Annotated in this window: 56 protein-coding genes, 2 tRNA genes and 1 pseudogene (1 of these 59 running past the window's edge); 32 read left to right on the top strand and 27 right to left on the bottom strand. The window is 69.2% G+C overall.

Features of this window, described 5'->3' with window-relative positions; translation table 11 throughout:
- Positions 1-837, bottom strand: the 5' portion of a protein-coding gene (locus tag ACIQG9_RS06835; protein WP_400398944.1) for a glucose 1-dehydrogenase. It extends 210 nt beyond the left edge of the window; 837 of the gene's 1,047 nt are visible here — the first part of the coding sequence; the start codon lies at positions 835-837; the stop codon falls past the left edge of the window.
- A 160-nt stretch (positions 838-997) separates the two neighbouring features.
- On the opposite strand from ACIQG9_RS06835, the gene ACIQG9_RS06830 reads away from it, so the two are divergent.
- Positions 998-1,762, top strand: a complete 765-nt coding sequence (locus tag ACIQG9_RS06830; RefSeq protein ID WP_400398943.1) for an NADH-quinone oxidoreductase subunit C — start codon at positions 998-1,000, stop codon at positions 1,760-1,762.
- Positions 1,762-2,724: an NADH-quinone oxidoreductase subunit NuoH gene (gene nuoH / locus ACIQG9_RS06825; protein WP_400398942.1), complete on the top strand. Its 963-nt coding sequence runs from the start codon at positions 1,762-1,764 to the stop codon at positions 2,722-2,724. The genes ACIQG9_RS06830 and nuoH overlap by 1 nt, the downstream gene beginning before the upstream one ends.
- A 20-nt stretch (positions 2,725-2,744) precedes the next feature.
- On the opposite strand, the gene ACIQG9_RS06820 is transcribed toward nuoH, so the two are convergent.
- Complete coding sequence (locus tag ACIQG9_RS06820) at positions 2,745-3,782, bottom strand: glutathione S-transferase family protein (protein ID WP_400398941.1); 1,038 nt, start codon at positions 3,780-3,782, stop codon at positions 2,745-2,747.
- A gap of 111 nt (positions 3,783-3,893) precedes the next feature.
- On the opposite strand from ACIQG9_RS06820, the gene ACIQG9_RS06815 reads away from it, so the two are divergent.
- The 8 genes from ACIQG9_RS06815 (at position 3,894) to htpX (ending at position 12,229) form a co-directional block, all read left to right on the top strand.
- The gene (locus tag ACIQG9_RS06815; protein ID WP_400398940.1) at positions 3,894-4,316 is read left to right on the top strand and encodes an ester cyclase; all 423 of its coding nucleotides are present in this window, start codon (positions 3,894-3,896) and stop codon (positions 4,314-4,316) included.
- A gap of 210 nt (positions 4,317-4,526) precedes the next feature.
- A complete protein-coding gene (locus tag ACIQG9_RS06810) occupies positions 4,527-5,150 on the top strand; it encodes a NuoI/complex I 23 kDa subunit family protein (protein WP_400398939.1) in 624 nt (207 codons plus the stop codon).
- Positions 5,147-5,770, top strand: coding sequence for an NADH-quinone oxidoreductase subunit J (locus ACIQG9_RS06805; RefSeq protein WP_400398938.1), 624 nt, complete (start codon positions 5,147-5,149; stop codon positions 5,768-5,770). The genes ACIQG9_RS06810 and ACIQG9_RS06805 overlap by 4 nt, the downstream gene beginning before the upstream one ends.
- Complete coding sequence (gene nuoK, locus ACIQG9_RS06800) at positions 5,767-6,129, top strand: NADH-quinone oxidoreductase subunit NuoK (RefSeq protein WP_400398937.1); 363 nt, start codon at positions 5,767-5,769, stop codon at positions 6,127-6,129. Before ACIQG9_RS06805 ends, nuoK begins: the two co-directional genes overlap by 4 nt.
- Positions 6,126-8,039: an NADH-quinone oxidoreductase subunit L gene (locus ACIQG9_RS06795; protein WP_400398936.1), complete on the top strand. Its 1,914-nt coding sequence runs from the start codon at positions 6,126-6,128 to the stop codon at positions 8,037-8,039. The genes nuoK and ACIQG9_RS06795 overlap by 4 nt, the downstream gene beginning before the upstream one ends.
- A 55-nt stretch (positions 8,040-8,094) precedes the next feature.
- Positions 8,095-9,600 (top strand): NuoM family protein, encoded by a 1,506-nt coding sequence (locus ACIQG9_RS06790; RefSeq protein WP_400398935.1) that lies wholly within the window; start codon positions 8,095-8,097, stop codon positions 9,598-9,600.
- 97 nt (positions 9,601-9,697) lie between these two features.
- A complete protein-coding gene (locus tag ACIQG9_RS06785) occupies positions 9,698-11,182 on the top strand; it encodes an NADH-quinone oxidoreductase subunit N (RefSeq protein ID WP_400398934.1) in 1,485 nt (494 codons plus the stop codon).
- A 168-nt stretch (positions 11,183-11,350) separates the two neighbouring features.
- On the top strand, positions 11,351-12,229 hold the full coding sequence (gene htpX / locus ACIQG9_RS06780; RefSeq protein WP_400398933.1) for a zinc metalloprotease HtpX: 879 nt from the start codon (positions 11,351-11,353) through the stop codon (positions 12,227-12,229).
- A 100-nt stretch (positions 12,230-12,329) separates the two neighbouring features.
- On the opposite strand, the gene ACIQG9_RS06775 is transcribed toward htpX, so the two are convergent.
- Positions 12,330-13,523 (bottom strand): hypothetical protein, encoded by a 1,194-nt coding sequence (locus ACIQG9_RS06775; protein ID WP_400398932.1) that lies wholly within the window; start codon positions 13,521-13,523, stop codon positions 12,330-12,332.
- On the bottom strand, positions 13,523-14,365 hold the full coding sequence (locus ACIQG9_RS06770) for a DUF6065 family protein (RefSeq protein ID WP_400398931.1): 843 nt from the start codon (positions 14,363-14,365) through the stop codon (positions 13,523-13,525). The genes ACIQG9_RS06775 and ACIQG9_RS06770 overlap by 1 nt, the downstream gene beginning before the upstream one ends.
- A 195-nt stretch (positions 14,366-14,560) precedes the next feature.
- On the opposite strand from ACIQG9_RS06770, the gene ACIQG9_RS06765 reads away from it, so the two are divergent.
- A complete protein-coding gene (locus ACIQG9_RS06765) occupies positions 14,561-15,820 on the top strand; it encodes an MFS transporter (protein ID WP_400398930.1) in 1,260 nt (419 codons plus the stop codon).
- A 190-nt stretch (positions 15,821-16,010) separates the two neighbouring features.
- Here the strand turns inward: ACIQG9_RS06765 and ACIQG9_RS06760 are convergent, their stop codons facing one another.
- Complete coding sequence (locus ACIQG9_RS06760; protein WP_400398929.1) at positions 16,011-16,505, bottom strand: YajQ family cyclic di-GMP-binding protein; 495 nt, start codon at positions 16,503-16,505, stop codon at positions 16,011-16,013.
- A 149-nt stretch (positions 16,506-16,654) separates the two neighbouring features.
- Here ACIQG9_RS06760 and ACIQG9_RS06755 point away from each other — a divergent pair.
- Positions 16,655-16,738 (top strand) — tRNA-Tyr (locus ACIQG9_RS06755).
- An 893-nt stretch (positions 16,739-17,631) separates the two neighbouring features.
- Here ACIQG9_RS06755 and ACIQG9_RS06750 read toward each other — a convergent pair.
- From ACIQG9_RS06750 to ACIQG9_RS06730, 5 genes are all read right to left on the bottom strand, one after another.
- Entirely contained in the window at positions 17,632-18,918 is a 1,287-nt protein-coding gene (locus ACIQG9_RS06750) for a hypothetical protein (protein WP_400398928.1), read from the bottom strand.
- A 76-nt stretch (positions 18,919-18,994) separates the two neighbouring features.
- Entirely contained in the window at positions 18,995-20,092 is a 1,098-nt protein-coding gene (locus tag ACIQG9_RS06745; RefSeq protein ID WP_400398927.1) for a hypothetical protein, read from the bottom strand.
- Positions 20,085-20,657 carry a hypothetical protein gene (locus tag ACIQG9_RS06740; protein WP_400398926.1) on the bottom strand — a complete coding sequence of 191 codons (573 nt, stop codon included), beginning with the start codon at positions 20,655-20,657 and terminating at the stop codon, positions 20,085-20,087. Before ACIQG9_RS06740 ends, ACIQG9_RS06745 begins: the two co-directional genes overlap by 8 nt.
- Positions 20,658-20,740: 83 nt before the next feature.
- Positions 20,741-22,717, bottom strand: a complete 1,977-nt coding sequence (locus tag ACIQG9_RS06735; RefSeq protein WP_400398925.1) for a hypothetical protein — start codon at positions 22,715-22,717, stop codon at positions 20,741-20,743.
- Positions 22,718-23,426: 709 nt separating this feature from the next.
- On the bottom strand, positions 23,427-23,849 hold the full coding sequence (locus ACIQG9_RS06730) for a GntR family transcriptional regulator (RefSeq protein ID WP_400398924.1): 423 nt from the start codon (positions 23,847-23,849) through the stop codon (positions 23,427-23,429).
- 542 nt (positions 23,850-24,391) lie between these two features.
- Here ACIQG9_RS06730 and ACIQG9_RS06725 point away from each other — a divergent pair.
- From ACIQG9_RS06725 to ACIQG9_RS06710, 4 genes are all read left to right on the top strand, one after another.
- Positions 24,392-24,733 carry a hypothetical protein gene (locus tag ACIQG9_RS06725; RefSeq protein WP_400398923.1) on the top strand — a complete coding sequence of 114 codons (342 nt, stop codon included), beginning with the start codon at positions 24,392-24,394 and terminating at the stop codon, positions 24,731-24,733.
- A gap of 85 nt (positions 24,734-24,818) precedes the next feature.
- A complete protein-coding gene (locus tag ACIQG9_RS06720; protein ID WP_400398922.1) occupies positions 24,819-25,064 on the top strand; it encodes a precorrin-4 C11-methyltransferase in 246 nt (81 codons plus the stop codon).
- 133 nt (positions 25,065-25,197) lie between these two features.
- Positions 25,198-26,019, top strand: coding sequence for a GntR family transcriptional regulator (locus ACIQG9_RS06715; RefSeq protein ID WP_400398921.1), 822 nt, complete (start codon positions 25,198-25,200; stop codon positions 26,017-26,019).
- A complete protein-coding gene (locus tag ACIQG9_RS06710; RefSeq protein WP_400398920.1) occupies positions 26,016-26,783 on the top strand; it encodes a glycosyltransferase family 2 protein in 768 nt (255 codons plus the stop codon). The genes ACIQG9_RS06715 and ACIQG9_RS06710 overlap by 4 nt, the downstream gene beginning before the upstream one ends.
- Here ACIQG9_RS06710 and ACIQG9_RS06705 read toward each other — a convergent pair.
- Both ACIQG9_RS06705 and ACIQG9_RS06700 read right to left on the bottom strand, forming a co-directional pair.
- Positions 26,773-27,213: pseudogene (locus ACIQG9_RS06705) on the bottom strand (hypothetical protein). The gene ACIQG9_RS06710 and the pseudogene ACIQG9_RS06705 sit on opposite strands and share 11 nt — an antisense overlap.
- Positions 27,214-27,288: 75 nt before the next feature.
- A complete protein-coding gene (locus tag ACIQG9_RS06700; protein ID WP_400398919.1) occupies positions 27,289-29,187 on the bottom strand; it encodes a hypothetical protein in 1,899 nt (632 codons plus the stop codon).
- Between the two features lie 438 nt (positions 29,188-29,625).
- Here ACIQG9_RS06700 and ACIQG9_RS06695 point away from each other — a divergent pair, with 438 nt between their 5' ends.
- From ACIQG9_RS06695 to ACIQG9_RS06640, 12 genes are all read left to right on the top strand, one after another.
- Entirely contained in the window at positions 29,626-30,021 is a 396-nt protein-coding gene (locus tag ACIQG9_RS06695; RefSeq protein ID WP_400398918.1) for a transcriptional regulator, read from the top strand.
- Positions 30,022-30,202: 181 nt separating this feature from the next.
- Complete coding sequence (locus ACIQG9_RS06690; protein ID WP_400398917.1) at positions 30,203-31,798, top strand: FtsK/SpoIIIE domain-containing protein; 1,596 nt, start codon at positions 30,203-30,205, stop codon at positions 31,796-31,798.
- Entirely contained in the window at positions 31,795-32,049 is a 255-nt protein-coding gene (locus ACIQG9_RS06685) for a hypothetical protein (RefSeq protein ID WP_400398916.1), read from the top strand. The genes ACIQG9_RS06690 and ACIQG9_RS06685 overlap by 4 nt, the downstream gene beginning before the upstream one ends.
- A gap of 5 nt (positions 32,050-32,054) precedes the next feature.
- Positions 32,055-32,243: a hypothetical protein gene (locus ACIQG9_RS06680; protein WP_400398915.1), complete on the top strand. Its 189-nt coding sequence runs from the start codon at positions 32,055-32,057 to the stop codon at positions 32,241-32,243.
- Positions 32,240-32,422, top strand: a complete 183-nt coding sequence (locus tag ACIQG9_RS06675; RefSeq protein ID WP_400398914.1) for a hypothetical protein — start codon at positions 32,240-32,242, stop codon at positions 32,420-32,422. Before ACIQG9_RS06680 ends, ACIQG9_RS06675 begins: the two co-directional genes overlap by 4 nt.
- Positions 32,419-32,961: a DUF2637 domain-containing protein gene (locus tag ACIQG9_RS06670; protein WP_400398913.1), complete on the top strand. Its 543-nt coding sequence runs from the start codon at positions 32,419-32,421 to the stop codon at positions 32,959-32,961. The genes ACIQG9_RS06675 and ACIQG9_RS06670 overlap by 4 nt, the downstream gene beginning before the upstream one ends.
- Positions 32,958-34,733: a replication initiator gene (locus ACIQG9_RS06665; RefSeq protein ID WP_400398912.1), complete on the top strand. Its 1,776-nt coding sequence runs from the start codon at positions 32,958-32,960 to the stop codon at positions 34,731-34,733. The genes ACIQG9_RS06670 and ACIQG9_RS06665 overlap by 4 nt, the downstream gene beginning before the upstream one ends.
- Positions 34,730-34,915 (top strand): AlpA family transcriptional regulator, encoded by a 186-nt coding sequence (locus ACIQG9_RS06660; RefSeq protein WP_018784531.1) that lies wholly within the window; start codon positions 34,730-34,732, stop codon positions 34,913-34,915. The genes ACIQG9_RS06665 and ACIQG9_RS06660 overlap by 4 nt, the downstream gene beginning before the upstream one ends.
- Entirely contained in the window at positions 34,912-36,348 is a 1,437-nt protein-coding gene (locus ACIQG9_RS06655; RefSeq protein ID WP_400398911.1) for a tyrosine-type recombinase/integrase, read from the top strand. Before ACIQG9_RS06660 ends, ACIQG9_RS06655 begins: the two co-directional genes overlap by 4 nt.
- Before the next feature lie 77 nt (positions 36,349-36,425).
- Positions 36,426-37,715, top strand: a complete 1,290-nt coding sequence (locus tag ACIQG9_RS06650) for a pentapeptide repeat-containing protein (protein WP_400398910.1) — start codon at positions 36,426-36,428, stop codon at positions 37,713-37,715.
- Positions 37,716-37,791: 76 nt separating this feature from the next.
- A tRNA-OTHER gene (locus tag ACIQG9_RS06645) sits at positions 37,792-37,873 on the top strand.
- A 125-nt stretch (positions 37,874-37,998) separates the two neighbouring features.
- Positions 37,999-38,538 (top strand): hypothetical protein, encoded by a 540-nt coding sequence (locus tag ACIQG9_RS06640; RefSeq protein WP_400398909.1) that lies wholly within the window; start codon positions 37,999-38,001, stop codon positions 38,536-38,538.
- Here the strand turns inward: ACIQG9_RS06640 and ACIQG9_RS06635 are convergent.
- The 15 genes from ACIQG9_RS06635 to ACIQG9_RS06565 form a co-directional block, all read right to left on the bottom strand.
- Positions 38,471-39,904 (bottom strand): tyrosine-type recombinase/integrase, encoded by a 1,434-nt coding sequence (locus ACIQG9_RS06635; protein WP_400398908.1) that lies wholly within the window; start codon positions 39,902-39,904, stop codon positions 38,471-38,473. The two genes, ACIQG9_RS06640 and ACIQG9_RS06635, sit on opposite strands and share 68 nt — an antisense overlap.
- Positions 39,901-40,104 carry an AlpA family transcriptional regulator gene (locus ACIQG9_RS06630; RefSeq protein WP_187691360.1) on the bottom strand — a complete coding sequence of 68 codons (204 nt, stop codon included), beginning with the start codon at positions 40,102-40,104 and terminating at the stop codon, positions 39,901-39,903. Before ACIQG9_RS06630 ends, ACIQG9_RS06635 begins: the two co-directional genes overlap by 4 nt.
- Entirely contained in the window at positions 40,101-40,268 is a 168-nt protein-coding gene (locus ACIQG9_RS06625) for a hypothetical protein (protein ID WP_400398907.1), read from the bottom strand. Before ACIQG9_RS06625 ends, ACIQG9_RS06630 begins: the two co-directional genes overlap by 4 nt.
- Positions 40,269-40,634: 366 nt before the next feature.
- Positions 40,635-42,236: a YfjI family protein gene (locus tag ACIQG9_RS06620; RefSeq protein WP_400398906.1), complete on the bottom strand. Its 1,602-nt coding sequence runs from the start codon at positions 42,234-42,236 to the stop codon at positions 40,635-40,637.
- Complete coding sequence (locus ACIQG9_RS06615) at positions 42,233-42,919, bottom strand: DUF6884 domain-containing protein (RefSeq protein WP_400398905.1); 687 nt, start codon at positions 42,917-42,919, stop codon at positions 42,233-42,235. The genes ACIQG9_RS06620 and ACIQG9_RS06615 overlap by 4 nt, the downstream gene beginning before the upstream one ends.
- Before the next feature lie 83 nt (positions 42,920-43,002).
- Positions 43,003-43,929 (bottom strand): bifunctional DNA primase/polymerase, encoded by a 927-nt coding sequence (locus tag ACIQG9_RS06610; RefSeq protein ID WP_400398904.1) that lies wholly within the window; start codon positions 43,927-43,929, stop codon positions 43,003-43,005.
- 15 nt (positions 43,930-43,944) lie between these two features.
- Positions 43,945-44,205, bottom strand: a complete 261-nt coding sequence (locus ACIQG9_RS06605) for a hypothetical protein (RefSeq protein ID WP_400398903.1) — start codon at positions 44,203-44,205, stop codon at positions 43,945-43,947.
- Complete coding sequence (locus tag ACIQG9_RS06600; RefSeq protein ID WP_400398902.1) at positions 44,202-44,429, bottom strand: hypothetical protein; 228 nt, start codon at positions 44,427-44,429, stop codon at positions 44,202-44,204. The genes ACIQG9_RS06605 and ACIQG9_RS06600 overlap by 4 nt, the downstream gene beginning before the upstream one ends.
- A complete protein-coding gene (locus ACIQG9_RS06595; RefSeq protein ID WP_400398901.1) occupies positions 44,426-44,722 on the bottom strand; it encodes a hypothetical protein in 297 nt (98 codons plus the stop codon). The genes ACIQG9_RS06600 and ACIQG9_RS06595 overlap by 4 nt, the downstream gene beginning before the upstream one ends.
- On the bottom strand, positions 44,719-44,955 hold the full coding sequence (locus ACIQG9_RS06590; RefSeq protein WP_400398900.1) for a hypothetical protein: 237 nt from the start codon (positions 44,953-44,955) through the stop codon (positions 44,719-44,721). Before ACIQG9_RS06590 ends, ACIQG9_RS06595 begins: the two co-directional genes overlap by 4 nt.
- 156 nt (positions 44,956-45,111) lie before the next feature.
- Positions 45,112-47,316, bottom strand: a complete 2,205-nt coding sequence (locus tag ACIQG9_RS06585; protein WP_400398899.1) for a cell division protein FtsK — start codon at positions 47,314-47,316, stop codon at positions 45,112-45,114.
- 98 nt (positions 47,317-47,414) lie between these two features.
- Positions 47,415-48,221 (bottom strand): ABC transporter permease, encoded by an 807-nt coding sequence (locus ACIQG9_RS06580; protein ID WP_400398898.1) that lies wholly within the window; start codon positions 48,219-48,221, stop codon positions 47,415-47,417.
- A gap of 17 nt (positions 48,222-48,238) precedes the next feature.
- Positions 48,239-48,901 carry an NUDIX domain-containing protein gene (locus ACIQG9_RS06575; protein WP_400398897.1) on the bottom strand — a complete coding sequence of 221 codons (663 nt, stop codon included), beginning with the start codon at positions 48,899-48,901 and terminating at the stop codon, positions 48,239-48,241.
- A complete protein-coding gene (locus ACIQG9_RS06570; RefSeq protein WP_400398896.1) occupies positions 48,898-49,272 on the bottom strand; it encodes an RRQRL motif-containing zinc-binding protein in 375 nt (124 codons plus the stop codon). The genes ACIQG9_RS06575 and ACIQG9_RS06570 overlap by 4 nt, the downstream gene beginning before the upstream one ends.
- Entirely contained in the window at positions 49,272-49,517 is a 246-nt protein-coding gene (locus tag ACIQG9_RS06565; RefSeq protein WP_400398895.1) for a DUF6284 family protein, read from the bottom strand. Before ACIQG9_RS06565 ends, ACIQG9_RS06570 begins: the two co-directional genes overlap by 1 nt.
- Positions 49,518-49,918: 401 nt before the next feature.
- Here ACIQG9_RS06565 and ACIQG9_RS06560 point away from each other — a divergent pair, with 401 nt between their 5' ends.
- The 4 genes from ACIQG9_RS06560 to ACIQG9_RS06545 all read left to right on the top strand — a co-directional run bounded on the left by ACIQG9_RS06560 (position 49,919) and on the right by ACIQG9_RS06545 (position 53,659).
- Positions 49,919-50,332 carry a hypothetical protein gene (locus tag ACIQG9_RS06560; protein WP_400398894.1) on the top strand — a complete coding sequence of 138 codons (414 nt, stop codon included), beginning with the start codon at positions 49,919-49,921 and terminating at the stop codon, positions 50,330-50,332.
- Positions 50,333-50,405: 73 nt separating this feature from the next.
- The gene (locus tag ACIQG9_RS06555; RefSeq protein ID WP_400398893.1) at positions 50,406-51,893 is read left to right on the top strand and encodes a helix-turn-helix transcriptional regulator; all 1,488 of its coding nucleotides are present in this window, start codon (positions 50,406-50,408) and stop codon (positions 51,891-51,893) included.
- Between the two features lies 1 nt (position 51,894).
- Positions 51,895-52,854, top strand: a complete 960-nt coding sequence (locus tag ACIQG9_RS06550) for an NAD-dependent epimerase/dehydratase family protein (RefSeq protein ID WP_400398892.1) — start codon at positions 51,895-51,897, stop codon at positions 52,852-52,854.
- Between the two features lie 22 nt (positions 52,855-52,876).
- Positions 52,877-53,659, top strand: coding sequence for a HEPN domain-containing protein (locus tag ACIQG9_RS06545; RefSeq protein ID WP_400398891.1), 783 nt, complete (start codon positions 52,877-52,879; stop codon positions 53,657-53,659).
- Positions 53,660-55,585: the final 1,926 nt, after the last annotated feature.

The following is a 55,585-nucleotide window of genomic DNA, read 5'->3' as shown; positions in this document are numbered from 1 at the left end:
GAGCGCGCCCGCGTCGAAGTCGATCTTGCGGCCTCCGCTGGACACCCCGGTCAGGCAGACGATCCCGGCCGGCCCGACCTTGCACATCGAGTCCAGCACCACCGTCGGCGCACCGGTGCACTCGACCACCACGTCCGGCTCGAAGTCCAGCTCGCCCACCGGCACCGTGTGGTACGTCGCGCCGAGCGCCCGGACCAGGTCCGGCTTCGGCCCGGTGGTGTTGCGGTCCAGCACGTGCACCGACAGCCCACGCTGGGTGGCCAGCAGCGCGGCGAGCAGGCCGATCGGCCCGGCGCCGGTGATCAGGACGGTCTGCGGCTGCCACTCGGCGCGGTTGCCGATGCGTTCGATGTGGTCCCACGCCTTGGCGACCACGCTGGCCGGTTCCAGCAGCATCCCGACCGGGGCGAGGACCGGGTCCAGCCCGACCGCGAAGCGCGGCTGCACCCGCCACCGGTCCCGGGCGAAGCCGGGCAGCGCCTTGATGCCGTGTTCGGTGTACTGCCCGTTGCGGCACATGTCCCACTCGCCCACCGCACAGTTCGGGCAGGGCAACGGGTCGGGATGGCGGACGATCCCGGCCACCAGGTCGCCGGGTTGCAGGGTGCCGGTCGGGTCGTCCAGCACCCGGCCCAGCGACTCGTGCCCGAGCACCAGTTCCCGCGCACCGGGCGGCGCCTCGCCGTAGTCCCCGGCGATGATCTCCTGGTCGGTGCCGCAGATGCCGACGGCGAGCGCCTCGACGAGGATGGCACCCTCCTCGGCGGCCGGCTCCGGCCAGTCCTGCACCAGCCGCAGCGAGTCGGGGAGCCCGGGAGTCACAGTCACAGCGCGCACGACCTCATCTTTCCCCGCGCGGACCGGGCCCGCCCGGCAAAGCGGCAGATGTCCGGACCGGCCGGGGCCTGCCCTCCGCCCCGACAGCGGACCGGGCCGACAGGGGACCGGGCCGGGCGGGCCGACACGGGGTCGGGTCGGCGGCCATAGGATCAGCGGCATGACTCCGGAAGAGGTGGGCCAGCGGGTGGTCGCGCTGCTCGCGCCGGTCGAGGCCGGCGCGTCGGTGTCCGGCGGTCAGTCGTACGCCCGGGCCACCGTCGACGTACCCGCCGCGAGCTGGTCGGACGCGCTCCGCGCCGTCCGGGACGACGCCGAGCTGGCCTGCGACTTCTTCGACTGGCTCTCCGCCGTCGACGAACTGGCCGGCGGCTTCGACATCGTGGTCCACCTCTGGTCGACCCGGCACCGGCACGGGGTGCTGCTACGCACCCGGCTGCCGCGCGAGACGCCGACGGTCGCGTCGGTGGTCGACGTCTACCCCGGCGCGGCCTGGCACGAGCGGGAGACGCACGAGATGTTCGGGATCGACTTCGCCGGCCATCCGGGGCTGGCCCCGCTGCTGCTGCCGCCGGAGTTCGAGGGGCATCCGCTGCGTAAGGAGTTCGTGCTCGCCTCCCGGGTGGCCAAGCCGTGGCCGGGGGCGAAGGAACCGGGCGAGTCGGAGGCCGGCGGCGGTCGCCGGGCGGTCCGCCCGCCGGGCGTGCCCGCGCCGGGGGAGTGGGGCGCGGTCCCGACCCCGGCCGGCGCGGCGGGCGTGGGCGAGGGGCCACGTGGCGGCACTCCGGCCCGCCCGGCCCGGGAACGGCCCGCCCGGCCGGCCCCGGGGGCGCGACCGGGCATCGCCCCGGCGTCCGGCGACGGTCCGCCGGTCGACCGGCCGGCACCCGACGGGCGGAGCGGCGACGAGGGGGGTACGGCCTGATGCCGACCTGGTTGGAGCTGGTGATCCGGGTCGGCGGCGTGCTGGTCGCCTTCCTCACCCTGCCGCTGGTCGTCGGCCAGGCCGAGCACAAGGTGATGGCGCACATGCAGGGCCGGCTCGGTCCGATGTACGCCGGCGGCTTCCACGGCTGGGCACAGCTCGTCGCCGACGGGGTGAAGTTCGTCCAGAAGGAGGACGTCACCCCGCGCGAGGCGGACCGGGCGGTGTTCCGGCTGGCCCCGGTGGTCGCCCTGGTGCCCTACCTGCTGGTGCTGCTGGTCATCCCGCTCGGCCCGGACGACCTGGTCGGGCAGCCGCTGGACATCGGCCTGTTCTTCGTCCTCGCCGTGGTCGGCGTCGGCGTGGTGGCGGTGCTGATGTCGGCCTGGGCGTCGGCCAACAAGTACAGCCTGCTCGGCGGGCTGCGCGGGGCGGCCCAACTACTCGGCTACGAGCTGCCGCTGGTGCTGGCCGCCGCCTCGGTGGCGATGGCGGCCGGGACGCTGAGCCTGGGCGGCATCGTCGAGGCGTGGCAGCCCTGGTGGCTGCTCTGGCAGGCCCCCGCGATGATCGTCTTCTTCGTCGCCGGGCTGGCCGAGATCCGGCGGCCCCCGTTCGACATGCCGATCGCCGACTCCGAACTGGTCTTCGGCTACCTGACCGAGTACACCGGTCTGCGCTTCGCGTTCTTCCTGCTCGCCGAGTACGTCGGCATCGTGGTGATCGCCGCGCTGACCACCGTGCTCTTCCTCGGCGGCTGGCAGGGTCCGTTCGCCGACGCCCAGCTCGGCTGGCTCTGGACCCTGCTGAAGGTCTTCGCCGTCTCCTTCGTGATCATCTGGCTCCGGGTGTCGTACCCCCGGCTCCGCGAGGACCAGCTCCAACGCCTCTGCTGGCTGGTCCTCGTCCCGGTGGCGCTGGCGCAGCTCGTCCTGACCGCCGCCGTCCGCCTCGCGCTCTGACCGCCCCGCCGGCCGGGCCGTCAGCGCAGCGGGGTGTGGGCGGGGTCGACCCGCTCAGCCGCGGGCGGGGGCGGTGGGGGAGTGCCGTCGCCGAACGGCCGACCGCCGAGGGTCTCCCGGCCGTGCGGGGTGAGCCAGTTCGACAGGTCCGGGCCGAGCGGCACCACCCCGGTCGGGTTGATGTCCCGGTGCACCTGGTAGTAGTGCCGCTTGATGTGGTCGAAGTCGACGGTGTCGCCGAAGCCCGGGGTCTGGAACAGGTCCCGGGCGTACGCCCACAGCACCGGCAGCTCGGTCAGCTTCTGCCGGTTGCACTTGAAGTGGCCGTGGTAGACCGGGTCGAAGCGGACCAGCGTGGTGAACAGCCGCACGTCCGCCTCGGTGATCGTGTCGCCCACCAGGTACCGCTGCCCGGCCAGCCGCTCGGTCAGCCGGTCCAGCCGGTCGAAGAGCTGGTGGTACGCCTTCCCGTACGCCTCCTGCGAGCCGGCGAAGCCGCACCGGTAGACGCCGTTGTTGACGTCCCGGAACACCACCGCGTTGACCTCGTCGATCTCGGCGCGTAGCGGCTCGGGGTAGAGCTGCGGCGCGCCCGGCCGGTGGTGGGCCGTCCACTCGGTCGACAGGTCCAGGCTCATCCGGGCGTAGTCGTTGGTGACCACCTGCCCGGTCGGCACGTCCACCAGCGCCGGCACCGTGATGCCGCGTTCGTAGCCGGGGAACCGCCGGAAGTACGCCTCCTGGAGGCGGGCGATGCCGAGCACCGGGTCGCGCCCGTCCGGGTCCAGGTCGAAGGTCCAGCTCCGGGCGTCGTGGGTCGGCCCGGCCACCGCCATCGAGAGGGCGTCCTCCAGCCCGAGCAGTCGCCGGACGATGATCAGCCGGTTCGCCCAGGGGCAGGCCCGGCTGACCGCCAGCCGGTACCGTCCCGGTTCCACCGGCCAGCCGTCCCGCCCGTCGGCGGTGATCCGGGTGGCGATGTACCGCTGGTCCCGGGTGAACTCGGCACCCGGCTCCACGTACCTGCCGCCGGTCGTCGTGCCCGTCTCGTCGCCCACGTCGCCCCCTGGAGTTCGTCCGTCGTCTCCGTCCCATCCTGGCGGATCGGGTGCCGCCGGCCCGCCGAGCGTCGGTCTCGGCCCAGCGGGGGTGCTGGTTAGGCTGCCCGGATGACCGATGTGGAGGCGGTGGCCCGGCGCTTCGTCGCCGACGTGTGGAACGCCGGGCGCGAGGAGTCCGCGTACGAGCTGGTCGCCGCCGACTGCCCGGGGCTCGGCGGTACCGGGCCGGCGGCGATGCTGGCCTGGCACCGGGACCGCCGGGCCGCCTTCCCGGACCTGCGCTACAAGCTGGTGGACGTGGTGGCCGCCGGTGACCGGGTGGCGCTGCGCTGGCGGGCCGCCGGTACCCAGGCCGGGCGGTTCGGCCCGGTGCCGCCCACCGGGCAGGTGGTCAGCTACTCGGGGGCGACGTTCCTGCGCTTCGACCCGACCGGCCGGATCGTCGACGTGTGGAGTGTCAACGAGCTGTTCCAGCTCCTCCAGCAGTTGGGCGTGGAGATGTTGCCCCCGATCACCGGCGCCGGGGCGTGATCCGGGCGATCGCTGGCGCGGCCGATCTCGACGGCCGGCACGCGTCGTTCTCCCCACCCGGGTCAGGGTGGCGCCGGCAAACGCCGGGTGGTGGTCGCGCGCGCCGGGGCCACAGGGCAGGATGAGCGACATGAGCGAGCGCAGCGAGCGAATCGGCCAGCTCAGTGCGGCGGTGTCTCACGGTGTCGGTGAGCCCAGCGAGGCGACGCCGTGAGCGAGCGCAGCGGCCTTCCCGGCGAGGGGCTGGTGAAGGGGCTGGCGGTCACGTTGAAGACGATGACCCGCCGGTCGACCACCCAGCAGTACCCGGACGTCGCCCCCGAGCTGCCGCCCCGCTCCCGGGGGGTGATCGCGCTGCTGGCCGAGAACTGCACGGTCTGCATGCTCTGCGCCCGGGAGTGCCCGGACTGGTGCATCTACATCGACTCGCACAAGGAGGAGGTGGCGGTGGCCGGCGCGGCCCGCCCCCGCCAGCGCAACGTCCTCGACAAGTTCGACATCGACTTCTCGCTCTGCATGTACTGCGGCATCTGCATCGAGGTCTGCCCGTTCGACGCGCTCTACTGGTCGCCGGAGTTCGAGTACGCCGAGTACGACATCAAGGATCTGCTGCACGACAAGGACCACCTCGGCCAGTGGATGGCCACGGTGCCGCCGCCGCCCGCGCACGACCCGCACGGCGAGCCGGCGAAGGAGGAGAGCACCGCCGCGCGCAAGGCCGCGGCCCCGACCAGCTCCGCCGCCCACCCCACCGTGGTACGCCCCGAGCCCGGCCCCGCCGCAGCTCCCGCCCCCGAGGCCGGCCCCACCGACGAGGGAGGTGCCCCCCGGTGACTGGTGCGGACGCGCTGCTGCTCGCCCTCGGCGCGGTGGCGGTGGGGGCGGGTGTGCTGGTGGTCGCCACCAGGCACCTGGTCCGGGCCGGCCTCTATCTGGTGGTCTGCCTGGGCGCGCTGGCCGGCGACTACCTGGTGCTCACGGCCGAGCTGGTGGCCTGGGTGCAGGTGTTGATCTATGTGGGCGCGGTGGTGGTGCTGCTGCTGTTCGCGGTGATGCTGACCCGTGCCCCGATCGGCGCGTCCGACGATCTGGACCGGCCGGGCTGGCCGGCCGCGCTGATCGGTGGCGGCGCCGGGCTGGGGCTGGCCGTGCTACTGGTCGACGCGTTCCGCTGGACCTCGGTGGAGCTGCCGGCGGCGGGCACCGCCGAGCGCCTCGGCGAGCAGGTCTTCGGCTCCTGGGTGCTGCCGTTCGAGGTGCTCTCGGTGCTGCTGCTGGCCGCCCTGGTCGGCGCGATCATCCTGTCCCGCCCGGACCTCGGCCGCCGCCCCGACACCGCCGCCGCCCCGGCGGCCCGCCCCGCCGCGCCCGTTGCGCCCGCCGCCCCGCCGGCCCGCTCCGGGCCGGCCGTCGGTGACCGGTCCGCCGTCGGTGACGGGGGTGGCGTCCGGTGAGGCCGGTCATCCCGTACGTCACCGCGGCGCTGCTGTTCGGCCTCGGCGTCTACGGCGTGCTGCGTCGGCGCAACGCGGTGCTGGTGCTGATGGCGGTGGAGTTGATGCTCAACGCGGTCAACCTGATCCTGGTCACCGCGGACACCACCACGAGGGCCGTCCTGCCGCACTCCGGGCAGGTCTTCGCGCTCTTCGTGATCGTGCTGGCCGCCGCCGAGATCGGGGTCGGCCTGGCCATCGTGCTCCAGCTCTACCGGCTGCGGGCCAGCGTCGCGGTGGACGACGTGCCGTTGACCGAGCCGGCGGCCCACCGGGTGGGGGCCGAACCGGCCGTCGACCGGGCGGAGGTCGGCCGGTGACTGGGCTGCTCGGGGCCGCGCTGCCGGCCGTACCGCTGGTCGCCGGCCTGCTCGGGCTGCTGCTGCCGCCGTCGCCGAAGGGCGCGGCCACCGGCGAGGACACGGCCCGGCGGGCGGCCATCGGCCTCGGCGTGGCCGGCGCGGCGGGCGCGCTGCTGATCGCGGTGGCCCTGCTGGTCCGGGTCGGCGACCCGGTGGAGACCAGCACCACCTGGATCGACCTGGGCGGGCTGCGGGTCACCCTCGGGGTCCGGCTGGACGGTGCCGCCGCGCTGGTCGCGGTCGCGGTGGCCGCGGTGGCGCTGGCGGTGCAGGTCTACTCGGTGGCCTACCTGCGGCGCGGCCCGCACGACGACGTCGAGGTCGACCACCGCTACCCGCCCTACGCCGCCCAGATCAGCCTCTTCACCGCCGCCATGCTGCTGGTGGTGGTCAGCGGGGACCTGATCCTGCTGCTGGTCGGCTGGGAGGTGATGGGCGTCTGCTCGTACCTGCTGATCGCCCACGACCGCCGGCTGCCCGAGGCGCCCGCCGCCGCGATGAAGGCGTTCCTGGTCACCCGGGTGGGTGACGTCGGCTTCCTGCTCGGTATCGCGCTGCTCGGCGTCTCGGCCGGCAGTTTCCGGATCGCCGACGTGCTGGCCCACGACCACGCCACCGGCACCCTCACCGCCGCCTGCCTGCTGCTGCTGGCCGGGGTGGCCGGCAAGAGCGCCCAGTTCCCGCTGCACACCTGGCTGCCGGACGCGATGGCCGGCCCGACCCCGATCTCCGCGCTGATCCACGCCGCGACCATGGTCGCCGCCGGGGTCTACGCGGTCACCCGGCTCTACCCGTTGTTCGTGCAGGCCCCGATGGCGCTGGCCGTGCTCGGGGTGATGGCCTCGGTCACCCTGCTGCTCGGCGCGTTCGCGGCCACCGCGCAGGACGACCTCAAGCGGGTGCTGGCCTGGTCGACGGTCTCCCAGCTCGGCTACATGACCGGCGCGCTGGCGGTCGGCGCGCCGGCCGCCGCGCTGTTCCACCTGCTCACCCACGCCGCGTTCAAGGCGCTGCTCTTCCTCGCCGCCGGTGCGGTGATCCACGCCGTCGGCACCACCCTGATGTCCCGGATGGGTGGGCTGCGCCGCAGCATGCCGGTCACCTTCTGGTGCACGGTGGTCGGTCTCGGCGCGCTGGCCGGGGTGCCACCGCTGGCCGGCTTCTGGAGCAAGGACGGCGTGCTGGCCGTCGCCGAGTCCGCCGCGCTGGACGGCACCGGCCCCGCCCCGGCCTGGGTCGGCTGGCTGGTCTGGCTGGCCGGGCTGGCGGGAGTGCTGCTCACCGCCTGGTACGCCACCCGGCTCCTGCTGCGCGCCTTCCTCGGCACCGCCCGGCTGCCGCTGGGTCACCCGCACGACCCGCCGGCGTTGATGCGTTGGCCGGTGCTGCTGCTGGCCGTCCCGGCGGCGCTGCTCGGCCTGGCCGGGTTCTGGCCGCCGTTCGCCGACCGGGTGCGCGGTACGGCGGTCGACGTCGAACTGGCCCACGTCGGGACGGCGGTGCTGCTGCCGATCGGGTTGCTGCTGGTCGGGGCGGGGCTGGCCTGGGCCGGCTGGCGGCGGGACCCGGCCGCCGACCCGGCCCGGGCGCTGGGCCCGCTGCGGCCGGTGTTCGCCCGCGCGTTCCGGCTCGATGACCTCCAGCACGCCCTGGTGGTACGCCCGACGACCGCGCTCGCCCGGGTGGTGCGTACCGGTGACGAGGTGGGGGTGGACGGTCTGGTCGAGGGCAGCGGACGGGCCGTGTCGGGGCTCGGTGGCGCGCTCGCGGCGGTCCACCGGGCGGCGCTGCCCCGCGCGGCGGCGGCGGTCCTGGCCGGCGCGCTGCTGATCGGCCTGGCCGCCGTCCTGATCGGAGGAACACCATGAGCGCGAAGAGTGAGCCGATGTTGCGAGCCCCGCAGTCGCGAACCGAGGAGAAGCGGTGAGCCTCGGCGAGTTCCTGCTGGTCGCGGTGCTGGCCCTGCCGGCGGTGGGGGCGGCGCTGGTGGCCGTCGTCCCCGGCGACCGGGCGGCCCGGTGGGTCGGTACGGCGGTCGCCGGGCTGGCCCTGGTCGGGGCGGTGCTGCTGGTGCTCGGCGACCACGGCTGGTTCGGGTACGGCCCGGCCCCCGCCGTGCAGCCCTGGCACCGGGTCGACCTGCCCTGGGTGCCGGGCCTCGACCTGCGCTTCCACCTCGGGGTGGACGGGATCTCCTGGCCGTTGGTGGTGCTGACCGCGCTGCTCACCCTGCTCTGCTGCGGCTACACCGTCCGGAAGGTGCCCGACGGTGGGGGGAGCGGCCGGGCCCTGGTGGCGCTGCTGCTGGTGGTCGAGGTGGGCATCCTCGGTACCTTCCTCGCCCTCGACCTGGTGCTCTTCTTCGCCTTCTTCGAGGTCGTCCTGCTGCCGATGTACGCGATCATCGCCGGCTGGGGCGGTGCCGACCGGCGGCGGGCGGCCCGCAAGTTCGCCCTGTACACGCTCTTCGGCTCGGTGCTGCTGCTGGTCGGCGTCTACGTGGTGGTCGCCGCCGCCGGCACCGCCGACATCGTCGCGTTGACCGGCGGGGCGGGGCTGTCCCGGGGTACCCAGTTGGCCGCGTTCACCCTGCTCGGGTTGGCGTTCGCGGTGAAGGCGCCGCTCTGGCCGCTACACTCCTGGCTGCCCGACGCGCACACCCAGGCACCCACCGTCGGCAGTGTCGTCCTCGCCGGGGTGCTGCTCAAGATGGGCACGTACGGCCTGATCCGGGTGGCGGTCGGGGTGGCCCCGGAGGGCGCCCGCTGGGCCGCTCCGGTGCTCGGCGTGCTCGCGGTCGCGGCGATCCTCGTCGGTTCCCTGGTCTGCCTGGCGCAGCGCGAGCTGAAGCGGCTGATCGCGTACTCCAGTGTCGGGCACATGGGTTTCGTGCTGCTCGGGGTGGCCACGCTCACCGCCACCGGCATCCAGGCGGCGCTGATCGGCAACGTCGCGCACGGGGTGATCACCGGCCTGCTCTTCTTCCTCGCCGGCGCGGTGAAGGACCGGGCCCACACCGGGGTGCTCGCCGAGTTGTCCGGGCTGCGGGAGACCGCGCCCCGGCTGGCCGGGCTGCTCGGCTTCGCCGCGGTCGCCTCGCTCGGCCTGCCCGGTCTGGCCGGTTTCTGGGGGGAGGCGTTCGCCGTGGTCGCCGCCGTCGGTCGGGGCGGGCCGCTCTGGACCACCCTGGCGGTGCTGGCGGCGGTCGGCGGGGCGCTCACTGCCGCGTACTTCCTGCGGCTGCTGCGGCAGCTCACCCACGGCCGGCCCAGCCCGGCGGTGGACCGGCTCACCCCCGGGCTAGCCGGTGTCGAGCTGACCTCCTGGGCGCCGCTGGTGCTGCTCGCCCTCGCCGTCGGGTTCGCGCCGACCCTGGTGCTGGGCTGGGCCGCCGGCCCGGTCGACGCCCTGGTGGGGGTGCTCCGGTGAGGGTGTGGAGGGCGGCGCGGCGGAACCCGGCAGGCGCGCGCGACGGTGCTGCGCCGGTGGAACCGGCGGCGGATTCGGGATGCGGCGAGGTGGCGGCATGAGTCTCGTGCAGAGCGTGGACAACGTGGCGTTGCTGCCGGCGTACCTGGCGGCCGGCACGGCCGTACTCGTGCTGCTGGCCGACCTGCTGCTGGCCCGGTCCGGCGCGACGGTGGCCGTGGCCGCCGTCGGCGCTGCCGCCACCGTGGCCGGCGCGGCGCTGGTGGGGGCGGGTGGCACCCGGCGGACGTTCTGCGCCGGAGTCGACTGTTCCTGGGTGTTCGACGGTCGGGCGGCCCTGGTCGCCGCCGTCTTCGCCCTGCTCACCCTCGGGGTGCTCGGGCTCTCCGGGCCGCTGCTGCGCGGCGGTCCGACGCCGGTCGGCGAGTACTGCTTCCTGCTCGCCTGCTCGATGACCGGCGGTGTGGTGCTCGGCGCGGCCGGCGACCTGATCACCCTGATCGTCGCCCTGGAGACCCTCACCCTCCCGCTGTACGTGCTGGTCGGCCTGCGCCGGGGCAGTCTGGCCAGCGCCGAGGCGGCGGTCACCTTCTTCGTGGTCAGCGTGGTCGCCACCACGGTCACCCTGCTCGGCGCGGCGCTGCTCTACGCGGCGACCGGCGGCCTGCACCTGGACCGACTCGGCGCGCTGCTGGCCGACCTGCCCGACCTGCCGCTGGTCACCGCCGCCGTCGCGCTGGTGGTGCTCGGGCTGGCCTTCAAGGTGGCGGCGGTGCCGTTCCACGCCTGGGCACCGGCCACCTACGACGGGGCGCCGCTGCCGGTGGCGGCGTACCTGTCGACGGCGTCCAAGCTGGGCGGGGTGGTGGCCCTGCTCGCCGTGGTGCAGCGGGCCCTGCCGGCGGAGGTCACCGGGCCGGTGCTCGCCCTGCTCGCCGTGCTCACCATGACCGTCGGCAACCTGGTGGCGCTGCGCCAGCGGCGGACGGTCCGGCTGCTCGCCTGGTCGTCGGTGGCGCAGGCCGGTTACATCCTGGCTCCGCTGGGCGCGCTGGCGCTGGCCGCCGGGCGGGCCGGTGAGGCCCGCGCCGGGGCGTACGCCGCCGCCGTGGCGTACGCGGTCTTCTTCGTGGTCCTGGAGTTGGCGGCCTTCGCGGCGCTGGTGGCGTTGCGCCCGGCCGGGGCGGACGGCGGCACGGTGGCCGACCTGCGCGGGGTGGCTCGGCGGCGGCCGTGGGTCGGGGCGGCCCTCGCGCTGGCCCTGGTCGGGCTGGCCGGCCTGCCACCCGGGCTGGCCGGGCTCTTCGCCAAGGTGACCGTGGTCCGGTCGCTGCTGGCCGGCGGTGCCGGCTGGCTGGCCCTGGTGGTGGCGCTCAACGCGGTGATCGGGTTGGCCTACTACCTGCGTCTCGCCGCCACCCTCTACGCCGCGCCCGACGGGGAGCCGACCGGTGACCCGGTCGGCGGCGGCGTGTCGGGCCGGGCGGCCTGGACCGTCACCGCGGCGCTGACGGTGGCGACCGCGCTGGCCGTGCTGGTCGGTTTCGCCCCTCAACTCGTGCTGGACCTCGCGGCCCGCTGAGAGTCCTGTCGGGCGGGCCGTCCGGAGTCGTCCCCGGTGTCCGGCTGGTACAGCGGGTTCACAGGTTTCTTCAGCCAACTTCCAGTCATGCGCAGGATGGTTGGCGGGTACCGGTGACGTTGTACCGGTCAGCGGGTCCCGCGTGACCCGCGCACCGAAGGAGCGATCGTGCATCACAACCGTCTGAAGACCGCCGCGCTGCTCGGCCTGTTGACCTCGCTGATCCTCGCGGTCGGCTACTGGTTCGGCGGGAGCGGCGGCCTCGTCATCGCCGTCGTCGTCTCGTTGCTGATGAACGGTGTGACCTACTTCTACTCCGACAAGCTCGCGTTGCGCTCGATGCGTGCCGAACCGGTCAGCGAGGCGCAGTTCCCCGAGCTGTACCGGATGGTCCGTGAGCTGGCGACCGAGGCGCGGCAGCCGATGCCCCGGCTGTACGTCAGCCCGACGTCGCAGCCCAACGCGTTCGCGACCGGTCGCAACCCGGCCAACGCGGCGGTCTGCGTCACCCAGGGGATCACCGAGATCCTGGACTACCGCGAGCTGCGCGGGGTGATCGGCCACGAACTGTCGCACGTCTACAACCGGGACATCCTGATCTCCAGCGTGGCGGCCGGCCTGGCCGGCATCATCACCATGCTGGTGAACCTGGCGTACTTCATCCCGCTGGGCTCCTCCGACGACGAGGACGGCCCGAACCCGGCTGTGCTGCTGCTCACCATGATCCTCGGCCCGATCGCGGCCACCGTGATCCAGTTGGCGATCAGCCGGAGCCGGGAGTTCCAAGCCGACGCCTCGGGCGCGGCGCTGACCCGGGACCCGCTGGCCCTGGCCAGCGCCCTCCGCAAGATCCACCTGGGTACCCAGGCCCGTCCGCTGCCCGCCCAGGGCCAGCTCACCAGCACCGCCCACCTGATGATCGACAACCCGTTCAAGCGGGGCGGCGGCATCGCCGCGCTCTTCTCCACCCACCCCCGGATGGAGGAGCGGGTGGCCCGGCTGGAGCGGATGGCCGCCAACAGCGGCCCGGTGCAGTTCCAGCGCTGACCCGATCGACCCCGCTGCCCGCGTCCGGTCCGGACGCGGGCAGCGCCGTCCGTGGAAGGACGCGGGCAGCGCCGTCCGTGGAACGGCCCGGCGCGGCGGGTCAGTCGGCGGCGGGCAGCCGGTCCGGGCGGGCCAGCAGCACCACGACCACCAGCACCACCCCGGCCACCAGGTACGCCACGGCCGGACCGAACAGGGCGGCGGCCGAGCCGAGCAGGAAGATCCCGCAGCCGGAGACGACGATGTTGGCGGCCACGATGGTCGCCTCCACCTGTCCCATCCGTTCCGGGGGTGCCAGCCGGGCGAAGGTGGCCTGCGCCCCGATCAGCCAGCCACCACCCGCTCCGATCACCGCGTTGGCGCCGGCCAGCGCCCACACCGGGGCGTCCACGGCGACCAGGAGGGCGGCCAGCAGCAGCGCGCCGCCCAACGCGGCGGTCACGGTGACCTGCCCGGCCACCCGGCCCAGCCAGGCCCGCCGCCCCACGACCAGGACGAAGACCGCGCCACCCAGCGCCGACGAGGCCAGCACCACCGGCCGCCAGGCCCCGCCGGCCAGGTCCGGGGCGAGGGTCTCCGGCAGCGCGCCGGAGAGCACCGTGGCCAGGGTGAGCAGGGCGACGCCGCGCAGCACCGGATGCCCGGCGATGGTCCGGATCCCGGCGGTGGCCGGCGGGCGGGGACCCCGGCGACGCTGCTGGCCCGTCGGCAGCCCGGCCAGCACCACCGCCGCGATCAGGAACGAGACCAGGTCGACCAGGAGCGCCACCCGGGGGCCGAGCGCCACCGTGACGCTGGCGCCGGCGAGCAGGCCGGTCACCTGACCGACCTGGTTGGCGAAGGCCGACAGGCCGAACAGCGGCAGCCGCAGCGGGGCGTCCACCGCCTCGGCGGCGACCGCCACGTTGACGCTGGCGTAGGCGGCCCGGACCGCGCCGAGCAGGCCGGCCGCGACGATCGCCGGCACCGGCCGGGGCACCACGAGCGGGACCGCGATCAGCACCGCGCCGGCCACCGAGAGCCAGACCAGCAGAGTACGCCGCGCCGGTACGTCCAGCCAGCCGCTGAACACGGTGGCGACCAGCAGCGCGGGCAGGGTACGGGCGGCGTAGACCGCGGCCGGGCCGAGCACCGACTGCGTCTGGTCGTACGCGAGCAGCAGCAGCGCGGCCAGCCCGACGAAGTCGCCCAGCTCGGAGATACCCCGGGCGGTGACGAGTCGGGAGGCCACCGGGTGGCGGAAGAGGGCTCGGTATCCGAGGGGCGGGGCGAGCCGTTCGTCGGCGTCGGTCATCAGTTCGGCTGGTCCACTTCCTCGACCCCGATCGGCCGGTAGCCGGCGTTCTCCCGAACCCGGCGGGCCTGTTCCCGGCGATAGCTGCTGCGGATCTCCGGGTCCTGGCGGCGGCGGCGCAACGCCACGAAGTCCCCCCAGATGTCGTCGGGCCAGGCGGCGAGCCCCTGTCCGGTGAGCAGGTCGGCCCGGCGGGCCGCGTCGAGCGTCGAGCGGTGCACCGGTTGCAGGCACATGATCGGGATGTTCCGGTAGAACCGGACCACCCGCCCCGGTTCGGTGAGCCGCAGGATGGTCGGCAGGAGCGAGGTGTACCAGTCGGTCTCCACCACCCCCTCGTAGAGCTGCACCCCGCGCTGGGCAGGCCAGTTCGGCACGCTCCGGGCGACCAGGCACCAGCCCGGTGAGGTGCGGGCCACCACGCCGGTGACCAGCTCGATGGTGTGGGCGGCCCGGGGGTCGGCGTCGATGAACGGGATGGCGCCGCCGTACCGGTCGAAGATGTCCAGGTCGGCGCGGAACCGGTCCGGGGCGGCGGCGAGCTGGGCGGCTGCGTCGGGCAGCTTGCCGTCGTACCCGCCGGCCAGGGAGCGCCAGCGGACCGGCTCGTTCTCCTCCAGCAGGCTCCACTCGGTGTCCTGGCCGTCCCAGCGCAGCGCGAAGTCGGCCGGCGGGTGGACGTACCAGCCGAGGCCGGAACCGGCGGCGACCGGTGGGCAGTGCTGCACTGCCCGGGCCGGCAGCGAGCCACGTACGCTGGGGGAGGCGGCCTCGGCGGGTCGGGCGTCGGCGTACAACGAGTAGATCTCCACCCGCAGCGGTTCGATCGTCGTGCTGGTCATCGGACCTCCGTACGGCGTCGTGGCGGGGTCTGCGGGCATGGATCCAGTTCGATCAGCAAACTACCCTCTCCTTGCCACCGTGGCAGCCCCCGGCGCGGGCGGTGATGTGAGTGACCCGACCATCCCCGGAGCGACCTGCGGCGTTAGGGTCGTAAAGGCTTTCACTCGTTACCCGTCTCCACCGGAGGTGCATCCGTGGCCGCACTGCGCCAGTACCTGGGTGTCTGGCGGATCCCCGGCGCGCCGATGCTGCTGGTCCTCGGCATCCTCGGCCGGCTCGGGATCGGCATGACCCCGCTGGCGCTGCTGCTGGTGGTGGAACAGGTGACCGGGCGGTACTCCCTCGCCGCCGTCGCCGGCGGCATCTACGCCCTCTCCGGCGCCGCGCTCAGCCCCGTCGCCGGCCGGATCGCCGACCGGCTCGGCCCCACCCCGGTGCTGCTGGTCACCGCCGTGGCCCACCCCCTCGCCCTGACCGGGCTGCTCTGGGCCAGCCGGGGATCAGACGGCGACCTGGCGCTGATCTACCTCACCGCCGGTGTCGCCGGGGCCACCTACCCGCCGTCGAGCGCGGCGATCCGGGGCGCCTGGAACGACCTGACCGCCCCGGCGACCGGCCGGTACCACCTGCGCAACACCGCACTGGCCGCCGAGACGTCCCTCTTCGAGGTCGTCTTCGTCATCGGCCCGCTGCTGGTGGCCGGCTTCGTACTGGCCGCCGACGCCGCCGCCGCACTGGTCGGCTCGGCCGTGGTGACCCTGGTCGGCACCGGCGGGGTGGCGCTCGGCCGGGTGATGCGCGGCTGGCGACCACACGCGAGCGAGCACCACGCGCGCGGGCTCGGCCCGCTCCGGCTGGGCGGGTTCCCGGCCCTGCTGGTCTGCGTGGCCAGCCTCGGTATCGCCTTCGGCGCCGCCGGGGTCATCGTGCCGGCGTTCGCCGGCAACCAGGCCACCGACGACCCGGAGAGCCTGGCCGGGCTGCTGCTCGCCGTCTGGGGGATGGGCAGCGCCGTCGGGGGGATCTGGTTCGGCGTACGCCGGCCGGCGGCGAACATGACCCGCCAGTTCGCCGGCCTGCTCGCCGCGATGGCCGGCACCCTCGCGGTCTTCGCGGTGATGCCGGGTCCCCTGTCGCTCGGCGTCGCGCTGGTGATCGGCGGGGCCACCATCGCCCCCGCGCTCACCCTGGAGAACACCCTGGTCGGGCGGATCATCCCGGGCAGCATGCTGAACGAGGCGTACACCTGGGTGGTGACCATGTCGGTGGCGGCCAGCGCCGCCGGCGGCGCGGTCGCCGGGCTGATCGTCGACCAACCCGGCGGCGTGCCCCTGGCGTTCCTCTTCGCCGCCGCGTCGGTCACCGTCGGGGCCGGTGTCGCCGTGCTGCCCGGCGGGCCGATCGCCCGGGCGGAGGCCGCCGCCGTGCGCGCCGAGCAGCCGGTCACCGTCTGATCCCGGTACGCGCAACGGGCGGCCGTCCCGTCCAGGACGACCGCCCGACCGCGTGGAACCGGCCTACCGGGGTAACCGACGGCGCATGTTCGTCTTCTTCTCGAACCGGATCGGCTGCCTCGGCTCGATCCTGGTCAGCGCGATCCTGACCGGGCTGCTGCTGTTGATCTTCGCGCGTTGACCGACCCGCTCAGCGGTAGTTGGTGAACTGGAGGGCCACTCCGAAGTCCTCGCCCTTGAGCAGGGTGATGACGGCCTGAAGGTCGTCCTTCTTCTTGCCGGTGACCCGGAGTTGGTCGCCCTGGATCTGCGCCTGCACGCCCTTCGGGCCCTCCTCGCGGATCTTCTTGCCGATCGCCTTGGCCTTCTCCGAGTCGATGCCCTGGATCACCTTGGCGTCGATCTTGAACACCTTGCCCGACGAGCGTGGGTCACCGGCGTCCAGCGACTTGAGCGAGATGTTCCGCTTGACCAGCTTCTCCTTGAAGACGTCGAGGGCGGCGCTGACCCGCTCCTCGGTCTCCGCCTGAAGGCTGATCGCCTCCTCGCCCGACCAGGAGATCTCGGCGCCGGTGCCGCGGAAGTCGAACCGCTGCGCGAGCTCCTTCTCCGCCTGGCGGAGGGCGTTGTCGACCTCCTGCCGGTCGACCTTGCTCACGATGTCGAACGACGGGTTCGCTGCCATGCTGATGCTCCTGCTGTCCGGCGGTCTGTCAGGTCCCGTCGTGGGGCTGACCAGCCCCACGACCCCCTGACGGTACCCGGTTGCGTCGGCCCCGGGGGTGACCGCTATCCTTGCTTCCGCCGCCGCGTTACGACGCGGTGGTACGCCCTGGCGGGTTGCCCGAGCGGCCAATGGGAGCGGACTGTAAATCCGTCGCGAAAGCTACAGAGGTTCGAATCCTCTACCCGCCACCAGGTGCGGTTCCGGCCCCTGACCAGCAGAGATGCTGATCGGGGGCCGTTGTCGTTTGTCTGGTCGAGTCTGGCTGGGTCCAGCCGTTGACGACTGGTTGTGGGCAGATGGTGGGCAGGTCGATCTTGCCTCTCAGGGCTGCTCTGGGCCGCGAACGCTCGTGCTCCGGGGAGTTTGCCGGCTCAGTGCGAACCGCGCCTGGAGCGACCCGTTGAGGCTGCCGGGGGGCTTACCTGGCTGCGAAGGTAGGCCGGGGGCAAGCCAGTCCTGGGGTTGGACTGGCGCGGCAGTCGGAAGCCCTGGCCCTCGATTAGGTCGACCTGCCGGCTTCCGTGCCGCCTGGCCGTGGTCGTACTGCGTCTGGATCAGTGGAGTTCGGGGCGGCGGTCCGGCGGCTGTCGGTGGCTCTCCGCCCCGGCGCCGGAGGCGGCCGGGGCGGCTTGCCGCCGGTCGGCTCACCGCCCGCGCCGCGCGGAGCGCGGCGCCTTGATCCAGAACAGAAGAAATCGGCAGCAGCGTGGGGACGGCTCACAGGTGAAACGGCGCACGGAAGCGAGACATCTCGCTTCACAAGCTTTGCGCGTCGCGCCCGCACAGGCCTGGCAAACGGCTGCACGCTCAGGGCTTCGTCTGTGCCGGCCCTTGTCAGTGCGCTGTCCCCAGGCGATTGCTGTCGGCGTTCCCGTCGTCAGCCGTTTCGCCAGGCACGCTTTCCAAGCACCACAGGCTCCACCCCACGGCTGACACTAATGCCGACAGCTGTCAGACGTGCCAACTCGCCCCCTTGCCGCCAGGCAAGGTGCATTGGATCTCCCGGACATGTCCCCGTCGGCTGTGGCCCTACTGCGGCTGAAGGGCATGCTCCTCTGACCCTCCGGCTCTAGAGCAGGTGGCGTCACGCGGGACGGAGGCAAACCACGCTTTCTCTCGCGTGTCCCAAGTCATCTGTTCGCCGTCGAAGCTCTCTCGCTACACGAATCTCCTCCACCTGCCAGCCAACTAGTTCAGCCAACGCGGCGAGGAGAATATCTGAAGCAATTACCAAACGGCTGTTACCGGTGCCGTGTACCGAGTTGCCGACAACAAAGACGAGGCGTGACTCGGCGTGCACAAGTTTCCGAAGTGACCGAAAAACGCGCAGCATGTCGTCAGCATATCCAGCAATAAGCTGGCGCCGTCCTCGTTCGTAGCGATCTGACGGCACGGCATCCAGCAGCGGGTCAATCAGCTCCTGAACTTCGTTCGCGATATCAAGTGACCGAAAGGCATATTCGTCCGGAAAATAGAGACTTGTATGGCTGCGAACAGTGGCGAGCCTCTGCGATTTCATTGCCTGAACGTCATCGAAACAACCGAGCGTCCACGCTTCCGTCTTATAGACCTCGGTGTAATCGATGTTATTTGGGTACGGAGGTGAGAAGACGATCCAGTCGTAGGCAGGACCAGAAGCGTACCGATCCGATTCCCGAGCGTCGCCCTCCAGCACCGTCACAGAAGACAAATCTTCGGTATTACCGGCGGACTTCAGGTCTTCGAGGCATCGGTCGAGTGTGGCCGAAAATGCCTCGATTGGCGAGACCGGGCGGCGTTCGGGGGTGTATCTGAGCGCGCGACCGTCTCGCCGCAGCCGACCGGACGGCTCTACGGCGGATGCAACACACGTCTGAAGCACTAGTCGGGCATCTCGGTCTTCCACCGAACGCACCGCCTGGCTGAGTGCTAACAAAGAACGCCTATGAGATGGCGGATAGTACGACCTGTTGTTCAGCGTTACCGAGGCCGTTGAAATCCTTCGCCTGCTCCCCATCATTGCGGCGTGCTTTTCAAGCACCGAAGGCAGCTCATCCTCAATAGCCCTCGCGACCTTTGCGCCGCCCAGTAGGCCGGCTGCCTTTCCCTCCGAAACGATACGAAGAACGGGATTGCGCTCAATCAAGGTGACGTGCGATTCAAGCTTTCGCCCGATTGCAAGGTTAGTGGCACTAATGGCCGTCGTGCCACTACCGGAAAAGGGGTCGAGAACCCTCAAGGGGCCGGACGACTGATCTCCAGAATCCTTAATGAGCCGCTCAAATAAGCCGAAGGAGTAAGCCTCCTTCATCCTAAACCAGCGATGGAAAGGTTCATCGTTATTTCCCGCCGGCACGACTAGACGCCCGTAGTCCGAACTACGGTCGAACACGTCCCACTTCCGCTCTAGCGAGCGGTAATGCTTCGCGACTACTTCGGCTGGGTTAGACAAGTTATTCCTCGCGGACTCATGAACCGGTGTTGGACAGAGCGACAGTTGCTTTATACCTACGGTAATTCTCGGACGAGGAGAACAGGTGCCAACACTTGACTCGCACATCGAGTCGTTCTGCTAACTCTTGTACATGCTGAAAGCAATCCTGGCCCGACGGAGTGGATCGCATATCAAAGCAGCAAAGGGCTGCCAATCGCGCACCATTGCCTCTTCGGTATTCAGAAGCCTGTAGCACGCCTTTCTCAACCCAATCCTTGTTGTACGAATCAGGAACCGACGCGCCTGACGAATTTTTTCCTCGGAGCACCTTCAACTCAAGGACGGCGTGCAAGGTTTGCTGGGCCCTATCGTTAAGGGAGGGTTCCTTGATCAGAATGTCGAGCCTGCCCTCAGGTTGAACCTGCTCCGCCTCAATGAAGCATCCGATGAAATGGCCACTAAGGCCGCTGCGGATTACAACCGAAACCTTGTCCTCTGCGTTCTTTACCGCCCATCCGCGAGTACTGTCGCCTTCCCAGAGCTTGCCACCGTTGCCCTGGACGTCCGGGGTGCATAGCTGCTGTTCGTAGACCCGGTCGATGACCTCGAACACGTCGTTAACCGAGACGTGCGCGACGTCAATCCGCACGAGTCTACATTGACCCGGACTGCCGAGCCCTTTCGGGTAGTACCGAGCTTCGGGTTCTGGTGTGCGGGTATCCAGAATTACAGCCGGAATCTCTCCTACGCCCAGTTCCTTCACCACCAGATTGAAGAGGCTTGCGTCATTATCCGACTGCACCTCGATAGCCGTGCCACAGTTGACAACCTTATTCAGGAACCAGAGCCGCCCAGATACAGGGTCTAGGCCGTTGTCCAGCATCGGGAAAAACTGGCCCTTGTCGGCGCTCGAAACGTCTAACGGCTCAGGGTGCAAGAAGAAGACAGCCGGGCGTCTCGGTGATTGGTTCAGCTCTCCTCGCACCAGTCGTTTCCGAATCAGGGTGGCTACACCGCCCAGAAAGCGAATCTCGTCCGAGAGGTCATCGTTCAGTCCTACGCCAAGGAACTGCTGTAACGTGTCCAGCAATGCCTCGGGACTCCATGCGTCGCCCCCCCAACTGTCAATCACTCTTCCCCCTGAGCAACGAGTAGAGATGGCGGACGTATAGGTGAGTGAGTTCGGCTTCCGTGAGTCGGTGATTCTGGCCTACGAGTTCCGCGAACTTCTTCGTCACCTGACTCGTCCTTGTGATCTCCTCGCTATTGTCGAGATCGACAATCCCTCCGAAATCTATATTCGGGTCACTGTAGGTTGCATCTGCTTGCGCAGCGACGGAAAGACCGGGAATGCCCAATCCCGCAAGCGCCAGCACAACTTCCTGGACAAAGGCTAGCTCGCGCCTATACTCGAGATCCCGATTCATTGCATCGACAATACGTCGGCCAAGGACCGCATTCAGTTCGTAGTCGGCATCTAACGACCAAGAACCGTCGATGGGTACGTGACGGACATTTCCTGCCAGAAAGACCGCTCGCCCGACCAATTCATCGATCGCCGCCTGCAACTCCGGGCTAACTGGAACGTGCTTCTTCTTTAGCACCTGCCCTTCAACCAGGGGAATTTCCCATATTGGCGCTAAAGCGTCGGTGAAGTAGGCGATGGTATGTACGGCCGATACTGGAACCGGCGTCATGCCGGCATTGCGACACGCGTACATGATCGCGACTAGTCGAAGGTGAGACCGAATACGTTGAACTTCAGAGGCCTGTAACTGAATCATTGGCTCCGACCTTCGAAGACCCGGACTAGTGCGTCGTTGTATTCGCTCCTGAGCTCGCGAACGGCGGCGGTAGGATAGGCAATCTGAAAGAGATCAACGACTCTGGAGTCATCTTGTTCGTTGACACCTGCAAGCCGAAGCAGGGTCGGGATTAGCTCACCGTCGACGAGATTCGACGTGATGACCAAGCGGTTACCAGCGTCTGGATTGCCGAACCTCATCAAGACTTGAGCCGCTCTTGGGGCAAACACAGCGTCCAGGGACGATTCGGGAGCGTCCACCACCAAAGATCCACGGCCTCCGACACCCGCAACTCTCATCAGGGCCATACGGAACGCGAGATCGATGAACTCCCGCTGGCTCTCTGAAACCTCTCCCGCGCCTGTTCGCCGCACCAATAGTCCCGAGTCGCTTGCGGACATATCGACCGCAAAGGTGCCGAAGTCGATTGTGTCGCCAGACTGGCCGACTTTCGTCTTGCGGCTTTGCCAAATCAGGTCACAGGTCCCCAGCAAGAAGTCCTTCGCGTAGGCCTTGAAAGTGTCCTTTACCTGCTCCCGGAACGAAAAAATCGTCTGCTTTTTTTGTTCGACAAAAGCTTTGAACGTGTGCTGGGCTACGGCCAACTCCGCACGGCGCACCTCAAGGGACGCCGATAAGGCGTTGTACTCCTTCCTCCGTTCGTGTACCTGTTGGCTGCCAGCGGGTAGCTGCTTGACGAGGTGGTTAAGCTCGGCACTTCGGTTCGCTATTGCAGATTCCAGCTGGGCCAGCTGGGCGACTGCCGATCGGTAAGTCGCCTCCGCCTCGCTACGACGTTTGGTTGCCTCTTCGAGCCTGTCCTCACGCGCACGAAGAGCATGATTCAGCTCCTCCAGATTCACGTCAGGTGCCAACGAGTCGGGGCGCTCAATTGCGGAATCGCAGACAATGCACCTGTGCTCGTCGACTCTTCGCCAGAGAAGTTCCGCTGCTTCAGGTGCATCGTTCCCACATGCTAGGCAAGTTTGTGAGGCTAGGAGGTATCCAAGGATATAACCAGCACTCTCGCTTTTCGATGGAAAAGCAGCCTCTAGGTCGATAAGCCGGCGGTGTTCAATTTCTCGGTAGATTGCTTCCCGGTCTTCGGCCGCACGCAGAGCCTCAAGCCTCGCGCCCTGGCGCTCCGCCTCGATGTCGAGCAGCATCTCTTGAACGCGCTCGAAATCGGCTTGGTCTCTGTCCTGTTGCAATCCCAGATCGTTGATCCGGGCCTCCACCTCAGGGCGGATTAATGTCGTTTGCTCGGCACGAGATATCGAGGCTTCCTCGCGATGGAGCAGGGCCGATATGTTTCGGACATGGCTGTCAATGCGAAGAGCATCCGCTTCGAGATTTGTCCACTTGGCCGATTCGTTCGGTGGAAGGAATAGCAATCGGAGGATCTGATGCTGCGCGCTAGCGTCCCAGACCAGTGATCGCCGATCCTCAAAGTAGAACGTCAGGTACCGAAGAACCAGGATCCAGTCGGGGAAGCTGGTAAGTCCGGTAGCGTCCAAAAGCGCATCGTGATAGGCGTCCTCGTTCAGCATTCGCGGTTGGCCGTCGACTTGTAGTTCGGTAAGGGCCAGCGTCCTCAAGCTCCGGCCCACGACAAGCGTCGTCTCTCCGACACGAAAGCGCAGGCGGGCTGTAGCATGCGCCGCTGAATCGTTCACACGAGACGCGAAGGCCCGGCGGTCCGAGGTGCTGATTGAACCCATCTTGAACTGGCGATTGCCCAACGCGCCCGGCGTCAGCCCTTGGATGTCATTAGGGCCGGTGCACATCCTGTACAAGAGCAGCACGAGAGTGCTTTTTCCGAGTCCGTTTGCGCCCAGAACCAGGGTCAACCCTGACTCGAAGTCGGCTTTGAGCCCAGGAGTATCTTGTGTACCGGGGTATAGACCGTAGCCATCGACCTTCAGATGCTCGAAGAGCGGAAAGCGAATCACCTTGGCCTCGGCATGGCGCTGGGCGTCCGGGCAGATACCTCAATGTCCACTGTGCCCTCCACTAGGATTGCATCCGGTTTGAGCACCTTACTGGACGTGTGGCCGGATTGCTCTCGGTCGTTAGGGTTCTGTTGGACGACGGTTTGACGATGTCAGGTCCTTACGCTGCCCCGCGATCCAACCTCGACCGCTCATGCGGCACCCTGTCACCCCGTCTGCCCTCGACCTGCCTTCATGGGGCCCGGACCGCCACGTCAAGCGGACCTTGACGCAGGTTCGGACGCTGGTGGGCCGGGCGGGCTACTCGGCCGCGCCTGGGTGGATGGCAGATGCGATGCCCTTGCCGCAACCACCCACGAACCGCTACTCGCTGACGGAGCCCTTGCCATCCTGGAGCCTGATTGTTCCCGCCGAAGGCGCCCTAACCTCAGCCAAGCGACTGCCTCCAGTTCGCCGGCGCGGCCGGCCTGCGCTCCCTTGCGCCGGCCGAGCTCGTGGCCGCGGGGCCGGGCCGGCTGCCGACCAACCGCACCCCGGTCAATGCTCCTGTCGTTTTGCGGAGGCCCTGGGTTTCCCGCTTCCACGCCAGCCGCCGGGCATCAGGCATGACGGCCGCCGAGCGACAGCGGCAGCGGCCGGTGTGCGCCTAGGCGGCGGCGCGTGCGGCGTCAATGGCCGCCATGAGGAGGTATCGGAGGCACGAACTGCTCTACTGCTCTGTCTGAAGCAGTCGGTAGGTTCTGACGACTGTTCCGACGACTCCGTTTGTCCGAGTGAGGCTCTGTTGTTCCACCAGGGCCGCGCCTACCTCGACAGCGAATAGGGCTGCAAGCCCTGCGTCAGCAGCAACCTGGCGCTGTTGCGTTTCCGTCTCGGAACCCTCGGCTAGTCCGCGCTCACGTGGGCGAGGGGTTGCGTAGGTGCCGCGGCCATGTTCAGTGGTCACCAAGCCTGCCTCGCGTAACGCGGCTATCGCCTGCCGAACAGTGCCTCGCGCTGCACGGAATTCGGCGGTGAGCGCGCTCTCGGTCGGCAAGAGGGCTCCGGGCGGGATGACGCCGCTCTCGATGCGTTCTCTCAACTCTTCGGCGATGACGCGGAAGCGGGGCTGTCCGTAGTGCGGGGTGGGCACCTGCTCACCGTACCTGGCACTTGTCTTACCAAGTGCCAACCAAGTGACCTGTTTCGACGTCTAGACAACTCGTTTACTTGTAGATACGTTTCCTGGTGTGCGGCTGGGGTGACGGCTCGTGTCAGGGGTGCTCTCGCGTCGGCCCTGGTCGCACCTGATGCGCGGCGTCCTGTCGGACCGGTTGCGGTAGCAGCGCGTACAAGTTGGCTCGGCGATACCCGACCCGTCCGGCGTCGGACGGTGCGCCGTGCCTTCATCCGGGCCGGTGGCCGGCCGCATTCCCCCGTGGCTGGCCACCGGTCCCCGTCTACCTGTGGAGGTGCGATGTCCGGCTCTCATCGTCGGCACCGTTGGTTCTCGTCCTGGTGGTCCCGGAAGCGTCCGCCGACCCGGGCCGCCAACAGCCACGTTCCGCCGGGTCCACGTCCGGCGTCCGTCCCGCCGTCGCCGTGGTGGTCGGTGGGGCCGACGCGGCAACTGCCCGTGCTGCGAAACGCGCCGTTGATGACCCTCGGGCAGATCTATCGGGGCAACGGTGGGCGGTGGCCGCGGTGACGGGTACGAGCAAGCCGGCCAGCGTCACGAGCCACCCGGACTGGTGCGCCCCGGATCGTTGCGGCCACCTGGTGCCGCCGCTGATGACGCACATGGCACGCCGCCATCGCGGCCCGATGTACCGGTTCGGCGAAACCCGGGCGAGCGGCGTGGTCGTCACGTACCTCATCGGCGCGGACGCCCGGGCGCCGTTGGTTGCGGTGCACGCGACGTGTCGGGCCGGGAACGCCTGGGCTGAGTTGTCGCTGACACAGGCTGCTCAACTGGTCGAGCGACTTCGAGGTCTGCTTGACCAGGCTGGCGGCCATGCGGGGAGCGACGATGACTGAGCGCCAGAGGGCGGCTAAGAGCAGGTCGTCGACGGGGCCTGGCCCGTGCCCGACGTGGTGCCGGGGCTGCGGGCCGAACGATCCGATGCACTGCGGCTTGATCGCCACCATCGGGCGGGAGCGCACCGGCTGCATCAGCGTCCAACTGCTGCACGACCGGTTCGTGCGCCGCGACCTGGCCGTGAAGCTCGACACCGCCCGCGACGGCGCTACTCAATCGATCCTGCTCTCCCGGACCCAGTTGGACCGGCTCATCTACGAGCTGACCTACGCCCGGCTGCTGATGATGACCAAGGGCCAGCCTCTGGGGGGCCACGATGAGCACCACTGACCGACGGCTCACCAGCCAGCGGCCCTCGCTGAGCAGGCAGCAGACGAGGCGGCCCGCGGCGGCCATCACCCCGGTGCCCGAGCGGCCCGCTGGGGGGACCACCTGGCAGACGTTGGAACGTCTAGGGGGTACGGTGACCGGTGTGCATGGCCGGGACTGGCGCCCTCGTTACCTGCAACTCGCGGAGGAGTTGCGGGCGAAGATCATGAGCGGGGAGCTGGCCCCCGGCACGCTGATGCCGAGCGAGACGGAGTTGGCCGAGTCGTCCGGCCTGTCCCGCACCAGCGTGCGCAACGCGATCCGGCAGCTTCGGGAATGGGGCCTGGTCCGCGCGGAGCAGGGGCGCGGCACCTACGTGCGGGCACCCCGCCAGCGGGTACGCCGTCGCAACGCCGAGCGGTACCAGTGGGAGAAGGACCGGGTCCTGCTCGACGAGACTGACCGGTTGAAGACCGGCGCCATCGAGCACGACACCGGCCTGACCGTCGATGACCTCAAGTTCCACGCCGAGTACGCCCGCGTGGAAGCGGATGCGGAGATGGCGACGGCGCTGCGGATCGATCCGGGTACGCCGCTGCTGCGCCGGGTCTACTGGACGTCCTCCCGGCACGAGAACGCGCCGCTGACCATGTCGTACTCGTATCTGCCCTACGAGCTGGTGACCGCGAACCCGGACCTGCTCGACGCGGGCAAGGAGCCCTGGCCCGGGGGCACGCAGCATCAGCTCCACACGCTCGGCATCGAGCTGGACCGGATCGAGGACGAGATCCGCGCCCGTCCGCCGTCGCCGGACGAGGCCGAGCTGTTGGACATCGACCCAGGCGTCTCCGTGCTCACCGTGCGGAAGACCTCGATCGACACCACCGGCCGCGTCGTCGAGGTCGCCGACGTGGTGATGCCGGGTGACCGGACCGAGCTTGTCTACTCCCACAAACTGCAACGGTGGAAAACGTGACGCAGATCGTCTCGGTCATCACGCCGGTTCACCCGCCCAGCATCCCGTATCTGGCGGACACGTACGCGTCGCTGGTCAAGCAGGAGATGCCGGCCGGGTGGGACTGGCAGTGGCTCGTCCAGGAGGACGGGCAGACCGGCGCCCTAGTCGACGCCCTGCCCGACGATTGCCGGATCAGTATCGGCTCCGGCCGTGCCGGCGGGCCGGGTGTTGCCCGGACCCTCGCTCTTTCCCGGGTTACCGGGGAACTCATCAAGGTCCTGGACGCTGACGACCAGTTGACCCCCGGTGCTCTCGCTCGGGACATTGCCGCATTCGACGCGCACCCGCAGATCGGCTGGACCACCTCGCGGGTGCTCGACCTGCTGCCCGACGGGTCGACCGCCGGATGGGACAAGGACCCGGCTGGCGGCGTCATCGCCCGCAGTGCCGTCCTGTCGTTCTGGCGGGCGAACGACTACCGGGCATCCGTGCACCCGGCGACGCTGTGCCTGCGGCGGGATCTCGTCTTCGCCCTGGGCGGCTGGATGGCCCTGCCCGCCTCCGAGGACACCGGCCTGCTGCTCGCCGCCAACGCGGTCAGCGAGGGCTATTTCACCCGCGAGTACGGCCTGCTCTACCGGAAGTGGCCCGGTCAGGTCACCGGCCAGGCCGCCCACCGGGAACCGGCCGAGTACCAGGCACGGATGAGGATCATCGAGGCCAGAGCCAACGCCCTGGCCTCGACGGTCCCGCACGGCTTCGCCGAAGGCGTTACGGCGTAGCCTCGTGCCCCGGCATCCCGTGGGTACGCCGTCGCTGTTTCATCTCGGCCTCGTAGATGTGCCGCCGGCCGCCGGCTAGCCTCTCCCTGGCGTACCGCTCGATCTCCTGGAACGCCGCGTAGTAGCCGTCATCGAACTCCTCTACAATTTAGAAGGTCCAGCGGCCTGGTAGGACGTTTCGCCCCAACAACTCGCGATCGACTCGTTCAGCTATGTCCTTATATCCGGCGCCGCGCAGTAGCTTTACCACTCGATCGAGGGTTAGATCTGCCCCTCCGACCAGCTGATGGGCTGAGTAGATGTGTCCCCGTACACGATGGATAGTCTCAAGGGCTTTACTCAGTTCGCCTAGTGCCTCAACCACTCGATAGTCCAACCCTTCCGGGCGCGCGTGACTCGCATCCAGAGTCGGTGGTTCATCCTTGACCATGCCTCTCGGTATCCAGGCATGCTGCCGTTAATCGCACTAGGGAGGCGGCATGTTTAACGCGAGCATCGAGAAGGGCTAAATGTCATTCCAAGGATGTTCGCAGGCGCCGTCTATGTCCAGCCCATATCGCCGCAATTGCTTTGCCTGGTCTAGGTGTCCATCATTGAAAAGCTCTTGCGCCCAGGCGGATAGGACGCCGCGCTGCTCAGTGTTTGCGGCCTGCAAATAAAGTCCGATGGCTAGGTCGCGTTTGCCCAAAGCCCAAAGTGCGTGGGCTTCAACAAGGACACAGCCGTTTATGGCCTTGGTGGGCCGGCGATAGGCTTGGCCATCATCGGATGGGCGAGCCCATGCCGTGCACGCCGCGATGAATGACGTAAAACCCTCTGGCGGGCCTGTAAGACACAAGCCCTGCTTGTAGGGGGGAAGGTCGGCTGCCCTCTCGGCTGCGGCAACTCGTAGATCTAGCATTTTCGTCTGGGTATCAACAGCAAGGCGCTCCAGTGCTGCCCGAGTCAGGTCCCGCTCTAGCTTGTACCGATAGCGGCTTTTCGCTGCTCTAGCCAGAGCAATCATGTCGTCTGGATGACAATGCAGAGCGGCTTTCCAGAAGCTTGGGGGTGGGAAGAAGTAGCGTCGGGCGTCTCGTCCGACCTGATCCACATAGTCCGCTAGCCTGTACAGCTTAGGGGTGCCTCGGTTTTTGGGCCCGTGACGCCTGAGCACCCCTAAGACACCTCGCCACGGCTCAGTAAGGTAGCTCATCGAGTCTTCGAACCATTCCTCCCCAACTCGATCCCATGTTTCTTTATCCATATACCCTGGTGCTGCACTGCGCAAGAATTCCTCAGAGAGTAATGTGCCGTGACCAAGACGTCGAGCGTCTATGGCGGCACAGGCAATCGCCTTTACTTCTTCGCCGCCTCGCTCGAATCTGCGGAGCAGCTCGAACGACCCTGCGAGAAATTGAGTGATCTTCCCGCCGTGGGCCTTGGCGTGAGCAAGAATGAGTCTCGGGTCACTGCGCAGCAGGTCCTCCTGTTCGCTAAGTTCACGAGTGCCAAACTTCATGGGAACGTCGATTTCGGAAGACGACTGTAGTAGGTGCCTTACCTCGGCGTCCGAATCGAGCAGCGCGTCCCATTCTTTCTTCCAAATTGTTCCTAGGGCGATAACAGGTCCGCGGGCTGGTGCTGATACGATCTCTTGAAGGGCGGATGCGACTTGGCGGCCCAAGCCTCGCGGGAAGTAGAGCTGCAACTCATTCAGCCAGATTATTGTGTTCGGCGTAATTGCGCCTGACGATAGGGCCTCAAGTATCGCTTCTGGTCGGGTGGGTGAACGGGGGTGCCAGATGCGCCACTCGGGAAGGGTCTTACGGATCGCCTCCCAGCAGGATCGAGTTTTGCCGCTGGTTGATTCGCCAATTAGTACAACGAGTCCACCTCGCTCGGCACGCCAGAGAAGTTCGCTCTCCAGTCGATCGTCGTGCGTGCGCCTCAGGTAACGAGGCAGCACTTCTCCCCTTGAGCCAAGGTCTCCAGTGGTAATTGATCTATGCACTTCTAGCTTTAGTGCATATTCTTCATCCAGTTCTCCGACCAGATCTCCGATACCCGTCGCGGTCAAGGTTGTTTGCTGCAAGGGGCGTCTCTCTCCGGGGGGTCTGCCTCCCCGATTAGCCCGAGACTCTTCCCATGCCTCTTGTCGCCGCTTCTTCCACCAGTCGATGGAGTGGGATGCGTAGCCATTAGCAATGGCGGCAGGATGAAGCAGATTGACCAGGAACTCGACCGGCTCGCCTTTGCTGGGAACGGACTTTCCGGCAAGCCAGTCGCTGAGGGTGGTGGAATTGAGTCTAAGGCCCTGCCTGCTCGCCTTCCGGATCACTTCTGCCTGTGACGGGCTGCCTGCCGCCTGATAGAGGCGACGTAGTTCGGTGTGGAAGCCTGCCGCCGCGCCTGTCGACCTCATCCTTGTCCAGTCCTTCGGCTTGTCCGGCCGGAGCCGGACCGGAACGTGGCCGGACTCCAGTTTTCGGGTCGCTATGAGGGAGAGCCTCGATCGTAGCCATTGACAGTGTTGCCGGAAACCAGCCGGACGTGGATGAAGGAGAGGACGTAAGCGATCCTCTGGAGGTCGGTCCGGTTGTCCAGATTTCATTCGCTGCTGGAAGTCGGCGGCCTTGCTGCCACCACAGGCGCGCTTCTCTATGTCGGCACAGTCAGCACCGCGGCTCTGGCTGCGGTCTTTGCCCGCACGGCAAGCCGGCGTAGCGCGGCCCTGAAGGTTCTGCAGTTGCTGCTCCACAGGCGGACACGGGGCAGGTGATTACTTGTTGACTTGTCTGCCAAGTGGCGTCTACCTTGAAGTGCAACTTGGCAGACAAGTTAACAACTTGGAGGTTGAGCGATGGCTCTGCGAGGCGGCACGCGGTTCGCTGTGCGGTTCGAGGACGTGTTCCCGGCGGGGTGCGCGTTGGTGCCCGAGTCCCTGGGCGAGGTCGAGGACTACGACGAGAAGACCGGTCGGCGTTCGCCGGCCAAGGACAAGGTGACCGGCCAGCGGGTGTGGCAGGTCCGGGTGATGGACCTGGACCCTGAGCTGGGGAAGCGGTCGCGGGAGACGACGGTGAAGATCTCGGCCGACTACCAGCCGGTGCCGCCCACGGGGACGCCGTTTGAGGCGGTGGAGTTCGACGGGATGACGGTCACGCCGTACGTGAGCAACAACGGTCGGATGGCGTACTCGCTGCGCGCGACCGGGCTGCGGGCTCCGGCGGGCGTGGCCAAGAAGGCGGCGGCGTAGCCGCTTCGGGTGGGGGCGGGGCTGTCAGGTCTTGGCGGACGGCAGCCCCGCCCTCTGTCTCTTCCCCCTGCTCTGGTGAGAGAGGTAGCGACGTGTCCAAGGGTATGCCTGCCTTCGGGCGGGTGCTGGTAGCGGTCGTGCGGGGTGCGCGATGATCCGCCGGCCGCGTGGTGAGGTCGTGATGACCACGGCCGGGGATCTGATGGTGATCCGGCCGCGCCGGCTGGAGCTGCCGGTCTGGCTGATCGCGTTCGGCCTGTTGCTGCGCTGGCTGTGCCGGGGCTTGTGGTGGTGCCTGCGCCACCCGGTCACCGTCGGCCTGGTGGTGGCCGGCGTGCTGCTCTACCGGGAGTTCGGCCGGTCCGGGCTGGTCGTGCCGCTGGTCCTGGCCGGCTTCGTGTCGGCGGTGTGGCGGTGGAAGCACGAAGCGTCCTGGTGGGCCTGGTGCGCAGGTCCGCTGCTCGGTCGGGTCCGGCAGGTGTTCGTCTACCGGCGGGCCTGGCGAGAGGCCATGACCCTGTGCGGGTTGACCCGCACGTATGACCATCGCGTCGTCCTGCCGCAGCTGCTGCGGGTGCGCTCGGATCAGGCGCTGGACGTGTTGACCATCCGCATGGTGCGCGGCCAGACCCCAGAGGAGTTTCAGCGGGTCACGGCGAACCTGGCGTACGCCTTCGGCCGGCGGCACGCCCGGGTCTACTCGGAGCGTCCGGGGGAGCCGTCGGTGCGTACCGGCTACTGGGCAATGGTGCTTGGTGCGGTGGACCGGCTGCGGTTCCGGGACCGCCCCTCGCTGGTCTACCTGGTGCTGGTCCGCACGGACGCGCTGCGCACGGTCGTGAAGCCGTTCGACGTGCCGCCGGTGCCGGACTTCACCGCGCTGCCGCTGGCTCGTCGTGAGGATCTGCGGCACTGGTGCCTGCACCTGCTCGCCACGCACGTGCTGATCGGCGGGGCCACCCGGTCCGGCAAGGGTTCGGTGCTGTGGTCGCTGGTGCGGGCGCTGGCTGGCGGCGTCGCCTCCGGGCTGGTGCGGCTGTGGGTGATCGATCCCAAGGGCGGCATGGAGTTCGCCATGGGCCGGCCGCTGTTCGCCCGGTTCGCCTGCAAGTCGTTCGAGGCGATGGCAGACCTGCTCGACGAGGCCGTGGCGGTGATGCGGGAGCGGCAAACCCGGCTTGCCGGCGCGGTGCGGGTGCACACTCCGACCGAGGCTGACCCCCTGGTTGTGGTCGTCATCGACGAGATAGCGGGGCTGACCGCGTACCTCCAGGACGTCGACCTGCGAAAGCGCATCGCGTCCTCGCTGGGGCTGCTGCTGTCCCAGGGTGCCGGGGTCGGCGTCCTGGTGGTGGCCGCGTTGCAGGACCCGCGTAAGGAGGTGCTGCCGTTCCGGGACCTGTTCCCGACCCGCATCGCGCTCCGCCTGACCGAGGCTGCTCAGGTTGACCTCGTGCTGGGCGACGATGCCCGCAACCGGGGTGCCCTGGCAGATCAGATGCCCCGGTGGGCAAAGGGCGTCGGGTACGTGATCCTCGACGGCACGCCGGAACCGGCCCGGGTCCGCTTCTCGTACATCTCCGACGACCACATTCGCGAGCTGGCCACCGACTACCCGGCCCCGGCCGACGCGGCGGACATCCTCGCCCAGGTCGGCCGGGAGACCGCCGACGAGCCGACCCGACCGGCATTGCCTCGGCCTCCTCGTGGGCCGCTGCTGCCGGACTCGCTGCTGACCTTCCTCGAACGGGACAGCGACGGGGGTGAGCCGCGGTGAGTGCTTCGACCTTCTACCGCCTGCGCGCCCCGAACCCCGACGGCGCGACCAGCACCGCCGTATCCGTGCGCGTCGACCCGGACCGGCCGGACCCGTACCCGGTCTATCTCGCCGTCGGCGGTGGCCGGCGCCGCATGCACCTGACCCCCGACGAGGCGTGGGCGCTGTGGCGCTGCCTCTCCGAAGCGGTCGCCTCCCTCGGCGAGCCGCCCGACCACATTCGTACCCGCGTCGCCCCGGCCCGGAGGTAACCCCGATGTCCCTCAAGCGCTTCTTCCTCGGCACCCACCGACTCAAGCCGCTGCACATCGACCTGAACGGCTCCCCGGACCGGCTCGCCGCTGCCCTGCACGGCCTGGCCAACATGGTCCACCGCCGCCGCGACCTCGACGGGCAGCGCATCCGCATCACGATCGTCATCCGCAACCCCGAGAGCGACCGATGAACGCCTGCATCCTCACCACGGCTGACCAGCCGCACTGCACCCGGACCGGGGTCGTGGAAGTCGTCGACCTGTCGGGCCAGCGGGCCTGGGGCTGTCCCACCCACGCCATCCGTGCACTCCGGACCGTCGAGGGTGCACGCATCGTCCGCGACCTGCGCAAGGAAGGAGAGCAGCGGTGATCCGCGCTCGTGCCGAGTCCGGCGCCCGGCTGCTGATCCTGCTCGCCGTCGGGGTCATGGCCGGTGCTGCCGCGTTCACCCACGTCCACGATCTGACCGTCGCGCACGGCCAGCCCGACTGGATCGGCTGGGCCAACGCAGTAGCCGTCGAGCTGATGGCCATCTACCTCGGGCTGGAGATCCGCGCCCGGCGTCGGGCTGGTCGACCGGTCGGCATGGTCGGCGTGCTGCTGGTCGCGTTCGCCCTGCTGTCCCTCGCCGCCCAGGTCGCGGAAGCCGAACCGTCCATCTGGGGCTGGATCGTCGCGGCCGTGCCGTCGCTGGCCTTCCTCGCCCTGGTCAAGGTCGTCCTGTCCGGCGCGTCGGCCACCCCGCCGGCTCCCGAGCCGGACCAGCCGCAGGCCGACTGGTACGCCGAGCCGGAACACGTCGAGCCCGTACCGCCGGCTCCCGTGGTGCCGTCGACCCCGGCCGCGGTGCTGCCCCCGCTCGGCGTCGTCCAGCCCAACCGGCCACAGGTCGTCGGGATCATCCGATGACCGCTCCGACCCTGCCCGGCCTCGACCTCGCCGCCCCGGCCCCGGTTGCTCCTCGCCCGGGGTCGCGGGCGGCCCGCATGGCGCTGCCTCGCTCGGTCGACGTGCTCAAGCAGATCGCCACCGAGTACGGCGTCTGCATCCGACCGCTCGCCATGCGCCGCACCGACCTCGACACCGGCCTGACCGAGGTCATCGACCTGCCCTGCGGGGCCACCCGCGAGGACAAGTGCCCACCGTGCGCCAAGAAGAACCGCCGGCTGCGGCAGGCCCAGATCCGCGAGGGTTGGCACCGCGACGACGAGCCACTACCCGGCCCGGAACCCGCGACCGAGGCACAGAAGTCTCTGATCCTGTTCCGGGCACATCTGGAGTTCTCCCGCGACGAGGCGGTCCGCGCTGCCCAGTGGGAGCAGGTCGCCGACATCGACGAGGCCATTCGCGAGGTAGAAGAGGCCATCGCCGCTGAGGGCCTGCGCGGGCGCGTCGGGCCACCCCATGCGGGTGCCGATGAGGACCAGGACGACGAGCCCGGCCGCCGACGCAAGCGCTCCACCAAGCGGCGCCAGGATGCCCCCGACCTGCCCCGGCGCAAGGTCGAGCGGCGCACTGTTGGCCGCACCTACGCCGCCCCGGACGGCTCCACCTACCGGCCGTCGATGTGGCTGACGCTGACGCTCGACTCGTACGGCCCGGTCCGCCCGGACGGCACCCCGCTCAACCCCGACCGATACGACTACCGCCGCGCAGCCTGGGACGCTGTGCACTTCCCTCGCCTGCTGGACCGGTTCTGGCAGAACCTGCGCCGCTGCGTGGGCTGGAACGTCCAGTACGCCGGCTGCGTCGAGCCGCAACGTCGTCTCGCCCCACACGCGCACTTCGCCATCCGGGGCACCATCCCCAGGGACGTGCTGCGCACCGTGGCGGCGGCGACCTATCACCAGGTGTGGTGGCCGGCGGTCGACGTCCAGCGGTACACCCTCGACCGGCTCCCGGTCTGGGACGAGCAGGCAGCGGCGTGGGTCGACCCAGACACCCACGAGCCGTTGACCACCTGGGCGGAAGCCCTCGACGCCATCGACGACGACCCGGATGTCGAACCGGTGCACGTCGTCCGCTTCGGCGCCCAGGTCGACGCCCGCGGCGTCATGCCCGGCACCGAGGATGCCGAACGGACCATCCGGTACGTCACGAAGTACATCACCAAGCACACCGGCGACTGCCACAAGGCGACCACCGACCGGCAGCGTGCACACCTCGACCGGCTCTGGCAGCAACTCCAGGTCACGCCCTGCACCGACCGGTGCGCCAACTGGCTGCTCTACGGCGTCCAGCCGCGCAAGGCACACGCCAAGCTCAAGCCCGGCCGGTGCAAGGGCAAGGTCCACCAACGGGACACCCTCGGCATCGGCGGCCGACGCATCCTCATCTCCCGCGACTGGTCCGGCAAGACCCTCGCCGACCACAAGCACGACGTACGGGCCTGGGTCCGGGCACTGCTCGGTGCCACCACCGACAGCAGCACGGCTGGCGGCACCGGGCAATTCGTAGACGACCAGGCCGACACCACCGAACGGGTCCGGCACGCCTGGGAACTCGCCCGACCCGACGACCCCGACGTGGGACCGCTGTCCCACCGGCTCATGCGCTCCATCAGCGAACGAGCCCGCTGGCGGGCCGAACTGCTCGCCGCCAAGGACCGGGCCGTGCAGGGGCCGCCAGATCTTTCGGCAAGTCAGCACGAGGCGCAGGACATGGGGGAGGAAACGCAGTGAACGAGGAGTTGTTGACCGTGCCGGAAGTGCTCGCCGAGCTGCGGGTACCGCGTTCGACCTGGTTCTACTGGCGGCAGACCGGCAAGGGGCCACGGGTGATCAAGCTCCCGAACGGGCAGCTTCGGGTTCGCCGGTCGGCGCTCGGGCGGTGGCTCGGTGAGCTGGAGCAGGACGCGGCGTGAAGAGCTACGAGGTCCAGATCTGGGAGATCGGCAAGCGTGCTGACCGGAAGGCGCGGCCCTGGCGGGTCCGCTGGGCAGTGGCTGGCCGGCGCTTCGAGGAGATGTTCCGTACCAAGGCCCTGGCGCATTCGTTCCGCGCCGAACTGGTCCAGGCGGCCAACGCGGGGGAGCCCTTCGACCCGGCCACCGGCCGACCGGTGTCCGAGGCGAGGACCAAGAACCCCACCACCTGGTACGCGCACAGCCGCGCGTACGTCGAGATGAAGTGGCCCCGGGCGGCGGCCAAAACCCGGCGGTCGATCGTCGAGGCGCTGACCTCCATCACGGTGACCCTGACCCGGCCGACCAAGCGAGGCCGACCGGATGACGCCCTGCTCCGTGAGGCCCTGTACCTCTACGGGCTCAACCCGCGTCGCTGGTCCGAGGAGATGCCGACCGAGCACGCGGCGGCACTGGCCTGGCTTGAAACGGCGTCCCTGCCGGTCGTCGAGCTGGACTCGCCCGCGATGGTCCGCCGGGTCCTCGACAGCCTGTGCGTACGCCTCGACGGCAAGCCCGCGGCTGCCTCCACCGTCCAGCGGAAGCGAGCCACCTTCTACAACGTGCTCGGGTACGCCGTCGAGCTGGAGCTGATCGACTCCAACCCGGTCGACCGGGTCCAGTGGACGGCTCCGGAGGTGGCGCAGTCCATCGACCGGCGGGTGGTGGCGAGCCCGGCTCAGGTCGCCGCGCTGCTAGAGGCGGTGAAATCTCTCGGCAAACGTGCCGACAAGGTGACGGCGTTCTTCGGCTGTCTCTACTACGCGGGCATGCGGCCCTCCGAGGCGGCGGACCTGCGGCGGGACGACTGCGACCTGCCCGGCCGGTGCGTCGACTGCGGGGCCGACTTCGACGACCTGGCGGCGGTCAAGCCGTCTGCGTCCTGTGATCACGGGAAGATCGAATGTCGCTGGGGTCGCCTGGTGCTCGCCGGTACCTCGCCGCGCGCCGGCTCCCACTGGACTGATGACGGCGGCTCGCACGAGCGGCGCGGTCTCAAGCACCGGGCGCGGCAGGAAACCCGGACGGTTCCGATCCCGCCTCGGCTGGTCGAGCTGCTGTGCGCGCATGTCGAGAATCACGGCGTTGGCCCGGATGGCCGGTTCTTCCGGGGCCTGCACGGCGGGCCGCTGTCCGAGTCGGTGTACGACCGGTGGTGGAAGCTCGCCCGCGAGAAGGCGCTGACCGAAGCTCAGGCAGCCTCGCCGCTCGCCCGTCGTCCCTATGACCTACGTCACGCGGCGGCCTCGCTGTGGCTGAATGCCGGCGTCCCGCCGACCGAGGTTGCCCGGCGCCTGGGCCACGGCGTCGCCGTCCTGCTCCGCGTCTATGCGAACTGCATCGACGGGGGAGACGACACCATGAACGACAAGATCGGCGACGCGCTCGGATGAGCTTGCTGTCTGCCTGGGCGAAGTACGCGGACGTCCTGCTGAGCGTTGGTGTGGACGAGGTGCGCTAGAAGGAGGGGGTGGAGTTGCCTGCGCCGCAAGACTCAACCCGGCCCGAGGTCCGTGTCGAGGTTGGTTCGATTCCAGCCACTGATAGTCGCGTGCCAGAACTGCGGCTCTGGGGCATCCGTCGGTCAATCGTTTTGGCTGTTGGAGCCGCGTTGCTGCTGGTCGGCGGCCTGATCGTTGCGGCGCTCTGGTACGCCGGTTGGCCTGGCCTTGAGCGGGATGCAACCGTCACAGCCGCCACGCTGTTCGACCTCTTGAAGCTCGTCTTCGCCGTTGTGGCGGGCGTCGGCGGTGTCGCAGCCTTGGTGGTTGCCTACCGTCGGCAGCGAGTAGCGGAGCACACAAACGCGCTGGCGGAATTCGCTCACCAGTTAGCGCACGCTGCTGACCTTCGTGCCGAAGTCACCAAGGCTCTCGCTGAGGCGGCCGACGAACGAGCAAAGATCGAGACTGACCGCAGCGGTGTTCGGCTCTTCAACGAACGCTTCGCCAAGGCCTCCGAGCAACTCGGGTCGGAGAAAGCGGCCGTACGCCTGGCGGGCGTCTACGCGATGGCCGGTCTTGCTGATGACTGGCGGGAAGGGCGACAGACCTGCATCGACGTCCTCTGTGCCTACCTCCGCATGCCCTACACCCCACCGCCGGATGCTTCCAATGAAATGCCGACACCGGCCGACGGCCAGGCACCGATCGTGGACGCGGACACGGCCCGGGCCGCTCGCGAGGAGCGGGAGGTGCGTCATACGGTCATCCGCCTCATCGGAAGGCATTTACGCCTTGCCGAAGACGATGCGGCCTCGTGGTGCGGCTACGACTTTGACTTCACGGGCGCAGTCTTCGACGGCGGGCACTTCTCGGGTGCGACGTTCAGCGGTGGGGAGGTGTCCTTCGTCGGGTCGACGTTCAGTGGTGGGCGGGTGTTCTTCGACGGGGCGACGTTCAGTGGTGGGGCGGTGTACTTCGATGACGCGACGTTCAGTGGTGGGTGGGTGTTCTTCGAGAGGGCGACGTTCAGCGGTGGACCGGTGTTCTTCATCCGGGTGACGTTCAGTGGTGGGCGGGTGTCCTTCGACGGGGCCACGTTCAGTGGTGGGCGGGTGTCCTTCGAGGGGGCGACGTTCAGTGGTGGGGCGGTGTACTGCGACGACACGACGTTCAGTGGTGGGCGCGTTTCTTTCGTCGGGGCGACGTTCAGCGGTGGGGAGGTGCTCGTCGGCAAGACGAGCTTCCAAGTCCCACCCAAGTTCGACGATTGGCCCACCGGCCGTCCTCCGGCCGGCCTGGTCCTGCCAGGAGCATGAGTACCTGTGGGCGTGGGCAGATGGTGGGCGGCGAGTAGGCCAGCGTCGACCTGGCAGAAAGAAATAGCAGCTCAGAGGCGTTGACCGGGACAAGATCGCGGACGCCCTGTAAATCCGTCGCGAAAGCTACAGAGGTTCGAATCCTCTACCCGCCACCAGGTGCACAAAGAGGCCCCTGACCAGCGAGAACGCCGGTCAGGGGCCTCTTCCGTGAGTCTCACTCAGTCCCGCTTCAGCCCGCTCGATCTCGCTGGCTGTGTCGCATACGTGTCGCCATCTGATCGTGCTTGCGAGCGAGCGGCAGGATGGCGGGATGGCATGGGACTGGCTTGCTCCGGTGGTGACTGGTGTAGTCGGAGTCGTCGGCATCGCGGGCAGTGTATGGACGGCTGCGTCGGCCCGGCGTAGCCAAGCCGAAGTGCTTCGCGACCAGGTTGAGGCGGAGTCCCGGCGGGCATACTTGGCAGACAAGCGGGTCACCTACGCTCGGCTGCTCTCCGAGTTGACTACCTACGTTCACACGTCCGTTCAGCAAAAAAACCACCAGCCTCATGCTGAAGCGAACCCCGAGGAAGTCGCCCGCTATAACCAACTGTTGGAGGAAAATTCCGGGCAGATGATTACGGTGGGGCAGGTTATAGCGGAAGCCGAGCTAATTGCAGAACCGGCTGTAGTGGAGTTAGCTCGCGAGTTGGCCGCTGAGCTTCTCGCCCTCGCGATGGAGGGCGAGGACGGCGATAGAGCAGGCGAGCTTCTTACAGCCCTGATCCAGGCAATGCGGGAAGACCTCCATCCTGGCCATGGTTTGCTAGCGCCGCCGTGATCCGGCGGCGTGCAGCATCTTCCTGGCCATAGACGCACTTGGCGTAGACCCGCATGAGGACGTGGACGCTGTGCCCGGCCCACTCTGCGACCTGGGTAGCCGGCACCCCGGCGTTGAGCCAGAGCGACACGGCCGCGTGCCGGAGGTCGTACGGTCGCCGGGCTAGCGGGGAGCGCTGCTGCGCCGGGGTGAGCACCTTTGCCCGCGCGTCGCGCCACGCCTTCCCGTAGGTGTTGTTCGGGATCGGTTGGCCAGCGGTGGGCACATACCGCCCGCCGGGGCCGCGCCGGGTGACGAACAGCTTGCCGTTTGATCCCGGCGGATACTCCTTGACGTGGTGGTCGAGCAGCCGCACGAGCGGCGGCGGCACCGGCACATCCCGAGTGGCGGCCTTCGCTCGGTGCTTCAACTCCCGATCCTCGGCCGTGTCGTCCCCGTCGCCCCAGCCCCGGCCCACGGTCACCGTCGAGCCGGTCAGGTGCAGTACGCCCCACCCGTCAGGCTGGGCAGGCCGCTCGTACTCGTCCTCCCTCAGGTGAAGCACTTCCTCGGGCCGCAGCGCGGCGTAGTACATGCATCCGAAGAACGCTTCCAGCTCGGGCACCGTTCGGCCGACCTCGGCGAGCAGCGCTCGCGCTTGATCGGGGTTGACCACCGCTCCCCGGTCGATCTCATCGGCCGTCTTCGGGGCGGTCCAGCTCACCAGGGTCATCGGGTGCGTGTCGAGTAGTCGCAGCTCAACGGCGTACTTGAGAGCGCCGGAGAAGACTGCCCGCTTACGGGCGATCGTGCTTGCCGAGGCGGGGACACCATCCATTCGCAGGGCGAGCGTGTCGAGCGCCTTCCGTACCAAGGCAGCGTCGGCGAGTGCCGTCAGATCAACGGTGTTGGCCTTGATCCAGCGAACGGCGGTGGCCAGGTGAGCGGGCGGATCGCCAGCGTCGCGGCGAGTCTTGTTGAACACCCACCCGTAGAGCGCGGCCCTTAGCGCCTTGTCGCTGGGTACGCCCCGATCCGTCGCCAGCAGCGCCGGTGTGACGGTGGCCAGCGTCTCGGCAATGCCCTTGCGATGCTTTGCCGACGCGCGAGGCCACTTCATGTCGACGTAGGCCACTGCGTGCTCGTACCACGAACGGGCGTTGAGAGCGCGGGCCATGGGTTCGGGCAGGCCGCTGGCCTTGTCGAACGCGACGCCTTCCCGCTGAGACACCACCAGCTTCGACCGGTAGCTCTCGGCTAGGGCGCGGGTTGCGAACGTCTTTCGGAATGGCTCGCCGGCCACCTTCCAACGGACCACGTACGAGTAGCCCTTGGTGAGCTGGTTTTTGAGGATGCCGTGTACGCGTACGTCGTAGGTGCTGCTCATGCTGCCTCTTCGTGGTCGTTGAGCCAGTTGTCCAGGTCGCGGCGGCGGACGTAGAGGCTGCCGTTGGGGTACTTGATGGTTCGGGGTGCGCGGCCGGTGGCCTTCCAGCGGAAGAAGGTCGAGCGGGGTACGCGGAGTTCGTCCAGGACTTCGGCGAGGGTGAGCAGGTTCCCGGTCGGGGTGCGGCGGGCGGTGGTCATGGGCGGGTGTCCTCCCTCGGGGTGGCGTGGAGGTAGATGCGCTGGAACATCGGGGAGTGGCGGTCGGGGTAGGGCGGGGAGACGTGGCGGATGTGCAGCACTCGGGCGAGGGCGTCGAGTGCTGCGGCTGTTTCAGCGGGTGTGCCGTGCAGCCTGATTCGCACGGTGAGCGCCTTCCGATCGGTACGGGTCGCATGTGGAGGGTCGGTTAGGCGGTGCGGCAGAACGGCGTAGGGCGGCCCGCTGAGAGCGCCGTAGAGCCAAGATCCGGGCTTGCCCGGTGTAAGGCGTAGGGCGTGGTGCTCTCAGGCGCTCTCAGTGGGCCGTTCCGGGGTGTCGGCGGTCGGGTCGGCGTGGCCGTGCCGCCGGAAGGGGCCGGGAGGCGTTGACACGTTGACAATCGGCGGCCGGGCGACCGTTTCCGCAGGTGGGAGCGGGCGTAAGGGTGTCAACGGGGGCCGTTGACAGGCGTTGACACCCGTTGACACCGGGCGGGCCGGCAGCGGATTGTCAACGCCTGTCAACGGCTGTCAACGGGGGGCGTTGACAGCCTCGGACGTACTCTGAGCTGCGGAAACGTCGCTGGTTGGGGCGGGTGTCAGCGTGTCAACGCTTCCGGGGTCCTCCGCCGTGGCGCGGGGGTGCAGCTCGTGCCGGCCGTCCGGGCCGTTGCGGACCCACCCGAGGGCGGCCAGCTCGGCGAGCACCGCCGACACCTCGTCGGACTTCGGGAGTCGGCGGGACACCTTGCGGTGCAGCTCGCGGCGGGTGAAGGTGCTCATGCCCTTGCTCGTGAGCACGCCGAGCACGTACCGGGCGTTCTCGATCGCGGTGTCGCTACCGATGGTGGTGAGCGCGGCCCGGTAGTGGGCGGCGAAGAACTCGGCCAGGCGTACGGCATCGGCCATGCGGTCGGCGTCGATGGGCCGTCGCCAGGCGTCGGCGGGGTGGTGGGCCACGTGCAGCAGCCCGGCTAGACGCAGGGTCGCGCCGGAGAGCTTGTTGCCCCACTCCCGCATGTCGTACAGGCTGCCGCCGGGCCGTAGCTCGGCCTCGACCTGCTCGGCGGCGGCCCGCCGCACCTGGCCGGCTTTCTCGGTGAGGACGACGACGGCGGGATCTTCCCACTCGGCGAGGGTGGCGGCCAGGTCGTGCACCCGGTGCCGGTAGCCGGCGGTCACCGGCTCGGCGATCGGCGGCGTGTCCACCGCCCGATACCCGGCGAGCGAGCGCGGGAGGGCGAACAGGAACCGGGCCGGCAGGCCACGGCCGGCGAGGTCGGCGTTACCGCCGAACTTGCGCAGCACTGAGGGCTGCGCCATCACGCACACCGTCAGCGCGGGTTTGTCGACCGAGACACCTTCGCGGGTGATCCGTTCGTTGCTCATGGGCTGTCCCGCGTGGCCCTTTAGGTACGGGTCGAGGTTGGGTGCGCCTGAGTACCGGCCGGCGAGGGTGTCGAAAATTCCGCCTTCATCCGAGATGATCGCCATGCGTCCGCCGTTGGCGGCCATCAGGTTGATGAGGACTTCGGGGGTGGCGTCGTCCACGATCAGGCGGGGCAGGCCGGGAACGGTGATCGCCTCGGCCGCTATCGCGGCGGCCACCGCCTCGGCGGCGGCCTCATCCCGCTTGCCCGGGTCGGCGGCCTTCGCGGCTTGGGCCTTGGCCTGTTCGGCGTGCCGGTCGGCGATGTCCCGCAGCGCGGCGGCCTCAGCGATCCGGGGTCGCATCGCCTCCCCGAGGGTGGATTGAGCGGCGAACAGCGGCGCGGTCATCGCCCGGTGCACGGGTGATTTCCGCTCGCCGGGGCCGGCGATGACAGCGGCGAACACGTTCACCGGCTCCCGCCACCCGCCGACTGGCTCTACCTCCAAGCGGCCACCCGCGCACGCGGACAGCACGGCCACAGCGAGGGTGCCGGCCATCGCCGGGTCGGTCTGCGTGAACCGGGCGACGCCGGTCACCATGTCGCTCAGCCAGGTGGGGAACACGTCGACCGGGAACGGTGGCGGCGCGGTGCTCGGCCCGGTCAGGGGCACTGGAACATCCCACAGCGGGCCGGCGCTGCCCGGTGGCGCGTCGGTGGTGTGCGGATCGTCGGTGACGAGGTGAAGGCGGGCGGGCGTCATGCGGCACGTCCTTCCGGTATCGGGGCGGTGCGGCGGGGTTCGGTGACAACCGGGGTTGTCGCGGTGCGCGCCAGCTCGGCGAGCACGGCCATCTGTTCGGGCATCCCGCGCGTGCCGTCGAGCGGCCGGCGGGCGTGCGGCCACACCGCCGTTACCGGGTCGGCGTAGTCGCGGCCGGCGAGCACGGTCACGGTGACGGCCATGTCGATGCCGAGGCGGCGGGCTTGCGCGTAGAGGGTCGGCGCGGTGACGGCGCCGGGTTGGCCCATGCGCAGCTCGTACGGCTCAATCACGGTGTCTGGAGTGAGCAGCCCGTGTCGGGCGGACAGGATGACCAGCCGCCCGCCGAGGCGGTCAGCCGCTCTGCGGCACGCGCGGTGGTAGCTGCCGGTGTACATCTGCCCGGCTGGCGCGGGCCGGTCGAGCTTCGCGCTACCGCACGGCACGATCACGAGCGCGTCGTCGTGGCCCATCACGCTGCGGCGCATCCGAGCGTTGACCGGGTCGGCGTATGCCTTGCTGGCCGCTTGCCGGGTGGTGCCCGTGGCCCGACCTACCTCGGCGTACGACCATCCGTCGTTGAGTACGAGGTCCACCACGACCCACTCTCGGGCTTCCCGGCAGGCGGCCTCCAACGCGGCCAGCGCGGCGAGGACTTCCGAGGGTGTCCGGGCGGTGGCCAACGCGTCGGCGTGGTTGGTGACGTGAGCGGCTGCGGGGTGGAGCTGGGGCGCGCGGTGACAACTGCGGTTGTCGGCGTGCCGGGTCACGCGGCCACCGTCCGGGGTCGCTTGCTGCCGGCGGTGAGGCCGGATCGGACGGTGCGATACGCCTCGGTGGCGCGCAGCCCGGCCGTCACGCCCGCCTGTTCCAGCACGCTTTGGGCGTCGTCCTCGCCGAGCGCCCCGCCGGCCACCAACTGGCCGAGGGCCACGGCGGCGATGTACAGCGCCCGGTTTCGCTCCCCGGCGGCGGCGGTGGTCACCCGGTCGACCTCCAGGGCGACAGCGGCCCGCACGTACCCGCCGGCTCGGCCGGTGCCGAGGTCGACCACCACCGGGCGTTGCGGTGGCAGCGGCGCGGGTTCCAGGAGGGCGGCGAGCCAGTCGGCCAGCGGGGCCGGGTCGGTGTCGAGGTCGACGGTGTACGGCCGACCGGCGACCGTGGAGCCGGCGGCGACCACGTACCCGCCGTGCGCGCGGGTGTCGATCAACCACCCGACCGTGCCGGCCGTGTTGCGCAGCGTCGGCCCGGTGGGGTGGCGGTAGTAGAGGTGGGTGCCGCCCCGGCCGGTGGTCACGGTGTAGGTCGGGGTAAGGCGTTGCCCGTGGCCGGTGGTGAGGTGGGCCAGGATGTCGACCCCGGTGGTGACTCCGTGCAGGTCCCACCCGGGCGGCGGGGTCTGTCCCGGCTTGGCCACGTCGAGGTCGACCACCACCAGCCCCGACGGCCCGCACGCGAGGCCGATGCCGTAGGGGCGGGCGGTCCAGGCACGGCGGATACGGTCCGGGTCGCAGGTGGCGCGGGCTTCCCACCCGACATGCTGGCCGGCGTTGCGGCAGCGCGGGTCGCGGCCGGTGCAGTCGTCGGCGGGGTGGTCGGGGAACGCGGGTCGCTTGTCGTCGGGACGCAGCGGGAAGACGTGCCAGCCGCGTGCGGCGTGGGCGAGCGCGGCGGTGAGCAGGTCGGACATCGGTTCGTCTCCTGTTCAGGCGGGTCGGCGCTGGTGGCGGGCGGCGTCGAGGTCGATCAGCGCGCCCCCGGCGGTGTCGGTGGCCGGTCGGGGCCGTCCAGCGGCGGCGGTGGTGACGGACAGCCGGAGGTAGAGGCGGTAGCGGCCGGCGTCTTCACCAGTCATCCGCGTGCGGGGGCCGGTGTAGGTGCGGTGTCCGGCGGCGGTCAGCGCGCGGGTGATGGCGTCTAGTTCGGTCGGGGTGCCGATCAGCCACAGTTCCGCGCCGACACTCACCGCTCGGCCCTGCTCGGTGCGGTAAGCCGGCCATCGGTGGTGAGCCAGCACAGCAGCGCTTCGGCGTACCGGCGGAACTGGCGTCGCACGTGGGGCCGACAGTCACAGGCGACGCCGTGAGTTGCCTCGTGCAGCCGGTCGCCGTAGTCGGCGGCGTCGGCGGGGTCGACCACGGCGGGATCGATGTCGACCGGGCGCGCGGCGGTCGGGAGTCGGTGGCTCATCGGGGGGCCTTCCTCGGGTGGGGCCGGGCGGCGACGGCGGCCCGGGTCACGGTGGCGCGCAGATCGGTGAGTAGGCCGTGCAGTTGTCGGCGGGCGGCCAGTTCGGCGGGAGCGAGAGCGACCCGCACCCGCACTTCCGCGTGCTCTCGGCCGGCGGCGGTGCGGACCCGGACGAGGACGGCGCGGGCGCGGTCGGCGATGTCGACCACGATTTCTTCCGATCGGTGTTCGCCGAGTCCGCAGCGGTGGTCCTTGCCGCACCAGTCGGTGTGTCCGTCGCGGCGGCGGGTCATCGGTTGCCCCGGCGGTGTTCGTCTTGGATGCGGTTGAAGACGTGCACGGCGAGGCGGATGCGGCGGCCGGTGGCGTCGCAGCGGGGGCACGGGGAGGTGCGGCGGCCGGTGATGGTGCGCAGTCGGCCGGTGCCCCGGCAGCGTCGGCAGGGTCCGAACGGGTCGGCCGCGCACCGGGCGAGGTAACCGAGCGTGAGCACGGTCAGGATGACGCAGGGGGCGCTAGCGATCATGGCAAGGGAGTCCACAAGTGCCTCCACGGGGGGTTTTCGGGTGTAGAGCAGCCAGGCCGCTAGATCGCTAGCGTCCTGATGGGGTTTGGGATTGGGGGCTAGCGGTGCCGCTAGGTCTAGCGGATCTAGGCGCTAGACCTAGCGGCCCGCGTTGGGCTAGCCGGCCTTCCGCTTGCGGTCACGCTCGGTGACGGCGGTGGTGATGTCGTCGCGGTGGATGCCCTTGCGGTTGGCGCCCTTGCCGGTGGTCGGGTCGGTGCCCCACACCTGCCGGCCGACGGGCACCCGGTAGGGCTTGAGGGCTGCGGCCAACTGGCCCGGCTCCCACCCGTCGTAGAGGTCGGGTCGCAGCTCGGCCAGCCGCGCGACGACCGTCTCTGACCACACCTTCGGCTCGGTGGCCGGGACGACGGCGAGGATGTCGTCAAGCAGGGTGTCGGCCGTGCCGGTGCTCTGCTCGGGTGCCTGGCCGATGGCGTGGCCGGTGAGGGTGCCGGCGGCCTGCCGGAGCGCGTGAGCGCGGGTGATGACCCGCTCCACGTGTTCGGTCTTGGCGAAGTTCGTCCGCACCGTCACGGCCTCTTCCACCGCCCCGGAGTCGTCCGCGCCGAGCAGGATGCCCACACCCTTGTGAGCGCGCTGGAAGCGGGACGAGTCGTAGCCGGCCGGGTACGACCCGGCACCCAGCACCGCCTCGGATGACTGCCACGTCATGGTCTTGAGCGCGAAGCGGGTACCGATGTTGTCGCGCAGGTCCGTCGGCACGGCCTTCCCGTCCGGCTTCTGCGTGGCGAGCAGGATGATGATTCCGACCGACGGGCCGACCTTGCACAGCTCGGTCAGCAACTCCACGATCTCCTTGCCGTACTCCGGGTGCCCGCTGTAGCGCTGGAACTCATCGATCGAGACCAGCACTGGCCACAGCTTGAGCGACCGCTTGTCGGCGATCTGGCGGGTCACCTTCGACTCGGGGCACAGGTCCGGCGGCAGGGTGGCAATGGTGTCGTAGCGGCGGTTCATGTCGACCACGAGCGCCCGCAGGTCTTCGACCAGGCCGAGCACCACGTCATCACGGACACCGAAGCCGGCCCGGTGGGCGATGCGCTCGAACGCCCGCCAGTCCTGACCGCCCTTGCCGTCGTAGATGTGCAGCTCCACGGACGCGTCCAGCGCGGCGGCCAGCACCGGCAGGCGGGCGGCGAACGTCTTACCCATGCGCGGGATCGCACCGACCAGCAGCGACGTGAACATCAGCAGCAGCGGCACAGCCCGCCCGCGCTGGTCCTGACCGAACGGGAACGCCGTGAAGATGTCCACGATGCCCTTGTCGATCAGCGGCCACAGCCCCGACGGCGTGGCGTAGGGATCCTCATCGGCGACCCACAACGACAGCCGCCGCGCCGATCCAGTGGTACCGCGCACCCGCTCGGGCCACACCTGCACCTCGTCCAGGTCCAAGCCGGCGGCCAACTCGGTACGCCGCTTCACGGCCTTGTCAGCGGTCACCCCGAACGGCAGGTCAATCACCGCCCGCCAGCCCGGACCGTCACGCATGATGGGCATCGGGAACGTGATCAGGTCATCGGGCTTGCACAGCCCAGCGGCCAGAAACGCCCGGGTCACCACGTCGGCCGACAGCCGCCGCGCCCGAGGCGTCACCGCTGCCACGTCCAACAGCGGCTTGTCCTTCGGCGACCCGGCCAGCCCGAACACCGCCACGGCGGCGGCCAGCATCAGCCACCGCTGCCACGACCCGGCCAACACCGCCAGCACGGCGACGGTGGGCAGGCCGAGCAGCAGCACCGCCGACACGACCAGCGAGCGCCACCGCACCCGCGCGTCTCGCTGCCGCGACAGCTTCAGGTACAGCTCGGCGTTCTCCTGCCGTACGGCGGCGAGTCGGACCGGGATGCCCTCAGCGTCCGATGCCCACCGGACCGTCGCACCGAGCAGTCGGGCCACACCGAACGGTGCCCGCCAGGTCAGCCGGCCGGCGTACTTCGGGGAGCGGGTCAGGTGGTACGCGGACACGTGCGCGGTGTGCGACACCGCCCACCGGCCCGCCGTGAGCAGCTCGGAGCGCGACCGCAGCCACGCCGGCACGATCGGCCGGCGCATCGCCGAACGGCCCGCCAACACCGCCGCGAAACCCGACGGCTCGGAAACCGCGGGCGGGTCCACCGGCGGCGGCGTGTCGTCGTCCAGGTCGTCAGACTCGTCGTCCAGGTCCACCGCGAACGACCGCGCATCCGGCTTGCGCCGCCGCGCCGCGTCCAGGTCGACCACCTCAGCATCCGGGCCATTCAGCTCGGCCTCGGCGGCCTGCCAGTCGAAACGATCGTCATCTCGGGGGGACGTCATGATGGGTGTTCCTCCATCTGATCCGTGCGGGTCGGGGGTTGAGGGCCGGCGGCGCGGCGCAGGTTGTCGAGGCCATGCGGCCGCGCCGCCGGGCGGAACTAGTCGTGCGTGCGGACGAGGTGCGCGAGGGCGGCACCCATGCCGAGCACCGCGACGGGCAGGCAGGCCACGGCGGTGGTGATCCACCACGGGGCGGCGGTGACGCCGTTGGCGACCAGGAGGTGGTAGGCGACCTGGCCGAGCGCGCCGACCGCGAGTGACGCGATTGCCGACCACTTGGCGAACCGGCGAGCCCGGTCCGGTACCCGGCCGGACAGCCACACGTACAGCGCGTACGCGGCGTACGCCTCTACCCCGATCGGCAGGGTGATCGCCGAGTCGATGGTGGCCCACGAACCCGGGTCCACGATCCCGGGAAGCAGGTCTACCAGGCCGAACCCGGTCATCCGGCCGAGCCCCACCCACCCGGACCAGACGGCGACGAACGCGCCGAACGCCATGAGCACGACGGGCCACACGACGGGCCGCCGGGCCGACTTCTCCGGGGCGGGCGTGCCCGGGTGACCGGGTGCCGTGACCTGCTCGGCCGGCTCGGGGGTCGGGTCCGGCTCGACCAGCGGCGCGGGCTCGGGTACGACCGGGGCCGGTAGCGGGTCCGGGTCGATCGGCTCGGCGTAGTCGAACGGGTCGCGGGCCGGCTTGCGGAACCGCTCACGGGCCGCTTCCGCCTCCGCGATCAGGCGTGCCCGAAGCTCGTCAGCCTTCGGCGCACCGATGCGGTACTCGCGCATCAGCCGGTTCCGCGACGGGGGTCCGCCGAGTTGCACGAAGAGCAGCCGGGCCGGGTCGAGCAGATCCTCTACGGTCTGCGGGTACTTCGTGCCGTTGATGGCAGGGGCAGTCATAACGGGGTGACCTCCGGTCAGTGGTCGAGGATGTCGGCGAGCAGGTCACGGTGGGCGGGGAACACCTGTCCGCTGTGCATCTCGGCCAGGTAGCGGGTCAGCTCGGCGTAGTCGTTGGCGGGCAGCCACCGGGCGCGGCGAGCGTCGTCCTGGCCGGTCACGGCGGGCAGCGTGTAGTGGTCGCCGCCGAGGTCGATGCGAACCGGGGTGGTGACCATCCACGCCTCATCCGAGGCGCGGGGGTCGGGCACGCACCGGGCCGGCAGCGTGACGTGGGCGTGGGCGCGGCGCACGATCAGGCCGGTTTCCTCGGCCAACTCTCGATAGGCAGCGGCGGCGGGGTCCTCGCCGGGGTCGACGTAGCCGCCGGGCAGCGCCCATCCGTGGCCGTCTGCGCGTTCGACCAGCAGTAGCCACCGGCCACCAAGCGGGCCTGTCACCGTGACGATCGCGTCGGCGCACTGCTGCTCGCCCCAATGGCCCAGCTCGTTACGGCCGTAGCGGATGCCGGTCGGCGCGAACGGGTTGACCGGCCGTCCGTCGACCAGGGGGAACGGGATCGCGGCGGCGGCCCGCCGGGCGGTCCAGTCGATGCGGGTCGGGTCCATCTCCGGATCGGCCCAGCTCGCTCCGGCGGCGATGCCGGCCAGGACGGACGGGTCGGTGTAGGTGCGGGTCATGCGGCGGCCTCCATGGGATAGGCGCAGGTCAGGCACTCACCGAGTGAGCGCGGGATGTAGTAGGGGCGGACCATGCCGCAGGTCGGGCAGGTCCGGCGGGCCAACAGGGCGGCGCGGACGGCGCGGAGCTGGGCGGGAGTGGCGGTGCGCTTGGGGCGGGCCAGGTCGACCCGGTAGAGGTAGGCGGCGCGGGTGCCGCCCACGCCGCGCCAGAGCACCTGAGCGGCGATCGGCTGACCACCGGGCCGTAGGCCGGCGGCGGTCAGTTGGCGGCGGGTGGCGTAGCCGGGCGGGGCACCCTTCCACCAGTAGGTGGGGATGCCGTACCGCGCCCCGTCCGGATCGAAGTAGGCGGCGCGGATGCGCGACATCAGGCCGCGCGGCGCGGGTCGGTACGGGTGACGGTGTCGGTGGCAGCGCGGGTGACGCGGGCCTCGGCCCGGCGCACCCGACGCCAGTCCAGCTCGGTCGGTCCGCCGTGGTCCTCGGCATAGATGAGGGTGATCTCGGCGTCCAGCAGATCCAGTTCGGCCGCGATCAGCGGCCACTCCGCGTCGATCGCGGCGAGGTCGGCGGCGGTCGGTTCGGCGGTGACGGGGGCGAGGTGCGTGCGCACGGGGGATCCTCCGGTGAGTCGATGAAGCGGGGGAACACCCGGGGTGCGACCAAATCGGCCGCACCCCGGGGTGAACAGGAATCAAGAGGCAGAAGTCCATGCCGCGCGCCAGATCCGGCCCGCTCGCCCCGCTCGCCCGGGAAGACACCGGGGTCGGCCACCGTGTGGCTCAAGGCGGGGATGCCGCAGACGAATCCACGCGGCGCTCCTGCTATTCGGTTCTCAACGAACTAGCGCGCAGAGGCTCGTGGGCGCGCAGCTCCGTGAGGGCTGCCTTCCCCGGCTGCCTGCCGGCTGGTGTAGCTAATTTCAGCGCTAAAATTAGCGCTGAAGTTGTGCGATGTCAACGAGGTGAGGGGACTAGGATCAGCGGATCAAGCAGTCAGACAGGGAGGCATCAGGTGGAGGATTGGCAGGCTGTGGCCAGCGCAATCAACGGCCGGATGGCCGATTTGCCGCTGTCACAGCAGGAGTTGGCCGAGCGGTCCAAGGTGTCGGTTGCCACCCTGCGTGAGCTGCAAAAGGCGACCGCGACCCGCAAGCGGTCGGCGCGCACGCTCGCCGCGATTTCTCAGGCTCTCGGCTGGCCGGACGACTACCTTCGTGCCGTGCTGACCGGGGCCACGCCGCCGAACAGCGGTGGGGGAGTAGGGCGGGCGGACAGCTCGTCGCTGGTACTCGCGCGGCTGGACCAGCTTCACGCCGAGGTGCGGCGGCTCGCGGATGCCGTAGAGCGGATGGCGGTCGATGTCGGTCATGGCGATAAGGACACCAGTTCCGAACGCGCATCCGAACGCCGTTCACCAGCCGGGTAACCGCCGTCCACTAGGCATCGACTAGGCGCGGTTGCGCATCGGCGGATGCCTACGCAAGCGAAGGAGGGCCGTTGTGCCTGCTCACGCCAGGGATGCCACCCCGAATTTTGCGCTGTACAACCTCCGCGACGCGGCGGGCGAGACTCAGCAGGACGTGGCGGATGGGTTGAACCGCCTGGGAGTGGCGCGCGGGAAGAGACTTGCCGTAACCGCCAATCAGGTCAGCAGGTGGGAACGGGGGATCACGTATCCGTCCGCGCTCTACCGGCAGCTCCTTGCCGAGCACTTCGGCGTCTCTGTGCAGGATCTTGGACTCACCAGGCAGCGCGTCACGCCCCAGCAGCGCGACAGTCCCGAGAACGATTCCGGAGGTTTCGCGATCTACCAAGATCCGGTGTCTCACCCGCAGGCCGAGGACAGCCAGGAAGAGTGGCGAGCGGTCCGGCGGAAGCTGAACGTTCACCGTGTGCAGCTCGCACGCGAGGCCGCGCGCCTCTATGACGTGGAGCACCGCGTAGGTGACAGCGGCCTGATTGCGGCGCCGCAATGGTTGCCGTCGACTCCGATCGAGTTGGCGCAGTTCGGAATCGGGCTCGCCCCGGAGGGAACCGCGCCCCTCGTCACCGGGACCGAGGACGCTGCGGCCGGCGTACGGCCGTTGGCGTCGGACGGGCGGCGGCACCAGCGCTACAGCCTCGCCCTGCGGGATGTTGAACAGCCCCGGCTCTTTGAGAACCGGCTCGCGTGGCACCTCGCGGGAGTCGACTGGAGCCAGCCCGACCGTGCGCTCACGTTCACTACCGGCACGTACTTCGGCGGTGTCGATGTCTCGGAAGCGCTCGCGCATGAAATGGCCATGTACCACGTAGCCGGCGATGGGAGCGGCATCCTGCCGGCATCCTGGCGAAACCTGGGCTTCCGGCGGCTCGTGGGCGACCCTTTTACGCCCAGCCGTCGACCGACAGCGCCGTCAACTGACACGCTCACCCTGCGGGTAGACGACGACGGAGCGTCCTTCGTCCTGCACAACCGCGCAGCCGGCAACGTGGCCGTAGCCGGGGGAATGCTGCACATCATGCCGGCGGGAGTGTTTCAGCCATCGAGCGTCCTGCCTGCCGCTCAGGTGGCCGACTTCGACCTCTGGCGCAACATGATGCGGGAGTACAGCGAGGAATTCCTCGGCAGCGCCGAGCACGGCGGCGACGGCGAACCGGCGGACTACAGCGCGGAACCGCTGGCAGCGTTCGACCGGGCGTATGCGTCTGGCGGGGTGCGGGTGTTCTGCCTCGGCGTCGCGCTCGACGCACTCACCCTGTGGGGCGAGATTCTGACCGTCGCCGTGTACGACGGCCCCACATACGATCACCTGTTCGCCGACATGGTCGACTCCAACGCTGAGGGAACCGTGGTCAAGACCGGGCGGGTACGGCCAACCTCGGCGTTGCCGTTCACCCGGCACACCATCGACGAACTGACCGCCAGCGGGCGGCTGGCACCGGCGGCGGCCGGGTGCCTTGAACTCGCGTGGGAACACCGCCGCACGATCCTGGGGAGAGGTTGACGTGCACGTACTGGTAACTGGTGGCCTGGGATTCCTCGGCCGCGCCGTCGCCCGTGAGCTGGTCACCTGCGGGCACCAGGTCACGGTTCTGAGCCGAGGTCGCGGTGACCACACCGCACCGCCCGGCATCGAGCTGGTGTTGGGAGACGTCCGGGACCGCGCGCGGGTCGCCGAGATTGTCCAGGAGGGCGTGTACGACGGAGTCGTGCACCTTGCGGCGTTGACCAGCGGGCGGGACTCGTTCGCTGACCCGCTGGGTTATTTCGACGTCAATGCCACCGGCACCCTGAACCTGCTCATGGCCTTAGACGCCGCACGGACCACCTCCGCGCCGGCCTCTCTGGTCTTCGCCTCCACCAACATTGTCTATGGGTCGCAGCACCACGGCGCACTGTCCGAAGACCTCGAACCGCACCCCGAGAGCCCGTACGCGGCGTCTAAGGTCGCGGCTGAGCACATGGTCGCGGCGCATGCAGCGACCGGAGCAATCGGCGCTGTCATCCTCCGGCCCTTCAACATCGCTGGGGCCGTCGACGGTGTCACCGACACCGACCGCGCACGGATCATCCCGAACGTCTTCCGGGCGATCACCGGAGAGCTTGACCACGTAACCCTCAACGGTGACGGTGCGGCAGTGCGGGACTTCGTGCACGTGGCCGACGTCGCAGTCGCGGTCCGGCTCGCCCTGGCTGTCTGCAAGCCAGGTGCCAGCCAGACCATCAACCTTGGCTCAGGCATCGGAACGAGCATGGCCACCGTGGTAGCCACCGCCGAACAGGTCACCGGCCACTCGGTGACCGTCCACCGTCAACCGCCTAAGCCTGAACCGCCGGAGCTGATCGCCGACGTCAGCCGTGCCCACGCCGTTCTGGGCTGGGCTCCAGCTAGGTCCAAGCTGAGCGAGATTCTTGCCGATGCATGGGAGGCGTGGCCCCGTGGTGTGTCTACGGAGCGTGGGTGAAGGGCCGGCGCACCCAATGAGTATGACTGGTGACGAACTCTCCGAACTTGCGGCCGTGCCAACGACTAAGATTATTCGCGTTCCTGTTAGTAATGCCTGCCTGAACTTCGTGGCAAACGCGGACGATATAAGGGATTTCTATTCGCTCCACCAGGAAGCCAAAAAGGTAGACGTTAAAGCGATTTACGAGAAGCTGCATGTCGCCAATAAGGCAGTCCTCGTGCTCGTCGCCGCTCTCTGGGAGGCGTACTGCGAGGATGTTGCCGAGGAAGGGCTCCGCCTTTTGGTGCAGCACGCTCCTAACTGGGAAGCTCTTCCAAGGCCACTCCTCAAGGCGGTTGCCAAGGAGTTGCGTCGGTTGGATGAGGAGTTCGCGCCGTGGACCCTCGCTGGGGAGGGGTGGCGACAGTATCTGCTAGACCGGTTGTACTTGCTCGGGCAGAAGCGAAATTATTCGTTCGCGACGCCCAAGGCCAAGAACGTGGACGCGTTGTTCTTGGAGTCCGTTGGGATTGTGCGAATTTCGGACGCTTGGACGCTTCCGCTTGGTGTTGAATGGGCGCGCAATGAGCTGGATTCCTTCATTGACAAGAGGAATGTAATCGCGCATCGATACGAGCCTGGAAGCACTGTTGCCAAACGACATGTTAAGCAGTTCTACAACCTGGTGTCCGGTTTGGTTGCTCGGACGGACGCGGCGGTCGGCAGAGTAATTAGGGAGGTGACAGGCGCGAACCGGTGGTCCGCTACGTCGGTTCCGTCGCCGCGCCCCGCGACCGGAACCGCTAGCTCGCTCGACCAGTAGCGCCAGGCAAGCGGTTGGTTTGGAGGCTTCCCGACCGGGGGAGCTGCAACGTGAGTTGACTCCCTCCGGCAAGATGCATGCCGTGGATGGGTTTCAACTCGCTTCGGAAGCTTCGGAACGAGGTCGCTCACGGCACGACTGCGCCAGAGCCCGGCGCTGCTGTTGCCTACGTTCGTTCCGCGAACGACCTAGCGGAAGTGATCCGGTCGGGTGCGGACGTGGTTTGGCGGCGTCGGCGACACGAGGAGTAGGCAAGAGGCTCTGACGTAGACCGGGCGGCCTGTGTCGCATCTGTGTCACCGTGTCCGGGCTGAAAGACGTTCGTGCTGGTCAGCGGCTTGCGCTTGGCGCTCTGTAAATCCGTCGCGAAAGCTACAGAGGTTCGAATCCTCCACCCGCCACCAGGTGCGACAACGGCCCCTGACCAGCAGAGATGCTGATCGGGGGCCGTTGTCGTAGCCCGGCGCCGGCCGCACGGCGTCGCCGTTCTGCTCCGTGCCCACGCCAACTGCATCGACGGCGACGACACCATGGACGACAAGATCGGCGATGCGCTCGGATGACTCGCGGCGTCCGCATCGATAGCTGGCTCGGCTGCGCTGGGCGAGAATGTTCGAGTGGTCTTCAAAGCGACGTTCGCCTACGTGGCCCTGTCGGCGGTGGGTCTGGCGGCGGTCCTGACGGTGGTGGGTCTGACCGTTTGGCTATGGCGATCGATGCGACGTGGCGCTGCGTCTCGGTGGCGCGGGACCGGGTCACTGATGGCCGCACCGCAATCGGGGGCAGCATTCAACGAAGCTCGGGATGTCTGGCCAATGCCGGCGGACGAGTGAGTGCCGCACCCGTGCGGCTCAACTGTCGGTGATGTTCAGGTGACCGAGTTGAAGGCCCCTGGCAGGCGGTCAATGCGGCGCGCGGTGCTTCGTCTGGGTCAGGATTGGGGCGGCGGCAGTGCAACCGCAGCGGCGGCGCTCGTCGCGCTACGGCTCCGTCGCCTATGGGTCTCCCTGTGGATCCTCGTGGTGACCGCCACGATGTCGACGGCGGCATGCACCGCGAGTTGGCATCTCATCGAGTCGGTCCGGACGACGTTGTAGCGCGATCGGCGGTCCGGGGCAGCCAGTGGGCGTGGGCGGTTGACCCAGGGGAGCGAGACGCCAGCTCGCAACCGTCGAGGCGGTCAGGGGTCGCCGGACGGCCCGGGTGGCCGCGTCCCGCAGATCGTGGAGGCGAATTCGCTGCCCGAGCCAGGCGGTGGACAGCCCCGATCAGGTCATGGATCGCGGGCCTTTCCCGTGGTAGGCGATGATCCGGGCGGCCCGACCCCGTGCGCGTGGGTTTGTCGCTGATCTGCGGAGGGTCCGTCGACTCCCGACAGGCCGCTTCCGTAGCCCGCAAAATGAGCTATGGTGATCGATGTGATGGTTCGGGAGTGGTCGTCGCGCCCCTCACCTTCGGTGACCGCCCGCTATCTGTCTGTCGTTCCCTGAGCGGCCTCGGGTCGTTGAGATCGGGTTTGCGTCGATAGTGACATTGAGCGATTCATGGAGGCTGTTGCCGGGTCCTGACGGCGGTGATCTGGCACGTGGAGGTGGCGGAGCCTGGCCGAACGGCGGAACCTGCCCGCTGCTCGGGCTGGTGCCGCTCTCCCCGCTTTTCTGGGTACCCGAGGTGTGGCACGATCGTGGAACCTCCACCATCCCTGTGACACTCTCCCGACAGGAGCAATCATGTCTGGTCGAAGGCTGGGCCGACTGTTTGGCTCGCTCCTCGTGCTCGCCGCCGTCCTGGGTGGACCTGCCAGCGCCGGTGTGGTCGGCGCAGACGGCGGAGCGCAGATGGCGGACGTCGTCTGGACCATGGGTAGCGCGCGCTAAGCCCCGGCGTCGTCCCCGCTCCCAGTTCGTGGGGGCGACGTCTCTCCTG

It is taken from the genome of Micromonospora sp. NPDC092111 (assembly GCF_044755745.1).
Taxonomy (GTDB): Bacteria; Actinomycetota; Actinomycetes; order Mycobacteriales; family Micromonosporaceae; genus Micromonospora.
The sequence above is the reverse complement of the archived record's forward strand: the minus strand, read 5'-3'. Positions and strand labels throughout refer to the sequence as shown.

Bases quoted from the DNA above. Each gene is read 5' to 3' on its own strand.
- ACIQG9_RS06830 (WP_400398943.1), top strand. From the start codon at position 998: ATGACTCCGGAAGAGGTGGGCCAGCGGGTGGTCGCGCTGCTCGCGCCG.
- nuoH (WP_400398942.1), top strand. From the start codon at position 1,762: ATGCCGACCTGGTTGGAGCTGGTGATCCGGGTCGGCGGCGTGCTGGTC.
- ACIQG9_RS06815 (WP_400398940.1), top strand. From the start codon at position 3,894: ATGACCGATGTGGAGGCGGTGGCCCGGCGCTTCGTCGCCGACGTGTGG.
- ACIQG9_RS06785 (WP_400398934.1), top strand. From the start codon at position 9,698: ATGAGTCTCGTGCAGAGCGTGGACAACGTGGCGTTGCTGCCGGCGTAC.
- ACIQG9_RS06775 (WP_400398932.1), bottom strand. From the start codon at position 13,523: ATGACCGACGCCGACGAACGGCTCGCCCCGCCCCTCGGATACCGAGCC.
- ACIQG9_RS06770 (WP_400398931.1), bottom strand. From the start codon at position 14,365: ATGACCAGCACGACGATCGAACCGCTGCGGGTGGAGATCTACTCGTTG.
- ACIQG9_RS06760 (WP_400398929.1), bottom strand. From the start codon at position 16,505: ATGGCAGCGAACCCGTCGTTCGACATCGTGAGCAAGGTCGACCGGCAG.
- ACIQG9_RS06740 (WP_400398926.1), bottom strand. From the start codon at position 20,657: ATGACGCCGGTTCCAGTATCGGCCGTACATACCATCGCCTACTTCACC.
- ACIQG9_RS06720 (WP_400398922.1), top strand. From the start codon at position 24,819: ATGCACTGCGGCTTGATCGCCACCATCGGGCGGGAGCGCACCGGCTGC.
- ACIQG9_RS06700 (WP_400398919.1), bottom strand. From the start codon at position 29,187: ATGAGGTCGACAGGCGCGGCGGCAGGCTTCCACACCGAACTACGTCGC.
- ACIQG9_RS06695 (WP_400398918.1), top strand. From the start codon at position 29,626: ATGGCTCTGCGAGGCGGCACGCGGTTCGCTGTGCGGTTCGAGGACGTG.
- ACIQG9_RS06690 (WP_400398917.1), top strand. From the start codon at position 30,203: ATGACCACGGCCGGGGATCTGATGGTGATCCGGCCGCGCCGGCTGGAG.
- ACIQG9_RS06680 (WP_400398915.1), top strand. From the start codon at position 32,055: ATGTCCCTCAAGCGCTTCTTCCTCGGCACCCACCGACTCAAGCCGCTG.
- ACIQG9_RS06675 (WP_400398914.1), top strand. From the start codon at position 32,240: ATGAACGCCTGCATCCTCACCACGGCTGACCAGCCGCACTGCACCCGG.
- ACIQG9_RS06665 (WP_400398912.1), top strand. From the start codon at position 32,958: ATGACCGCTCCGACCCTGCCCGGCCTCGACCTCGCCGCCCCGGCCCCG.
- ACIQG9_RS06635 (WP_400398908.1), bottom strand. From the start codon at position 39,904: ATGAGCAGCACCTACGACGTACGCGTACACGGCATCCTCAAAAACCAG.
- ACIQG9_RS06630 (WP_187691360.1), bottom strand. From the start codon at position 40,104: ATGACCACCGCCCGCCGCACCCCGACCGGGAACCTGCTCACCCTCGCC.
- ACIQG9_RS06620 (WP_400398906.1), bottom strand. From the start codon at position 42,236: ATGACGCCCGCCCGCCTTCACCTCGTCACCGACGATCCGCACACCACC.
- ACIQG9_RS06610 (WP_400398904.1), bottom strand. From the start codon at position 43,929: ATGTCCGACCTGCTCACCGCCGCGCTCGCCCACGCCGCACGCGGCTGG.
- ACIQG9_RS06600 (WP_400398902.1), bottom strand. From the start codon at position 44,429: ATGAGCCACCGACTCCCGACCGCCGCGCGCCCGGTCGACATCGATCCC.
- ACIQG9_RS06595 (WP_400398901.1), bottom strand. From the start codon at position 44,722: ATGACCCGCCGCCGCGACGGACACACCGACTGGTGCGGCAAGGACCAC.
- ACIQG9_RS06590 (WP_400398900.1), bottom strand. From the start codon at position 44,955: ATGATCGCTAGCGCCCCCTGCGTCATCCTGACCGTGCTCACGCTCGGT.
- ACIQG9_RS06585 (WP_400398899.1), bottom strand. From the start codon at position 47,316: ATGACGTCCCCCCGAGATGACGATCGTTTCGACTGGCAGGCCGCCGAG.
- ACIQG9_RS06580 (WP_400398898.1), bottom strand. From the start codon at position 48,221: ATGACTGCCCCTGCCATCAACGGCACGAAGTACCCGCAGACCGTAGAG.
- ACIQG9_RS06575 (WP_400398897.1), bottom strand. From the start codon at position 48,901: ATGACCCGCACCTACACCGACCCGTCCGTCCTGGCCGGCATCGCCGCC.
- ACIQG9_RS06570 (WP_400398896.1), bottom strand. From the start codon at position 49,272: ATGTCGCGCATCCGCGCCGCCTACTTCGATCCGGACGGGGCGCGGTAC.
- ACIQG9_RS06545 (WP_400398891.1), top strand. From the start codon at position 52,877: ATGACTGGTGACGAACTCTCCGAACTTGCGGCCGTGCCAACGACTAAG.